The sequence below is a fragment of the Amycolatopsis marina genome, from assembly GCF_900111885.1.
Lineage (GTDB): Bacteria > Actinomycetota > Actinomycetes > Mycobacteriales > Pseudonocardiaceae > Amycolatopsis > Amycolatopsis marina.
In genome coordinates this window covers 1-56,460 of sequence record NZ_FOKG01000027.1, presented here as the reverse complement: position 1 = coordinate 56,460, position 56,460 = coordinate 1, and the positions used below count along the sequence as shown (strand labels likewise).

General features: G+C 66.6%; 56 protein-coding genes, 1 tRNA gene and 1 pseudogene. 36 read left to right on the top strand and 22 right to left on the bottom strand.

What is annotated here, in order from left to right; genetic code table 11:
• Positions 1-9: 9 nt before the first annotated feature.
• Positions 10-1,167 (bottom strand): MFS transporter, encoded by a 1,158-nt coding sequence (locus BM199_RS29400; RefSeq protein ID WP_091678443.1) that lies wholly within the window; start codon positions 1,165-1,167, stop codon positions 10-12.
• Between the two features lie 209 nt (positions 1,168-1,376).
• On the opposite strand from BM199_RS29400, the gene BM199_RS29395 reads away from it, so the two are divergent.
• From BM199_RS29395 to BM199_RS29360, 8 genes are all read left to right on the top strand, one after another.
• Positions 1,377-1,628: a hypothetical protein gene (locus BM199_RS29395; RefSeq protein WP_091678440.1), complete on the top strand. Its 252-nt coding sequence runs from the start codon at positions 1,377-1,379 to the stop codon at positions 1,626-1,628.
• 271 nt (positions 1,629-1,899) lie between these two features.
• Positions 1,900-2,298: a hypothetical protein gene (locus BM199_RS33530; RefSeq protein WP_143101948.1), complete on the top strand. Its 399-nt coding sequence runs from the start codon at positions 1,900-1,902 to the stop codon at positions 2,296-2,298.
• Positions 2,295-4,601 (top strand): phage/plasmid primase, P4 family, encoded by a 2,307-nt coding sequence (locus BM199_RS29385; RefSeq protein WP_091678434.1) that lies wholly within the window; start codon positions 2,295-2,297, stop codon positions 4,599-4,601. Before BM199_RS33530 ends, BM199_RS29385 begins: the two co-directional genes overlap by 4 nt.
• 157 nt (positions 4,602-4,758) lie before the next feature.
• Positions 4,759-5,130, top strand: coding sequence for an NUMOD4 domain-containing protein (locus BM199_RS33525; protein ID WP_143101947.1), 372 nt, complete (start codon positions 4,759-4,761; stop codon positions 5,128-5,130).
• A 677-nt stretch (positions 5,131-5,807) separates the two neighbouring features.
• A complete protein-coding gene (locus BM199_RS29375) occupies positions 5,808-6,635 on the top strand; it encodes a phage major capsid protein (protein WP_091678428.1) in 828 nt (275 codons plus the stop codon).
• Positions 6,636-6,756: 121 nt separating this feature from the next.
• Positions 6,757-7,158, top strand: a complete 402-nt coding sequence (locus BM199_RS29370; RefSeq protein ID WP_177242848.1) for a Gp19/Gp15/Gp42 family protein — start codon at positions 6,757-6,759, stop codon at positions 7,156-7,158.
• Positions 7,158-7,433 carry a hypothetical protein gene (locus BM199_RS33520; RefSeq protein ID WP_143101946.1) on the top strand — a complete coding sequence of 92 codons (276 nt, stop codon included), beginning with the start codon at positions 7,158-7,160 and terminating at the stop codon, positions 7,431-7,433. Before BM199_RS29370 ends, BM199_RS33520 begins: the two co-directional genes overlap by 1 nt.
• 612 nt (positions 7,434-8,045) lie before the next feature.
• The gene (locus tag BM199_RS29360; protein WP_245788882.1) at positions 8,046-9,068 is read left to right on the top strand and encodes an NsdA family TPR-like regulatory protein; all 1,023 of its coding nucleotides are present in this window, start codon (positions 8,046-8,048) and stop codon (positions 9,066-9,068) included.
• On the opposite strand, the gene BM199_RS29355 is transcribed toward BM199_RS29360, so the two are convergent.
• Positions 9,065-10,585, bottom strand: a complete 1,521-nt coding sequence (locus BM199_RS29355; protein WP_091678422.1) for a recombinase family protein — start codon at positions 10,583-10,585, stop codon at positions 9,065-9,067. The two genes, BM199_RS29360 and BM199_RS29355, sit on opposite strands and share 4 nt — an antisense overlap.
• A gap of 219 nt (positions 10,586-10,804) precedes the next feature.
• Between BM199_RS29355 and BM199_RS29350 the strand changes: the two genes are divergently transcribed.
• On the top strand, positions 10,805-12,331 hold the full coding sequence (locus BM199_RS29350; protein WP_091678419.1) for a DHA2 family efflux MFS transporter permease subunit: 1,527 nt from the start codon (positions 10,805-10,807) through the stop codon (positions 12,329-12,331).
• Positions 12,312-12,914: an acyl-CoA-like ligand-binding transcription factor gene (locus tag BM199_RS29345; RefSeq protein WP_091678417.1), complete on the top strand. Its 603-nt coding sequence runs from the start codon at positions 12,312-12,314 to the stop codon at positions 12,912-12,914. Before BM199_RS29350 ends, BM199_RS29345 begins: the two co-directional genes overlap by 20 nt.
• Before the next feature lie 3 nt (positions 12,915-12,917).
• Here BM199_RS29345 and BM199_RS29340 read toward each other — a convergent pair whose 3' ends face one another.
• The gene (locus tag BM199_RS29340; RefSeq protein ID WP_091678414.1) at positions 12,918-13,469 is read right to left on the bottom strand and encodes a DUF6226 family protein; all 552 of its coding nucleotides are present in this window, start codon (positions 13,467-13,469) and stop codon (positions 12,918-12,920) included.
• A 73-nt stretch (positions 13,470-13,542) separates the two neighbouring features.
• On the opposite strand from BM199_RS29340, the pseudogene BM199_RS29335 reads away from it, so the two are divergent.
• From BM199_RS29335 to BM199_RS29325, 3 genes and pseudogenes are all read left to right on the top strand, one after another.
• Positions 13,543-14,209 (top strand): annotated as a pseudogene (locus tag BM199_RS29335) (catalase); the annotation flags it as partial.
• 530 nt (positions 14,210-14,739) lie between these two features.
• Positions 14,740-15,261, top strand: a complete 522-nt coding sequence (locus BM199_RS29330) for a hypothetical protein (protein ID WP_091678412.1) — start codon at positions 14,740-14,742, stop codon at positions 15,259-15,261.
• A 393-nt stretch (positions 15,262-15,654) separates the two neighbouring features.
• Positions 15,655-16,176 carry a hypothetical protein gene (locus BM199_RS29325; RefSeq protein WP_091678409.1) on the top strand — a complete coding sequence of 174 codons (522 nt, stop codon included), beginning with the start codon at positions 15,655-15,657 and terminating at the stop codon, positions 16,174-16,176.
• Between the two features lie 68 nt (positions 16,177-16,244).
• On the opposite strand, the gene BM199_RS29320 is transcribed toward BM199_RS29325, so the two are convergent.
• On the bottom strand, positions 16,245-17,303 hold the full coding sequence (locus BM199_RS29320) for an alpha/beta hydrolase (RefSeq protein WP_091678405.1): 1,059 nt from the start codon (positions 17,301-17,303) through the stop codon (positions 16,245-16,247).
• A 125-nt stretch (positions 17,304-17,428) separates the two neighbouring features.
• On the opposite strand from BM199_RS29320, the gene BM199_RS29315 reads away from it, so the two are divergent.
• The 3 genes from BM199_RS29315 to BM199_RS29305 all read left to right on the top strand — a co-directional run bounded on the left by BM199_RS29315 (position 17,429) and on the right by BM199_RS29305 (position 19,113).
• Entirely contained in the window at positions 17,429-18,001 is a 573-nt protein-coding gene (locus tag BM199_RS29315; protein WP_091678402.1) for an NADPH-dependent FMN reductase, read from the top strand.
• 157 nt (positions 18,002-18,158) lie between these two features.
• Positions 18,159-18,584, top strand: coding sequence for an organic hydroperoxide resistance protein (locus BM199_RS29310; RefSeq protein WP_091678399.1), 426 nt, complete (start codon positions 18,159-18,161; stop codon positions 18,582-18,584).
• Positions 18,585-18,636: 52 nt separating this feature from the next.
• Entirely contained in the window at positions 18,637-19,113 is a 477-nt protein-coding gene (locus BM199_RS29305; RefSeq protein ID WP_091678397.1) for a Dps family protein, read from the top strand.
• Between the two features lie 76 nt (positions 19,114-19,189).
• Here BM199_RS29305 and BM199_RS29300 read toward each other — a convergent pair whose 3' ends face one another.
• Positions 19,190-21,034, bottom strand: a complete 1,845-nt coding sequence (locus BM199_RS29300) for a S9 family peptidase (protein ID WP_091678393.1) — start codon at positions 21,032-21,034, stop codon at positions 19,190-19,192.
• Positions 21,035-21,068: 34 nt separating this feature from the next.
• Here BM199_RS29300 and BM199_RS29295 point away from each other — a divergent pair, with 34 nt between their 5' ends.
• Entirely contained in the window at positions 21,069-21,800 is a 732-nt protein-coding gene (locus BM199_RS29295; protein WP_245788880.1) for a class I SAM-dependent methyltransferase, read from the top strand.
• A 116-nt stretch (positions 21,801-21,916) separates the two neighbouring features.
• Positions 21,917-22,420 carry a hypothetical protein gene (locus BM199_RS29290; protein WP_143101945.1) on the top strand — a complete coding sequence of 168 codons (504 nt, stop codon included), beginning with the start codon at positions 21,917-21,919 and terminating at the stop codon, positions 22,418-22,420.
• A 215-nt stretch (positions 22,421-22,635) separates the two neighbouring features.
• On the opposite strand, the gene BM199_RS29285 is transcribed toward BM199_RS29290, so the two are convergent.
• The 3 genes from BM199_RS29285 to BM199_RS29275 form a co-directional block, all read right to left on the bottom strand.
• A tRNA-Pro gene (locus BM199_RS29285) sits at positions 22,636-22,709 on the bottom strand.
• 39 nt (positions 22,710-22,748) lie between these two features.
• Positions 22,749-23,690: a metallophosphoesterase gene (locus BM199_RS29280; RefSeq protein WP_091678482.1), complete on the bottom strand. Its 942-nt coding sequence runs from the start codon at positions 23,688-23,690 to the stop codon at positions 22,749-22,751.
• Positions 23,691-23,813: 123 nt separating this feature from the next.
• The gene (locus BM199_RS29275) at positions 23,814-25,976 is read right to left on the bottom strand and encodes a transglycosylase domain-containing protein (RefSeq protein WP_177242847.1); all 2,163 of its coding nucleotides are present in this window, start codon (positions 25,974-25,976) and stop codon (positions 23,814-23,816) included.
• A gap of 359 nt (positions 25,977-26,335) precedes the next feature.
• Here BM199_RS29275 and BM199_RS29270 point away from each other — a divergent pair, with 359 nt between their 5' ends.
• Complete coding sequence (locus BM199_RS29270; protein ID WP_091678384.1) at positions 26,336-26,644, top strand: WhiB family transcriptional regulator; 309 nt, start codon at positions 26,336-26,338, stop codon at positions 26,642-26,644.
• Positions 26,645-26,696: 52 nt separating this feature from the next.
• On the opposite strand, the gene bagB is transcribed toward BM199_RS29270, so the two are convergent.
• The 5 genes from bagB to BM199_RS29245 form a co-directional block, all read right to left on the bottom strand.
• On the bottom strand, positions 26,697-27,839 hold the full coding sequence (gene bagB, locus BM199_RS29265; RefSeq protein WP_245788878.1) for an ATPase BagB: 1,143 nt from the start codon (positions 27,837-27,839) through the stop codon (positions 26,697-26,699).
• A complete protein-coding gene (gene bagA / locus BM199_RS29260; protein WP_091678381.1) occupies positions 27,836-28,843 on the bottom strand; it encodes an ATPase BagA in 1,008 nt (335 codons plus the stop codon). Before bagA ends, bagB begins: the two co-directional genes overlap by 4 nt.
• Positions 28,844-28,910: 67 nt before the next feature.
• Complete coding sequence (locus tag BM199_RS29255; protein WP_091678380.1) at positions 28,911-29,159, bottom strand: hypothetical protein; 249 nt, start codon at positions 29,157-29,159, stop codon at positions 28,911-28,913.
• Between the two features lie 11 nt (positions 29,160-29,170).
• Entirely contained in the window at positions 29,171-30,127 is a 957-nt protein-coding gene (locus BM199_RS29250; RefSeq protein WP_091678377.1) for an esterase/lipase family protein, read from the bottom strand.
• Positions 30,128-30,192: 65 nt separating this feature from the next.
• A complete protein-coding gene (locus tag BM199_RS29245) occupies positions 30,193-31,101 on the bottom strand; it encodes an esterase/lipase family protein (RefSeq protein ID WP_091678375.1) in 909 nt (302 codons plus the stop codon).
• Positions 31,102-31,263: 162 nt separating this feature from the next.
• Here BM199_RS29245 and sp36 point away from each other — a divergent pair, with 162 nt between their 5' ends.
• The 8 genes from sp36 to BM199_RS29205 all read left to right on the top strand — a co-directional run bounded on the left by sp36 (position 31,264) and on the right by BM199_RS29205 (position 37,118).
• A complete protein-coding gene (gene sp36 / locus BM199_RS29240; protein WP_003068074.1) occupies positions 31,264-31,425 on the top strand; it encodes a Sp36 family protein in 162 nt (53 codons plus the stop codon).
• Between the two features lie 2 nt (positions 31,426-31,427).
• Positions 31,428-31,883, top strand: coding sequence for a RidA family protein (locus tag BM199_RS29235; protein ID WP_091678372.1), 456 nt, complete (start codon positions 31,428-31,430; stop codon positions 31,881-31,883).
• Between the two features lie 133 nt (positions 31,884-32,016).
• Positions 32,017-32,646, top strand: coding sequence for a hypothetical protein (locus tag BM199_RS29230; RefSeq protein WP_091678370.1), 630 nt, complete (start codon positions 32,017-32,019; stop codon positions 32,644-32,646).
• Positions 32,647-32,681: 35 nt separating this feature from the next.
• Positions 32,682-33,830, top strand: coding sequence for a hypothetical protein (locus tag BM199_RS29225; RefSeq protein WP_091678367.1), 1,149 nt, complete (start codon positions 32,682-32,684; stop codon positions 33,828-33,830).
• Between the two features lie 178 nt (positions 33,831-34,008).
• A complete protein-coding gene (locus tag BM199_RS29220; protein WP_177242849.1) occupies positions 34,009-34,782 on the top strand; it encodes an NUDIX hydrolase in 774 nt (257 codons plus the stop codon).
• On the top strand, positions 34,779-35,564 hold the full coding sequence (locus BM199_RS29215; RefSeq protein ID WP_245788876.1) for an MBL fold metallo-hydrolase: 786 nt from the start codon (positions 34,779-34,781) through the stop codon (positions 35,562-35,564). The genes BM199_RS29220 and BM199_RS29215 overlap by 4 nt, the downstream gene beginning before the upstream one ends.
• Positions 35,561-35,836 carry a glutaredoxin domain-containing protein gene (locus BM199_RS29210; protein ID WP_091678365.1) on the top strand — a complete coding sequence of 92 codons (276 nt, stop codon included), beginning with the start codon at positions 35,561-35,563 and terminating at the stop codon, positions 35,834-35,836. Before BM199_RS29215 ends, BM199_RS29210 begins: the two co-directional genes overlap by 4 nt.
• Positions 35,837-35,876: 40 nt before the next feature.
• A complete protein-coding gene (locus BM199_RS29205) occupies positions 35,877-37,118 on the top strand; it encodes an SGNH/GDSL hydrolase family protein (protein WP_091678362.1) in 1,242 nt (413 codons plus the stop codon).
• A gap of 144 nt (positions 37,119-37,262) precedes the next feature.
• Here BM199_RS29205 and BM199_RS29200 read toward each other — a convergent pair whose 3' ends face one another.
• The 3 genes from BM199_RS29200 to BM199_RS29190 form a co-directional block, all read right to left on the bottom strand.
• Positions 37,263-38,540, bottom strand: coding sequence for an MFS transporter (locus BM199_RS29200; RefSeq protein ID WP_091678359.1), 1,278 nt, complete (start codon positions 38,538-38,540; stop codon positions 37,263-37,265).
• Positions 38,541-38,989: 449 nt separating this feature from the next.
• Positions 38,990-39,664, bottom strand: coding sequence for a Crp/Fnr family transcriptional regulator (locus BM199_RS29195; protein ID WP_091678356.1), 675 nt, complete (start codon positions 39,662-39,664; stop codon positions 38,990-38,992).
• A 221-nt stretch (positions 39,665-39,885) separates the two neighbouring features.
• Positions 39,886-40,137, bottom strand: coding sequence for a hypothetical protein (locus BM199_RS29190; protein WP_091678354.1), 252 nt, complete (start codon positions 40,135-40,137; stop codon positions 39,886-39,888).
• 296 nt (positions 40,138-40,433) lie between these two features.
• Here BM199_RS29190 and nth point away from each other — a divergent pair, with 296 nt between their 5' ends.
• The 4 genes from nth to BM199_RS29170 are packed head-to-tail and all read left to right on the top strand — an operon-like array spanning position 40,434 to position 43,745.
• Positions 40,434-41,234, top strand: coding sequence for an endonuclease III (gene nth / locus BM199_RS29185; protein WP_425425613.1), 801 nt, complete (start codon positions 40,434-40,436; stop codon positions 41,232-41,234).
• Positions 41,231-41,839 (top strand): TlpA family protein disulfide reductase, encoded by a 609-nt coding sequence (locus tag BM199_RS29180; protein WP_091678349.1) that lies wholly within the window; start codon positions 41,231-41,233, stop codon positions 41,837-41,839. Before nth ends, BM199_RS29180 begins: the two co-directional genes overlap by 4 nt.
• Positions 41,836-42,564, top strand: a complete 729-nt coding sequence (locus tag BM199_RS29175; RefSeq protein WP_091678346.1) for an NUDIX hydrolase — start codon at positions 41,836-41,838, stop codon at positions 42,562-42,564. The genes BM199_RS29180 and BM199_RS29175 overlap by 4 nt, the downstream gene beginning before the upstream one ends.
• Positions 42,561-43,745 carry a MarP family serine protease gene (locus tag BM199_RS29170; RefSeq protein WP_091678343.1) on the top strand — a complete coding sequence of 395 codons (1,185 nt, stop codon included), beginning with the start codon at positions 42,561-42,563 and terminating at the stop codon, positions 43,743-43,745. The genes BM199_RS29175 and BM199_RS29170 overlap by 4 nt, the downstream gene beginning before the upstream one ends.
• 54 nt (positions 43,746-43,799) lie before the next feature.
• Here the strand turns inward: BM199_RS29170 and BM199_RS29165 are convergent, their stop codons facing one another.
• The 3 genes from BM199_RS29165 to nhaA all read right to left on the bottom strand — a co-directional run bounded on the left by BM199_RS29165 (position 43,800) and on the right by nhaA (position 46,701).
• A complete protein-coding gene (locus BM199_RS29165; RefSeq protein ID WP_091678341.1) occupies positions 43,800-44,768 on the bottom strand; it encodes an alpha/beta fold hydrolase in 969 nt (322 codons plus the stop codon).
• A 9-nt stretch (positions 44,769-44,777) separates the two neighbouring features.
• The gene (locus BM199_RS29160) at positions 44,778-45,299 is read right to left on the bottom strand and encodes a phage holin family protein (protein ID WP_091678338.1); all 522 of its coding nucleotides are present in this window, start codon (positions 45,297-45,299) and stop codon (positions 44,778-44,780) included.
• 193 nt (positions 45,300-45,492) lie between these two features.
• On the bottom strand, positions 45,493-46,701 hold the full coding sequence (gene nhaA, locus BM199_RS29155; RefSeq protein ID WP_091678336.1) for a Na+/H+ antiporter NhaA: 1,209 nt from the start codon (positions 46,699-46,701) through the stop codon (positions 45,493-45,495).
• 410 nt (positions 46,702-47,111) lie between these two features.
• On the opposite strand from nhaA, the gene BM199_RS29150 reads away from it, so the two are divergent.
• Both BM199_RS29150 and BM199_RS29145 read left to right on the top strand, forming a co-directional pair.
• Positions 47,112-48,569 carry a peptide MFS transporter gene (locus tag BM199_RS29150; protein ID WP_091678333.1) on the top strand — a complete coding sequence of 486 codons (1,458 nt, stop codon included), beginning with the start codon at positions 47,112-47,114 and terminating at the stop codon, positions 48,567-48,569.
• A 94-nt stretch (positions 48,570-48,663) separates the two neighbouring features.
• The gene (locus BM199_RS29145; protein WP_091678330.1) at positions 48,664-48,951 is read left to right on the top strand and encodes a hypothetical protein; all 288 of its coding nucleotides are present in this window, start codon (positions 48,664-48,666) and stop codon (positions 48,949-48,951) included.
• Between the two features lie 3 nt (positions 48,952-48,954).
• Here BM199_RS29145 and BM199_RS29140 read toward each other — a convergent pair whose 3' ends face one another.
• Positions 48,955-49,689 (bottom strand): VIT1/CCC1 transporter family protein, encoded by a 735-nt coding sequence (locus BM199_RS29140; RefSeq protein ID WP_091678328.1) that lies wholly within the window; start codon positions 49,687-49,689, stop codon positions 48,955-48,957.
• 204 nt (positions 49,690-49,893) lie between these two features.
• Here BM199_RS29140 and BM199_RS29135 point away from each other — a divergent pair, with 204 nt between their 5' ends.
• Positions 49,894-51,609, top strand: a complete 1,716-nt coding sequence (locus BM199_RS29135; protein ID WP_143101944.1) for a hypothetical protein — start codon at positions 49,894-49,896, stop codon at positions 51,607-51,609.
• Positions 51,610-51,666: 57 nt separating this feature from the next.
• Here the strand turns inward: BM199_RS29135 and BM199_RS29130 are convergent, their stop codons facing one another.
• Positions 51,667-52,134 carry a DUF6319 family protein gene (locus BM199_RS29130; RefSeq protein WP_091678324.1) on the bottom strand — a complete coding sequence of 156 codons (468 nt, stop codon included), beginning with the start codon at positions 52,132-52,134 and terminating at the stop codon, positions 51,667-51,669.
• 588 nt (positions 52,135-52,722) lie between these two features.
• Between BM199_RS29130 and BM199_RS29125 the strand changes: the two genes are divergently transcribed.
• On the top strand, positions 52,723-53,529 hold the full coding sequence (locus tag BM199_RS29125; RefSeq protein WP_091678322.1) for a L,D-transpeptidase family protein: 807 nt from the start codon (positions 52,723-52,725) through the stop codon (positions 53,527-53,529).
• 117 nt (positions 53,530-53,646) lie between these two features.
• Complete coding sequence (locus BM199_RS29120; RefSeq protein ID WP_091678321.1) at positions 53,647-54,456, top strand: choice-of-anchor P family protein; 810 nt, start codon at positions 53,647-53,649, stop codon at positions 54,454-54,456.
• A 72-nt stretch (positions 54,457-54,528) separates the two neighbouring features.
• Here the strand turns inward: BM199_RS29120 and acs are convergent.
• Positions 54,529-56,460 (bottom strand): acetate--CoA ligase (acs, locus tag BM199_RS29115; RefSeq protein WP_143101933.1); only part of this gene is annotated, 1,932 nt, incomplete at its 5' end.

Here is a 56,460-nt window from a genome sequence, read left to right as displayed (position 1 = left end):
GCACGTACATCACTTTCCCGGGAAAGTGGGAGCGCTGGCGAGGTCAGCGGCTTCTCGACTCGCACTTTCCCGGGAAAGTGCCGTGCCGCGGTCCCGGTACTGGAACACGATGCCGACGGCGGCCAGTGCGAGCCCGCCGATACCTGCGGCGGCGAAGCCCCAGGCCGGCGAGGAGTTGTCCATCACGAAACCCACGGCGGGGGCCCCGAGCGCCATGCCGATGCGTGTCCCGGAGTCCTGCAGTCCCATCGCCTCGCCACGGACTCCGGGAGGCGCCAGTTCGCTGACGGCCTCGGTGGTCGCCGCGAGAGTCGGCGCGCAGACGAAGTTCATCGGGATCAGTGCGAGAGCGAGCAGCCACCACGGCTGATCGAACAGGCCGACCGGAATCACCAGCACAGCCAGCAGCACCATCAGCGGGAGCTGCCGCAGCGAGCGGTGAACCGCACCGTGCACCAGGCCGCCGATCAGCGAAGCCACGCACATGACCGCGATGACGACACCGGTCCAGCCGACCTCGCCGTTGTCCCGCAGGGCCGCGAGCGCGGCGAGTTCGGTGCCGATCAGCACGAACAGCGCGCCGCACGCGATCAGCAGCGTGGCCACCAGTCTGCCGGTGAGCCACGTCCGGATCGGCGGCCGCATCCCTGGTGCCGGCGCGGCTTCCGCGACTCCCCGGACCGGTGGATTCAGTACGTACAACGCGACGGCGACGAGGCCGAACGCGACGCCGATTCCGGTGAGCGCGGCCGTTGAGGACACCCGGGTACTGACCAGGATGCCGGCGGCCGGGCCGATCATGAACGTGGTCTCGACCGAGATGGTGTCCATGGCGAAGGCCGTCCGCCTCGCGGGCGGCGGCACCTTCGCCGAGATGATCTGGCGGGAGATCGAAGAGGCGGGCACGATGAGAATCCCCGCTGGCAGGGCCACCGCCAGCAACACCGGGTACGACAGGTGCGGGGTGGCCAGCCAGAACAACGTGGATATCGAACCGCACAGCGCGACGACGGGCCGCAGGCCGTGCCGATCGATCATCCGGCCGATCAGCGGTGCGCCCATCGCGCTGCCCAACGTGGTGGCCGTGCCCACTAGACCGGCCGCGCCGTAGCCGCGGCCGAGCTCAGTGACGACGTGCAGGGTCAGGGTGATCCCCATCGCGGTCATCGGGAGAGATGCAACTCAATCCGCATAGGGAGTGCACCGATGACAGAAGATCAACTAGAAGCAGCCATCGAGACCTTGCGAGGGCTCGGGAAGGCCTCGCTCGACGCTGGCAGCCACGAGGTAGCAACGACGTATTTCAAGCAAGCGGCGGCAGTCGAACACCTGGTAGATCGAGCGTCGGAGCTCGAGCGCTACGTGGGGCAGGAACGATGAGCCGCTACGCGGGTGACGATCGACCCCTGACCCTCGCCAAGATCACCCTCGTCACATTCTCAACGGCGCTCATCGCCTCATCGCTCGTGCTCCTGATCTTCACCCTCGCCTCACCCCCTGCCCCCTCGGAATGGCCAGGCGTGCTCGTGCACGAGGACGGAAGCGTGAGCGTGAGTGACGAGCTACAGGACGAACGTTCACGCGCGTGGGTGGCTCGCTGCTCGACCCTTGGCAACCGCGTCTGCTAGCCCCCCCTCTGCCGACAACAACGGCCCCTTGATCCCTTCCCCGGATCAAGGGGCCGTTTTGTGTGACCGGAGTCACTCGAAGTCACACGTTCGGTAACGGCGTTACGTCCCCCGTGAATGGCGTATCCGAGTAGCGCACATGCGCTTTGTGAGCGTCTACCGCTCCTTCTCCTCGACCGAGGACTTCGACAGAGCAGAAGACAGGACGAATCGGCCCCTGACATGTGGGGCCTTCTTTTCGATCTTGTCGACATAAGACCAGGAGATGATCATGCAAGATCCAACCTTCCCGTGTGGGCACCCGCGCGTGCCCTCGAACACCACTCGCCGCGCCCCCTACGACGTCTGTCGAACCTGCGCGAACGAACGCCAGCGGGCATACGACCGTGCCCGTCGAGAGCGTCAGCGTGAGGAACAAGCCGAATTGCAACGTCGACGTGAGCTGGACGGTGAGGCTACGCCGGAACGTCAACGTGAGATCGACACCGCGCGTGCCCTCGCTGATCATTTCGACGCGAACACGACGGCCGTGTTCGAGGTCGATTCGAGCGGCGCCGTACACGACCGGATCACGGGCGAGATGTTCGGGAAGATGACCGCGTCGAGGGATGAGGAATTCGGCGAGTGGTTCCGTGAGTTGCTCAAGCGCTGGAGGGGTGAGCAGCGATGACCCACAAGACTGCCGAACTGCTCGACTTCTACCGTCTGCGGCTCAAAACGCCGCTGTTCACGTACTACGCCGTCGACGGCTACCCGTTGGGGTGGCAACAGACACGGCTGTTCGGCACGTCTGCCGATGCCATCGAGTCGGCAGAGATCGTCGGTGCCGTGCTCACCGATGGTGTGTGCGTGCTAGATCCTGACCTGAAGAACGGTGGGGACGCGTCGTTTGAGCGTCTAACCCGTGACTTCAACCTGCCCCCCACGTTCACCGTGCGGACTGCCAGCGGAGGGCATCACTACTACTTTCAGAGCGCTCAGCCGTTACGCACGATCAACCGTGGCGTGGCCAAGGACTATGACGGGGTGGATTTTCTGTCTAAGGGCTCTCACGTCGTGGCGGCCGGGTCCGTTCGCCGGGGTTACCCTCGTGAGGACAAGCCAGACGGTGAGTACGTGGTGGTGAACGATGCCCCCGTGGCGTACCTACCCGAACGGCTCCGGCGGGCGTGGCAAGAGGCCATGTCGTCGGGACCAACGGTGGTTATCGACGCTGACGATGTGGACTTGACCGAGTGGGACAAGATCGGGCTACAGGACTCACTCACTTACTGGCTGGAGCGGGTTCGAGAGGCACAGGACGGCTCGAAGTACTACACCGTGCGGGATGCCTACTACGTCGGTGTGAACTGCGGCCGGTACCTGGACGATTTCGATGCGGACGACTGGTGGGAGTCCATTGTGGAGGCCGCCCCGTACGTCATCTCGTCGTCCAGTGAGCGATCAATACGGAACCTATCGGACGACAAGCTGAAAGCGCCCAATATTGTGATCGCTGCTCAAACCCGCGCGACGGAGATTCAGGACGTCGAGACACGACCCGTGGAAACGCACGCCACGCGCATGGAGGCTCAGCTACTCAAGCACAGCAACACCGGACTTCTCCCCGTGTCTCATCTCGGCATGGCCTTGCGAGTGGCACGGAAGCACTCGAACGAGGTTATGTACGTGGGGGGTCTTGGGTGGTTCGCGTGGGACGGGACCCGATGGCGTGAGGACCCCGAGGGTGCCGTTGTTCGGCGGTACATCAGCCAAACCGTGCCCGACCTCTACGAAGAAGCGGCGGAAATGACACGGCGGGGTGTCGACGCGGGCATTGTGGGAAAGCACGTCTTGGCAGCCACCCGGTATCAAGATCGGTACGACTTGCAAAGCGTCGAGGGGATGCTACGGGACTACGTGGAGGGGGACCGGGAACTACTCGACGGTGACCCTCGTGTCATCAACGTAGCGAACGGGGTGGTGATCTTGCCCGAACACGCAGATGACCCCGTGAGGTTCGAGGCACACTCACCGTCGTTCATGTGCACGCGACTGGCGAACGTGAGCTATCACCCGGAACGAGAGGTCGGGGGAACGTTCCTCGATGACCAACTACGTCTGTTCTTCCCCGTCGAGGGTGAGCGCCAGTACTTTCAGAAGTTACTCGGGCTCACACTCGTAGGGGACAACCGGGAGCAACTCGTCACGATCCACACGGGGAAAAGTGATCGAGGCGCTAACGGCAAGGGGACGGTGCTAGGAGCGTTCGATCGGCTGTTCGGGGACTACAGCGGGCCGCTCGACAACGAACTTGTGAGCAAGGACGCGCGACGCAGCGACGACACGAAGTTATCTACGTATCGAGGCAAGCGGATGCTTCTGCTCTCCGAGTTCAGCAAGAAACTCGATACCGAGAAACTCAAGGCCTGGACGGGCGGTGACCCCGTGCAAGTGAGGGTGGCCTACGCGCGGGTTCCGTTCGACCTCCACGTCGACGCAAGCATCCACATCAGCGCCAACTCACTCCCGGAAATGGCACCCGACGCGGCGTGGTGGCGACGGGCGAAGATCGTCACATGGCGTGCAGATATCACGCAGGAACAGAAGCGCCCTAGCTCCGAAGTGAACGCAGAGATGGACCAGCACGCTAGTGAGTTACTCAATTGGGCCATCGAGGGATACCGCCTGTACCTACGTGACGGGCTGACCGACCCTGAGAGCGTGACGGAAAGGACGAGGTCCGTTCAGGCTGATGAGGACTGGCGACTTTCGTTCATTGAGACGTACCTGGTGGAGTCACCCGGTTCCGTGCTGCTGTGTGCCGATCTGTGGAAGGTGTACCAGAGTCGGTACCACGGCCGTGAGGTACCGACGCGGAACCGGTTCTATCGCACGATGGACACGTGGCTAGGTGAGAGCGAAAAGACCATGAGCGGCAAGGGCTGGCACGGATGGAAGCTACGCGACGACGTGGAGGAAAGCCCGTTCTAATGATCTTGATATGACGTTTATGACGTTTTGGACCTAAATTGCGCAACTTTCAATGAGTCCCTCTCATAGGAAAGTTGCGCATTTTGGGCTCAAAACGTCATAAACGTCATGGCTTGCAACCACTCCCTCAACCCACACGTACATGTCGTATAAGTGTATGGCGCATACACCGACGGTTACCGAGCCACTTGCCTCTCGCGTAGGCGAACACAGCAACGAACGGTGGCAAGTCATCCCCGATGCCCCGGCATACGAGGTGAGCACGCTCGGCCGCGTTCGCCGCATCGATAGCGGAAACGTGATCAGTACCAAGCTCAAGCCCTACTGCCGTGAGGTTCGCCTCTCCCGTGGCAGTGAGGGGCCGATCTACCGCGCCGTCCATGTCCTGGTGGCGAACGCGTTCGGCCTGAAGCGCAGCAGCGGTGAGCGCTACTCATTCAGAAACCGGGATCGCTACGACTGTCGCTTGAGCAACCTCGCTGTCTCCCCGGTCACCCCTGACTACCCCGCACGCGCGTTTCGCCGCTGAGCACCCGCAGTCGCAGCACAGCACACACGCGCTTGCTCCCCCCGGCACACGCAAACACAGGGGGCAGGGACACACGGCAGGGACACTCGCTCGGCTCGGCAGACACACGCGGTCGGCACGCACGCGCTTTGCTTTGCTTCTGCTCGCACATTCATCGCGACCCCCCACACCCCCAGGGGGGTATCCCCCTCCACCCCCCTCGCGCATCGCTGCGTTTACCGGAAAAAGGGTTACTGGCAAGATAGCAAGTCCACCAAACCCAGAAAGCACGCGAAATGGCAGCCTGTCAGGCCTGCGTCAATACCGATGACGGCTACGCAACCGAACGCATAGACGTCAACGGCAAGCCCCATCACGTCTGCCCCTCGTGCGCCATTTCCTACCACGGCAGCTCAACGGCTCGCCGCGCCATTTCCCGCAGGTTACTCAGGCAGCGACCAACGGAACGGCACCCCGGCGATATCTAACGCCGCACCCCTCATTTGTACAGGATAGCCGTTAACCGCTCCCTGCACTATCGGCCCTCCCGCTCGCATTCATCCCGGCGACGAACTTCGAGCAATGGCGGCCATTAGCACCACGTCCAGGCGACGCAATTCGCCTTCACATTCAATCGTAGCCAGGCGCAGCGATTCCGTGAGGCATCTCAATTCACCTCAATCTAAGGAATCATCACAATGGCTATTTCTAGCACCAACTCAACAGGGTTCTTGCCCCCCGATTACGTCGCATCGGCGGTTTGGGCACTTGCGACCGATCAGAGTGTCGCTCTCCAGGTCACCGACCTCTATAAGACGTCAGCACATACGGTTCATATCCCCGTTATCAACGCGACTTCGCAGGCAAACTGGATCGGCGAACTGCAGCCGATCACCGAGTCCACCCCGACCTGGGATGAGCTACAGATCACCCCGCTCAAGCTCGCGGCTTTGACTCGTGTCTCGCGCGAGGTCGCCCTTGACTCCTCCATGTCTGCCGTCAACGCGGTCATGAATGGAATGGCCGTCGACCTTGGCCGGAAGCTCGATGCAGCTCTTTTCGCCAATCCGGCCCCCGTCGGTGCCCCGGCAGGCTTGCCTAGTGCCGTCTCGACTGTGGTCGATTCGAACGGGTTCGCCAACCTGGATCCCTTCTTGCAGGCCCAGTCGGAGGCCGCCGAACTCGGGGCGACTCTCTCCGCGTTTATCACGGACCCTGCCACGGCTCTTAAGGTCCGCTCTCTGAAGGTGGGCACTACGGGCTCAAATCAGTATTTGATCGACATTTCGGCACAGGGTGTCACCGTGGCTGGAGTCCCTCTGTACGTCTCTCCTAGTGTCGAAGCGGGAACGGCATGGGGTATTGACCGCAGTCGCGTTATCACGGTGGCGAGTGAGCTTGCAGAATTGGACATCTCGGAAGATTCTGCATTCAACCTTAACGCGCTCGACATTCGGGGAATTCTTCGAGCAGCCTTCGCGATCACGAGCGAGGCGAGCGTCGTCAAGATCGTCGAGGTCGTCTGATCAACTTTCCCCTTTTGGTGGTGGGTCACTGACTCCTCACCAAAAGGGGTTTCCCCCTTAGCCGCCCGTCCCACGGCTCCCATCAACCTGACCACAGGTCATCACCGGGGTGATGGGAGCCGTGGATCAGGCTCAACAGCAAGGAACCAACCTCATGCCGCTCGCAAGCACTCTCGACGTCGAGGCTCGGCTAGGCCGCCCTCTTACCGACGACGAACGTACGCAAGCTCTCACTCTTCTCAGCGACGCTGAACTCATTCTTCTCGCTCGCGTTCCCGATCTCCGCACTAACCTCGATCGCCTTGAATCGGCGATCATGATTGAAGCAAATATGGTGCTTCGCGTCCTCCGTAATCCGGACGCCTTCGTATCGGAGAACGACGGCAACTACGGCTATCAGCGCGCCTACGCCGAACCCCAGGGCAGACTCTGGGTAACGGACGATGAGTGGAAAATCCTCGGCGTCGGCGTCGGGGTCTTCGTTCTACAGCCCGATTTCACGCCTTATCAAGGCCTAGTCTGATGACCACTCATAACGACGACGGCAACTTTTCCCTTTCCGCCAACGACGTCGAGGCCAACAACACTCAGCACGAGCAGGGCGCCATTTTCATGACTGGTTTTCGTGCCCCGAACACCGAAGTCGTCACCTCATTAATCTCCGAACGCCCCGGCATGCGCCGTGTCTCCCACCAACCCACAGCTCGCTACCGCGAGCGCTCGCAGTTCGAAGACGAGATTTGGCACTCAACCGGAACGCGGCACTACGGGGTACTACGCCCGACCCGCCGCCGTTAAAAATCGTGCGCTCGCCGTTCGTCTGTGCAGGCTCGACGGCTCGAGCGCATATAGCATCGGGTAATTGTACCCCGGAACTTCTCCGGCCGGAGTGCATGCCTGAGATACCCGATGCAAACGACAATGCCCCCGACCGGTGCCGTTCCCAACCGGTCGGGGGCATTGTTGCGTTTGGATGCTCACCCTCTCCCGTGATCATGGCGGATTGAGAGAGGGTGAGCGCGACTCCTGCCGTGTCGTCGGGGAAGGGGTTACGGCAGGAATCGAGACTAAGCGCTCGTACGAAACAACGGGGATGGCGGACGCGGGCCGTACCCCGGACGTTGAAGCAGGCAAGCAGCGCACGGCATGCCCTGCACAGCATCGAGGACATCAAACTTCCCCGGCGGCAGGCGCTCCCCACACAGCGCCCCCGCCCCTGAGACGTCTCGCACGTTCGGCAGGTCGGCAGGATCGGTGAGCGCGATGAGGTGCACGACACGCCGAGACTCACCGATGACACCGGGCCGGAAGCGAGCGAACACAAGGGGCATGTCGTGAGCGTGACGACGTCATCACCCATGCGGCAGGGAAGATCACCGGGAAGATGGGGGAAGCCCTAGACTTGACCCCGTGGCCAACGACCGTCTGAGAGCTGCCAGGGAGGGGACCCCCTCACGTCGTCACCCTGGCCCCATCGGGCGTGACGAACTGGCAGCGCTCGTCTCAGAGTTCGTAACGAAACACGACGAGCGAGGCAGGCTCTCAGCGTTCGATGCCAACCACCTAGGGAAGCTCGAACGCGGCACGGTCGCCCGCCCCTCGCCCCCCATCCGAGCGGCCCTGTGTGCCCTCCTAGACGCGAGCGAGGCGGACCTAGGGTTTGTGCCCCAGTGCGGTACTGAGCGCGTCTCAGCAGCGCTCATCGGAACCGTGCACACCGACAGAGCGGCACTCGAATGCGTCGCCCAAGTCCTAGCGAGTTTGCGCAGGCTTGAAGACGCAACGAGCGCTGGTGAAGTCCTGCCGACCGTTCGCACTCAAGCGGCCCTTGTGAGCAGGCTTGCCGACAACGCCCGATCCCCCCTCCGCAAGCAAGCCGTAGGGCTGTTGAGTGAGCTCGAGCAATACCTAGGTTGGCTGAGTATCCCGCTCGAGCGCTGGGAGGAGTCCCGCAAACACCTCGACAGGGCAAGCGTTCTAGCTCTCGAAGCCGATGACCCCATGCGCCTGAGTACGGCGCTTTCCTTTGCTGCGTACCGAAACCTACGGCGCGACCACCTACGTAGTGCCGAAGCTCTCAACGAAGCGGCAGCCCGTGACGAACGCGTTCACGTGGGGTTGCGAACGTACGTCCAGTTCCAACGGGCTGAAGTGTTGGCACGCGACGGCAGTCGCACCGAAGCACTAGACGCGCTCAAAGTCGCGGACCACCTGGCCGACGAGTTACCCGACGACGAGGACGAACTACCGTCATCGGCTTACTGGTATGTACCCAGTTTCTTTCATGGTCAACGGGCGTTCGTCCTAAAAGCGCTCGGAGACGAGAGGGAAGCCAGGCGCATAGCAACCGAAGCACTAGAAATCATGCCGCCCTCGTGGCGTGATAGTGAGTGGGCAGGGCGCAGGCGCAAGTTGGCAGAACTTGACGCTTAGTCCAAAAGAACGCCATCCCATGTAGGCGTTTCGATCTTCACGCGGTTGCGAGGGTCAACGCCGTGCCCTTTGCGTTCAATCTTCGACGCGCTCACTGACAGCCCCGTGAAGGCCAGAATGAAACGAGCGTCGTTTGCGTCGAGTTCGTCTCTCCGGTCGTAGGGCTTCCACATTTCATAAAGCGTCTGCCCCAACGACACCCGTATAGGCTTGTTTACGGGCGCGCTCGTGAGTTCTTCAATCTCCGAACGCACGTTTTTCAAGTCCTCAACGTGTTCTTTCCTGACCGACTCGTAAATATCGAGCAGTCCGTCAGCCTCCCACGTTGCACGGTCGAGTAAGTTCTTTCGCAGGGTTTCGACTAGCTCCGTTTCACGGGACCGTAGGACGTCTAGACGTTCCTCGTTCTCGCGCTGATTGCTCGACCACTCATAATCGTATAGGTCGACGTCATCGGGGTACTTCTCGCGAATCGCGGCATCGATCATCTCCCACACGACACGTTCAAGAATGCCGCCACCCGAACAATCAGGGGTTGAGCATTGGAGACGTCGTCTAACGCCACTCCCGTTAGTGACGCGTGTGTTCCCGCACTCCGAACACCTCACCAGACGCGACAGCGGGGAACCCTGGCGTGGTTTGCCCTTGTCTGTGCTCCGACCTTCTAGAGCGTCCTGTAGACGGTCGAATTCGGTACGTGTCAGGATCGGTTCGTCTGTGATCATGACGGGGTTTCCCTTGTCATCCCGAACAATCTCGCCGTTGTACACGCTGTACCCGCAGAGTGTCCACGAACGTAGCGCACGTGCCAGGGTCGAAGGATGCCACTTTGCCGGTTCTTCTGAATCACGTTCGATCTTGAAGTCGGCACTCGGCACAGCCACGCCCTTTTCAAACCAATCAGCACAGATACGCGCGACTGGTTCTCCTGTCGTGACTCTTTCCGCAGCTTCCTTCAACAACGGGGCCTGCTCGCTCTGAACTAGTCGCTTGCCACTCCCGACTTTCGCCGTCACGTACCCCCAACCGCCACCACCACCCGTGACGAATCCTTGAGCGCGTTTCGTTTCTTTCATTTCCAGCAGGCGCACTTGTGTCGCTTCTCGCTCAGCTTCAGCGAGGGCAGCAATCACCGTCAGGTAAGCCTTCCCGAACGTCGTACCCGTGTTGATCCCGTCGTCAACGGTGACGAGTTCGCGCTTGCGCTCCTTCAGCCACTCCAGCAATTCGAGGGCATCACGGGCGCTACGAGTGACACGTGACAGATGGAACGCCACCACGACGTCATAGGGCTTAGACGGGTTGTCGGTCAGCCAACGGCCGAATGACGGGCGCTTGAAAGGGCTTAGTGCCCCGCTGACGTTCTCGTCCTTACTGACACCCACCACTTCCCACTCATGTGCTGCGCAGAAAGCCAGTGCCCGTCGCTCTTGTGTCTCGATGCTCGCGCTCGTGTCCGTTGTCCTGCTCAGGCGCAAGACGATCAGTGCCCGACGTGGCCGTGTTATGATGCTCATAACGTTGCATCTTACGGCAGTCGCGCCACCAGCATCAGCAGCGTCGCGGTCGGCATTCCGGGAATGGCGAGGACACGACGGTACGGCTGGAACGGCACCACATCAGAAAACCGCGAGGTGGTACGACCGTGCAACTTCTTTCGTTGTTGCCTTTCTCGCATCTCTCCGAATAAAGTGACAGTCACTCTCAAATGGGAGTTACTGTCGAAGAGGGAGATTATGGCTGCCGGTGCGGATCCTCGTCGGTGGTGGGCCCTTGGTGCGCTCGCCCTCGCGTTGCTGACCTTCGGGCTCGACGTGACGATCCTGAACGTCGCCCTGCCCACGCTCGCGACCGAGCTGACGGCCTCGACCAGCCAGCTGCAGTGGTTTGCCAACGCGTACACGCTGGTGCTGGCGGCGGGTCTGTTGCCTGCCGGGCTGCTCGGTGACCGGTTCGGGCAGAAGAAGCTGATGCTGGGTGCGCTGGCGCTGTTCGGCGTCGCCTCGGTCGCCTGTGCCTACGCGGGCAGCGCGGAACTGCTGATCGTCGCGCGGGCGGTGCTCGGCCTCGGCGCGGCCTTCATGATCCCGCTGTCGATGTCGCTGCTGACCGTGCTGTTCACCGCGGCGGAACGGAGCAAGGCGATCGCGATCTGGTCCACGGCGATGGCCCTTGGCATCCCGCTCGGTCCGGTGCTCGGCGGCTGGCTGCTGGACCACTTCTGGTGGGGTTCGGTGTTCCTGATCAACGTGCCGCTGGTCCTGCTCGGTATCGCCGCGCTGGCCCTGTTGCTGCCGCGCACGGCGGGGACCTCAGGTGTGCGGATCGACGGCACGGGCATCGCGCTGTCCGCGACCGGGCTGGTCGCGCTGACCTACGGGCTGGTCGAGGCGGGCGAGCGTGGCTGGACCGCGCCGGGCGCACTGCTGCCGATCCTGGCGGGGCTGCTCGTGCTCGCGGTGTTCGTCCTGTGGCTGCGCAGGGCCACCGCGCCACTGGTGGATCTGGCGCTGTTCCGCTCGCCCGGATTCACCTGGGGAGCGGTGCTGGCGACCGTGGCGTCGTTCGCGCTGATGGGCGCGATGTTCGTGCTGCCGCAGTTCTTCCAGGCGGTGTTCGGCACAGACGCACTGGGTACCGGACTCCGGTTGTTGCCGATCGTGGGCGGGCTCCTTGTCGGCGTCCAGATCGCCGAACGGCTGCGGCCCCGGCTGGGGGCGAAGATCGTCGTCGGGCTCGGGTTCGGGCTGATGACGGCGGGGCTGGTCGTCGGAGCCGCCACGGCGGTCGGCGACGGCTACGGATTCACCGCGGTCTGGGTGTCCCTGGTCGGTGTCGGTCTCGGGTTCTCCCTGCCGCCCGCGATGGACCTCGCGATGGGCGCGCTGGCACAGGGCAGCAGCGGTGTCGGGTCCGGGCTGCTGCAGGCGCTGCGCCAGGTCGGCGGCACCTTCGGGGTGGCGATCCTCGGCACGGTGCTGAACGCCGGATATCGCACCGGAGTCGACCTGTCGACATTGCCGGAGCCGGCGGCCGAGGCGGCGCGGGGCAGTGCCGCGGCGGGGGTGCAGGTCGCGGAGGCGGCCGGGGCGCCGGGACTGTTGGAGTCGGTGCGCTCGGCGTTCGTCGAAGGGATGACCTCCACCCTGTGGGTCTGTGCCGCCGTCACCGCGCTCGGAGCAGTGCTGGCCGTGGTCTTCCTGCCGCGGAGTGCCGAGGACGTCCACCGGGCACAATCGGAGCATGACGTCCTCGCAAGCTGATCGCCCGATAGGACTGCGCGAGCGCAAGAAGGCCAGGACGCGCGCCGCGATCCAGGACCACGCGCTGCGCCTGTTCATCGAGCAGGGTTATGCGGAGACCACGGTCGAGCAGATCGCGGCCGCGGCGGAGGTCTCGCAGAGCACCTTCTTCCGCTACTTCCCCACCAAGGAGGAGACCGTCCTGCACGACCGGCTCGATCCGGTGCTCATCGAGTCGTTCCTGCGCCAGCCCGCCGAATTGAGCCTGCTCGGGGCGTTCAGGGCCGCGATCCGCGAGGTATTCGAGCGGCTCGACCCCGAGGAATCGGAGTTGGAGCGCGCCCGTCAGCAGCTCATCATCTCGATCCCGGAGCTGCGGGCGAAGCTTGTCGACGAGTTCACCACAGGACTTGCGATGCTCAACGACGCGGTGGCGCAGCGGACGGGACGGCGCGCCGACGACCCGGCCGTGCGGACATGGAACGGTGCGGTTATCGGCGTCGTGGTGGCCGTGTTCTTCGGCGCACAGCAGGACGGCGATCCGGACTTCGTCGGCGCCATGGACCGTGCCCTCGCGCAGTTGGAGGAGGGCCTTCCGCTGTAGCGGTCACCGCCTCGGCCAGGGAGCCCAGCGCTGCTCGCCGCCGGGGGCCGTGGCTCGCAGTGCTCGAAGCTCCTTCCGGTCGATCCGGCCACGGGAGCTTCCTCCGCCGCCGTTGGGAGTGCGATACCAGTACTCGTGCCACCAGCCGCCGTCGCGGACCAGCCGTTCGCCGAAGGTGCCCGCTGTCAGTGCACCGACGCGCTCTCGCAACAGTTCGACGCAGTCCTCCACGGTCTCGTCACAGGCATCGCAGCCGCACCTCGGGAGTGCCAGTGTCTCGGTGCGCCCCAGCTGGACGACCAGGCCGGGGAACGAGGTGAACACCACCGCCAGCGGGGATGCGGCCGGGTCCGCCGGCGCCAGCCGGATGCCGGGAGCGGGTTCGCTGCCATGTGGGTCGGCTTCCTCGAACGTCTCGCCGACCACGGTGTACCGCTCGATCAGTTCGTCGAGCAGTTCGCGAGCGGCGGCGTGCAGCGGCGCATAGCGGCCCGGGTCGGTGACCCGGCTGTATGCCTCCTCGGGCGGCCCCTCCGGCCCCCAGTGGTCACCCATGGCGTCCATCGTGAGCGGCCGTCGGTGCTCCTGTCCAGGGGTTTTCCGCGGCTGCAGCACCAGCACGCACTCGAACGGGCACCAGGTGACCTGGCTGATGGGTGACCGCGGCCTGCCCAAGACGTGGCGGCACATGAACTGCTACGGCTCCCACACCTACCTGTGGGAGAACGCCGGCGGCGAGAAGTTCTGGGTGACGTACCACTTCAAGACCGACCAGGGCATCGAGTTCCGCACCCAGGAGGAGGGCGATGCGCTGGCCGGTTCCGACCGCGACCACCACCTGGCCGACCTCTACAACAGCATCAAGGCGGGCGACCACCCGAGCTGGACGCTGTACGTGCAGGTCATGCCGCACGACGAGGCGGCGGACTACCGGTTCAACCCGTTCGACCTGACGAAGGTCTGGCCGCACGGCGACTATCCGCTGATCAAGGTCGGCAAGTACACCCTGAACCGACCCGTCGAACTACTTCGCGGAGATCGAGCAGGCCGCGTTCGAGCCGGCCAACCTGGTCCCCGGGATCGGCCCTTCGCCGGACAAGATGCTGCTGGGCAGGCTGTTCGCCTACCGGGACGCGCATCGCTACCGGATCGGCCCGAACTACACGCAGCTCCCGGTGAACGCCGCCAGGTCCGAGGTGAACAGCTACTCCAAGGACGGGGCGATGCGCTACAGCAACCCGGGAGACCCGGTGTACGCGCCGAACTCCCACGGCGGTCCGCACGTCGAGGACGACGACTTCGGCCAGCTCAGGCCTTCGGGAAGTAGTTCCCGCCGCGAACAGCGGCCCCGGTGTGCGTGCCTCGTACATCGGGGCTGCTCGCTGTCCCAGCATTCCCCAGCTCCAGGGCAATATCGGGTTGAGTAGTGGCTGCTCCCGCCCGCTCTAACTGGTGTGGGTGAGACGACTGCTGCATTCGAGGTCGGCAGTGGACCCAATGTGGAAAGTCACCGCGGATGACTGCGCGACACGCGGCCCGAATGGGGGAACAAGACCCCCGAATGCACTAGAGCCCCCATACGAGTGGCGGCGTTGTATTTTCGGGTTTGCCACTCACCTCCTGTGACCTTAGTCACTCGACCGGGTCACTTGCGCTCGAATCCAAGATCCACTTGATCATCCGTTGCGGGTCGATCGCCATTGGGTGAATCCGGGACGTGATGGTTTAAAGTCGGATCCGCGCGATCTCGGCTGGTCAACCGTCTGGCTCATTGGTACCGATTGAGTCCGTTAGATCTTGTTTTTCAATGGGCCGGAGGTACGAAATGAATGGAAAAATTGCGCGTTCGATCGCCGCGGTAGCCGTGGGCAGTTTGTTGCTGGTGGCCACGGGTGGGATGGCGTCGGCGGGCACGTTGGGCGGTAAGGGAACGTCCAGCACCGAGGCGGCAGGTGCCGAGGTGCTGGAGTTGCGGGACCATCTCACCAAGGTGGCGTACGCGGGTGATGTCAAGTCCACGAAGGACGCGTTGCAGCGCCTTGACCCGCTGCTCGGAGATCTTTCCGCTGGCCAGGTCTACGCGATTCAGGCCGACGCCCAGGAGACCGCGGGTACCGCGCAGGGGCATCGCAGCGAGACCGCGCGGGTGCTCGCCGATCCGTCGGCCACTGCGCGACAGGTGCCCGCGGTGCCGGGACTGCCGCCGTTGCCGGATCCGCTCAGTATGGTGAGCGAACTGCTGCAGACGCTGTTGTCGACCCTGACCAGCCTGGTGAGCGGGCTGCTCGGATCGGCGCCCGCGCTGCCGGTTCCGGAGTTGCCGGTTCCGGAGGTTCCGGCTCCCTGAGTTGATCCAGCGCGATTCTGGTGAGGGGGAAGCGGAATCCGGCGCTCCGGCGTGGTGTACTCCGCGCCGGATTCCGTTCCGCCAGGACTGGAACACACGATTCGGCTGGGTGATCTCCGGGCGAGAGCGACTACTGCATCCGTGTGGGTTACCGGCGAGCGCTGCGGAGTGGCAGGCGGACGTTGAGTGACGAACAGTGGATTTCTACTCGGCAATTTACTGCGGAAGCCCGATCTTGCTTCATCCTTTGTGGTTCCGCCCGGCCGAATCCGGATTCGGCACGTGAGGAGCGGAAAACCGATTCGGCTGCCCCGCGGCTGGTGCTTCTTCGGCCCGCTTGGTATCGATTGAAGCGGCTAGGTCTTATGTTTTCCGCACGGCCGGGAGGTACGGATGAAAAGCAGATTCGCCCGCTCGATTGCCGCGATAGCCGTCGGTGGAATGCTGGCGGTGTCCATGGCGGGCATGGCCTCGGCGAGTGTCGTGGACAACGGTAAGGGGACGTCCAGCACCGAGGCGGCGGGTGCCCAGGTGCTGGAGTTGCGCGACCATCTGGCCAGGGTGGCCTATGCGGGTGACGTCAGGTCCACGAAGGACGCGTTGCAGCGCCTTGACCCGCTGCTCGGAGATCTTTCCGCTGGCCAGGTCTATGCCATCCAGGCCGAGGCCCAGGAGATCGCCGGAACCGCCCAGGCGCAGCGCAACGAGAACGCGCGCGTGTTGGCTGACCCCGGTTCCGCACCACGCCAGGTGCCGCAAGCGTCCGCGCTACCTTCGCTGCCGGATCCGCTGACGATGCTGAACGGCCTCCTGCAGAGTCTGCTGCAAACGCTGTCCAAATTGCTGATCAACCTGCTCGGCCCGTTGCCCGTACCGCCGGTTCCCGCGCCCCAGGGCCAGGTGAGCATCCACTGAGATGGGGGCACCGGAATCCGGCGTGGAGTTTCCACGCCGGATTCCGGCCGTTGCGGGTGCTGGTCGAGTCAGGCCGGGGCGCGTCGGCTGAGCCCGACGCGCAGCGCGCCCGCCGCTTCGGCGGTCGCCTCGGTGAAGCGCCTGCCGACGCCGAGGAAGTTCACATATCCGTGGATCAGATCGGCCTGCCTGCTCAGTGCCACCGGCACACCGGCTTCGGCTAGCCGCTCGGCGTACAACTCACCCTCGTCGCGCAGCGGATCGAAGCCCGCGGTAGCGACGTAGGCGGGCGGCAGTCCGGTCAGCTCCTCGGCCAGCAGCGGTGACATGCGCGGGTCGGTGCGATCCGCTCCCGGTGGTGCGTAGTGGTCGAGGAACCAGGTCATACTCTCGTCGGTGAGGAAGAAGCCCTCACCGAACAACTCCCGCGAACGGCGGCGGACCGTCGCGTCCACCGTCGGGTAGAGCAACAGCTGGAACGCGGGCGCCGGTCCACCTCTGCGGGTGGCGTCCTGCGCCACGACGGCCGCCAGGTTGCCGCCCGCACTGTCGCCGCCGACCGCGATCCGGGCGGGGTCCGCACCCAGTTCGCCCGCCTTTGCGTGGGCATAATCGAATGCCGCGAGTGCATCGTCCGCCGCCGCGGGGAACGGATCCTCCGGTGCCAGCCGGTACTCGACCGAAAGGACCCGGACGCCCGCCCGGCTGGCCAGGAACCGAGCGGTGTTGTCGTGGCTCTCCCGGTTGCCGATCACGAAACCGCCGCCGTGGTAGAAGACCAGCAGTCCGGACGGCGCGGCCAGGCCCTCCGGCGTGTAGAGCGTTGCGGGGACCGTGCCGTGCGGGGCCGGGACGGAGATCTCGCTGGTGCTGATCGGCTCGATGGTCTTCCCGCTGACCAGGTGCCTGCTGAGGGCGAGCTCGGCACGCGAGACGGCAACGTCCGATTTGGCGAGTGTCGCGCCGGAGAGTTGCTGCATACGCAACAGGAGCTGGGCGTCGAGTGCGAGTTCCTGACCGTCCAGCCGGATCGGCCTACCCGCGATAAGCCTGCGCAGTGGCCGCGGAAGCGCGTAGAGCAGCTGGGCGGCAGCGGCTTGCGCCCGGATCTGGAGCGGTATCGACATTGGTTCCTCCCGGTTCGGACGTCTCCGGCGAGGTTACCCGTGAGTAGGTAATAGGACCAGATGTGAGCGAGAACTCCGCATCCTGACGTGGCCCTCAACCTAAGTGGAGGGTCTAGCCTCGGGGGGTGACTTCTTCCTCCACGATCAACGTGCTCGGTATCGGTGGCTCGCTCAGGGACGGTTCCCAGTCGGAACGGGCATTGAGTATCGCGTTGGCCGGTGCGGCGGAGCAGGGCGCGACCACGTCCGCCTTCACCGGGAGCAAGCTCGCACTGCCGTTCTACGACGTCACCGTTCCCGAGCGTTCGGCGGCGGCGGTCGAACTCGTGGAAGCGGTCCGTGCCGCCGATGGCCTGATCGTGGTCTCGCCCGGATATCACGGTGCCCTGTCCGGGCTGGTGAAGAACGCGCTGGACTACGTCGAGGATCTCCGCCCTGACGAGCGGCCGTACCTGCACGGCAGGGGGGTCGGGCTGGTCGCCGTGGCGCACGGCTGGCAGGCCGCGGTCACCACGCTGGACCAGTTGCGCACGATCACGCACGCCCTGCGCGGTTGGCCGACCCCGCTCGGTGGCGCGGTGAACAGCGCCGAGGTCAAGTTCGACGAGGCCGGCGGCGCCTCGGAGGAACGCGTCGTGGAGACCCTGCGACTGATCGGCAGGCAGGTCGTCGAGTTCGCTCGAACGCGGCATCCCTGATTTGGCCTTCCGACTTCTGGGTAGTCCAGGACTGAACCTGTTGGCGAACTGGCGCTAGGTGGCAATGTTGTCCCCGAGCCTGCCGAGTCGATCGTGACGCGCGTTTGCCGACAGACACTGAGTTCTGCCCGACCAGAAGCAGGGAGGAACGGTCAACATGGCCGAACCGATGTACACCGCTGAGGCGACCGCGCGTGGCGACGGACGCAACGGCGAGGTCACCTCCTCGGATGGCCAGATTGACGAGAAGCTCGCGGTACCCCAGGAAATGGGGGGTCCCGGGGGCGAATTCACCAACCCCGAGCAACTCTTCGCAGCCGGTTATGCGGCCTGTTTTCACGGGGCGTTGCGGCAGGTGGCGAAACAGGGCGGGGTGGACGTCGACGAGTCGAGTGTCACGGCGCGGGTCGGGATCGGCAAGACCGAGGCGGACAAGCTGGCGCTGACCGTGGAGTTGCGGTCCACCCTGCCGGGGATGGAGCAGGGCAAGGCCGACGAACTGGTCGCCCAGGCCCATCAGGTGTGCCCGTACTCCAATGCCACCAGAGGCAACATCCGCGTCGAAGTCAGCGCGACCACCTGAAGCGACGGTTCTCAATTCAGAAGTCGGGTCACAATTCGAGAGGAATCGCAAGATGGCCAAGTCGCCGATCAAGAGCCCGCTGAACGACAGCGACAAGGAAGTCACCGGTAACGTGCTGCAGTCCACGCTGGTGGACCTGATCGACCTTTCGCTGGTCGCCAAGCAGGCGCACTGGAACGTCGTCGGCAAGAACTTCCGCAGCGTTCACCTGCAGCTCGACGAACTCGTCAGCGTCGCACGCACGTACACCGACGAGGTGGCGGAGCGTGCCAACGCCATCGGCGTCTCGCCCAACGGCAAGGCGAAGACCGTGGTGGAGAGTTCGGGCCTGTCCGACTACCCGGACAACTGGCAGTCGGACGACGCGACCGTCGCCGCGATCGTGGATATCCTGACGGAGCTGATCGAGCGCCTGCGCAAGCGCATCGACGAGACCGACAAGAGCGACCTGGTGACCCAGGACCTGCTCATCGAACTCACCGACAAGCTGGAGCAGGCGCACTGGATGTGGCAGGCGCAGCAGGCCTGATTCAGATCCACCCAGCCGCGGTCGGGGTCATCGTGCACATGCGCGGTGGCCCCGACCGCATTGGTCTTTCGGTCGCTCAGCGCAGGTTGACGGCCCGCTGGGCGAAGTAGACCTCGATGGCCACCTGCTTGACCGTCTCCGCGATGACGAGGGAGCCGTGGCCCGCGTCGTAGCGGTAGAACTCGAACGGCACCTTCCGTGCGGCCAGCCGGTTCAGGTAGTTCTCGATCTGTCGGATCGGGCAGCGCGGGTCGTTGTCGCCCGCGAGGACCAGCACGGGTGCCTTGACGGCCTCCACGTAGGTGATCGGCGAGCACTCGTCATACACGGCGGGGATGTCGGCGGGAGTGCCGCCGAACAACGCGCGGTCGAACGAGCGCAACTGCTCCATCTCGTCCTCGAACGCCGCGACGTAGTCCGCCACCGGCACACCCGCGATGCCGCCTGCCCAGCGGTCCGGCTGGGTGCCCAGCGCCAGCAGGCTCAGGTAACCGCCCCAGGACGCACCGTTGACCACACAGCGCCCAGGGTCGGCAAGACCGCTGCTCACCGCCCAGTCGTGCACGGCGGCCACGTCCTCCAGTTCGGTCAGCCCCGGCCTGCCCTCGATCGCGTCCCGCCAGGTGGACCCGTAACCGGTCGAGCCGCGATAGTTCACCTCGACCACGGCGAAGCCGGCGTCCAGCCAGACCGCCCGGTAGGCGGAGAAGCGGTCCTCGTCCGCCGCGTGCGGCCCACCGTGCAGGCTGAACAGGGTCGGCAGCGGACCGTCGGGGGCGCCCTCCGGACGGGAGACCAGCGCGTGGATCTGCCCTCCGGCGCCCTCGACGAACGCGTCGGTCACCGGCGCGGATCCGGGGGCGGGTTCGCCTGGTGGCTGCAGCAGCACACTGTCCTTGCCCGCCGGGGTACGTGCGCGGATCAGCGGCGGGGTGGCGGCGCTGGACCAGGAGTACTCCACCGTCCCGTCGGGCCGCACTCCCGCGCCACCGATCCGCCCCGGCGGGGTGTCCAGCGCGCTGAGCGCGCCCGTCGCGAGTTCGTAGCGGTGCAGCGAGCTGCGTCCCTGGTGGAAGTGCACGACGAGCAGTGCGCTCGCGTCCGGGTACCAGGTCGCGACGACCTCGCCGGGCAGGTCGAGGGCAAGTTCGGTCTCGGTGTCGGCGTCGACGTCCCAGATCAGCAGCTCTTCGCGCCCCCTGCGTTCGTGCAGCACGAGCAACCGCGAGTCGCCGTGCACGGGAGAGAACTCCAACGCGGCGAGGCCCTTGCCCGCGCCGTCCCACTTGTCCGCCACGGTGCCGAAGCCCTTGGTCGCGAGGACCCGGACAGCGGGGTGACGGGAATCACCGTGCTCGGAGTGCGAGATCGCCAGCAGCTTCTCGTTGCGGGACAACGCGGAGATCGAAGCGTCGTCATCGGTGCTGTAGAAGCGGGTCGTCGCTCCGCCGGAGTGCGCGTACAACGCGCTGCCCTCGTCGGTGGAGACACCGATGGCGATGAGCTCGTGCCCGATCTCGAGTCCGGCGGGGTAGCCGTCGGGGATGTCGGCGACCGCGGGCGCGGGCTCGGCGGGTCCGGCGAAGGGCTGGCGGACCCAGGAGCCGAACTCGTCGCCGTCGGTGTCGTTGAACCACCAGATCCACGTGCCGTCCGGCGAGAGCGTGGCGTGCATCGTGCCGTTCGGCCGGTCGGTGACCTTGCGGTGCTCGGCGGTGATCCGGTCCCAGGCGTAGACCTCCCAGACGCCACTGGCGTTGGAGACATAGAGGTTGGCATCCGGCGCGTCGAGTGCCCATTCGGGCGCCGACATGCGCGCGGCGTGGAAACGAGCACGCCAGCGGGCCTCCGCGGTCGCGTCGTCGAAAAGATGTTGGGGGACCAGGGCGGGCGGGTATTGGGTTACTGGCTGCGTGGTCACCCCCCGATCCTGCCACTTCCGTAGGGTTACCAGCGTGCTGGATGGTGACGTGCCGGGTGACGCGGGTTTCGTGCTGCCGTTGCTGCGACCGGGGATGCGGGTGCTCGATGTCGGCTGTGGCCTCGGCGCGGTCACGCTGGGTTTCGGCACGGCGGTACACCCGGTCCAGGTGCTCGGGGTCGATCCCGAGCCCGAGCGGCTCGTCAAGGCTGGCGGAGTCGTCCGCCGCAGGGGAATATCCACTGTGGACTTCGCGGCCGGTGCCGCACTCCGTCTTCCGGTTGCGGAGGCGGCCTTCGACGTGGTGTTCGCGCACGCTCTGATCGAACGCACGAAGGACCCGGCGGAGCTGCTGGCCGAACTGCTCCGGGTGTTGCGGCCAGGGGGTACCCTTGCTTTGTCCACATCGGACTGGAGTCGGGCGAAGCTGCGACCGAGGACCGCGAATGTGGATGCCGCCCTGCGCGGGTACTTCCAGCTGCTACGGGCCAGGGGTGAGGACCCGTTCGCGGGCAGGCGGGTCGCGGAGCACGTGGAGCGCGCCGGGTTCCGGGAGGTCAGGGCCAGGTCGCGGCACCGGCCGGGGCTGGAGTACCGAGTGCTCGCCGAGCGTGTCGAGTCGGGACTGGCCGAGGCGCTGCGGGCGCCGGGCGGCCCGGATCCGCAGCTGGCAAGTGCCGCCCGTTCGGCGTGGAGCTGGGCGCGTGGCGGGGGCGGCGAGTTCAGCCAGTGCTGGACCGAGCTCGTGGCCGTTCGTGCGCCGTGACAGCGCTTGACCGGGTGCCGGTCAGGTAAGGCAGGAAGCAACCTGACTCCCGTCGACAACGTCTTTTTGGTGACGGCGCTGGGTCGCCAGTGCCTCGAGTCGGGGAGTTGATGACGATGGGCACACGCAGGGTTCTGGTCGCCGGTTCGGTCGCGCTGATCGTGGCCGCTTCGGCCGTGGCGACCGCGCAGGCGGAGGATTCCTGGACGCTCGGTCCGGACGGCTACAAGGCATTGCGACTGCACCAGCCCGAGCAGGCCGCTGAGCGCACTGGTCTGCTCGTGGACAAGCAGGCAGACGCTCCATGCCACCTGTTCCATCTGCGTGCCGCGGAGGGGCAGACGAACGTGGGCAGTGGGGTGTTCGTCGATCCGGGGCGCGGGGTGGTGATGATCGGCGGGACGGTGAAGTCGCACACCCCGGAAGGAATCAGCATCGGCTCCAGCCTGGCCGAGGTGCGCGCCGCGTATCCGGCGCTGGCGACGGTGCCACCGATGTCCTGGGTCTACCGCGCACGAGTGGAGGGCCGCACGGACGCGCGCTACCGCTTCGCCTTCGACGACAACAACCAAGTAGCCGACTTCGCCCTGGAATCCACCCGGATGGGCACCTGCGGCTAGGTGCCTTCCGCACCCAGCGAGGATGTCCCCAATGCCACATTGGGGACATCCCAACGCGCCCTTCCGCACCCCAGCCCGTCCCCGGCCAACCGGCGCGCGACGCTCGCAGAGCGAGCTCGCACCGTGGGGGGCCGGGGGGCTCGGCCCCCCGCGACGTCACAAAAGAAAGATCCCCATCCACGTTCTCCGTGGATGGGGATCTCCCAATCTTTCCGTCGGGGTGGCGGGATTTGAACCCACGACCTCCTCGACCCGAACGAGGCACGCTACCAAGCTGCGCCACACCCCGATGTACTGCTGTACTGCTCAACTCGGGCCGAAAGAGAGTCTAGCGGACGTCGCTGGGCGCCTCGAACGGGGTTTGCTTCCGCGCCGAACGACCGCCGCTCGGCTTCGGAACGAGCGTCAGCAGTGTGGCTTCCGGTGGGCAGGCGAACCGGGCGGGGGCGTAGGGCGAGGTGCCCAGGCCTGCGGAGACGTGCAGCCACATGTGCGCTCCCCAGCGGGAGGCGCCCCGGGCGCGCGAGCGGTCCAGTTCGCAGTTCGTCACGAGCGCGCCGAAGCCGGGCAGCCGCAACTGTCCGCCATGGGTGTGCCCGGCGAGCACGAGGTCGTAACCGTCGGCGGCGAACGGGTCGAGGACCCGCGGCTCCGGGGAGTGGACCACACCGAGCCGCAGCGCGGCGTTCCGGTCGGCCTGTCCGGCGATGTCGCTGTAGCGGTCCCGGTGCAGGTGCGGATCGTCCAGGCCGGCGGCGAAGACCCGCTGGCCGTCCACGTCCAGCGTCCGGCGTACGTGGGTCAGGTCCTGCCAGCCGTGCTCGACGAGGCCCGCACGCAGGTCCCGCCAGGGCAGGCGGAGGCCGTGAACGCGCTTCTTGCGCCCCTTCGGCAGCAGGTATCTGGCCGGGTTTTTCGGCTTCGGTCCGTAGTAGTCGTTGCTGCCGAAGACGAACACGCCGGGACGGTCCAGCAGGGGACCGAGCGCCCGCAGGACGGCAGGTACCGCTTGCTTGTGCGCCAGGTTGTCCCCGGTGTTGACCACGAGGTCGGGTTCGAGCAGGTCGAGTGCGGCGACCCAGCGTTGCTTGGAGTGGTGTCCCGGCAGCATGTGCAGGTCGGAGATGTGCAGGACCTTGAGCGGTCGTGCGCCCTCAGCGAGCACCGGGAGCTCCACGGTGCGCAGGGTCCAGTGCCGCCGTTCGATGGCGGTGGCATAGCCGAAGGCCGCCGCGCCGAGGGCAAGTGTCCCCACTGCGAGGCGTTTCAGCGTCACCGGCGACGTGCGGGTGTTACTCAGCGTGCTCACATGTTCCAGTTTACGTGCTCGGCCGGATGACGGTGTTGTGCCGGGCGAACAACCAGACGTTGGTCGGGTTGGCCGACAGGGCCCCTAGTTCATCCGCTCGTACTTCGGGTCGGCACCGGGCAGCGGGGGCTTGGGTTCGCCGTCGAGGATCTTGTCCATCGCGCCGTACCAGGTACGGGCCGGGGTCCGGCCACCGAACATGGTTCCCTCGTCCGGCGGAACGGCGACGACGTTGCCGACTCCGCGGTCCTGCAGGCCACCGTTCGGGTAATCCGGCCGGAACACCATCGCCGCGCCGGCGAGCTGCGGTGTGGCGCCGATGAAGGCCGCCGAGCCGTTGATCTGCGTGGTTCCGGTCTTTCCGATCATCGGGCGGTCCCAGCCGACGTCGGCGGCGGCCTTTGCCGCGGTGCCACCCGGCTCGTGGTCCTTGCTCATGCCCACTGCGAGCGTATTGGCCAGGCCCTCGTCCACGGCCTGCTCGCAGGGCTCGGTCTTGATCGGGATCGGCTCGCCACTGCGGTCGGTGATCTCCAGGATCGGATTCGGCGGGCACCAGACGCCGCCGCTCATGATCGTCGCCGCCACGTTGGCCAGTTCGAGACCGGACACCGGGCTGACCCCCAGGGTGAACGAGCCCTGTCCGGGCGAGTTCTCCTTGGGGCCGAAGAACTGCTTCTGCGACACCTGCAATCCGTAGTTGTCGCTGTCCGGGTTCGGTTTGGCACCCGCGAGGTTGCTCGCCATGGTGTTCCGCAGCCCGAGCTTGCTCGCCATGTCGACCACGGCCCCCATCCCGGCCCGCTCCTCGAGGATGACGAACGAGGTGTTGGGAGAGCGCTGCAGTGCCGTCTGCAGGGTGATTTCCGAATCGAACTCCGAGCCTTCGTTGTTGGTCACGCAGTAGGCCCAGGTGCCCTGGCCGACCTGCGGGCAACCCGGTTTCTGGCCACTTGTGAAGACGTTCGACACGTGGCGGCTTGGTGCCGGGACCATGTCGTGGATGCCCGCTTTGCCCTCTTTCATGGCGGCCGCCGCGGTGAACATCTTGTAACTCGATCCCGCGCCCGTCATGTTGTAGATCCCCGACGGCAGGCCGTACACGGTCTGGCCCTTCGCCGGATCCGTGCCGTAGTCCCGGTTCGCCACAAGGGCGATGACCTCGCGCGACTTCTTGCCGGGTTTCACCAGTGACAGGGTGTTCGCCACATTCTCCTGGTCCTTCTTGACCTGGGTCTGCGCCGACATCTTGGCCTCGTGATTGGCCTTCTGGTCCATGCTGGTCTTGATCGTCCAGCCACCGGTGAAGATCTGGTCCTCGGTCAGCCCCTTGCCCTTGAGGTAGTCGAGGACGTACTGGCAGAAGAACCCGTTCTCCGGGCCGGCGCCGATGCAGGTGGACGCGGGCTTGTTCGGGCCGTCGGGGACCACGCCCAGCGGCTCGTCCTTGATCCGCTCGCCGTCCTCGGCCGCCAGCTTGCGGTTCTCGACCATCTTGTCGATCACGCGGTTGCGCCGCTCCTTCGCGGCCTCCGGGTGGTTCCACGGGTCGAGCTGACCGGGGTTGTTCACCATGCCGGCCAGCAGTGCGCCCTGCGCGACCGTGAGTTCCTTCGCGGTGGTGTCGAAGTAGGCGTGCGCCGCGGCTCCCACGCCGAAGATCTGCCGGGAGAACTCGACCACGTTGAGGTAGCCGGTGAGCACCTGCTCCTTGGTCATCTTGGTCTCGAGCTGGATCGCGATCCGCGCTTCCTTCAGCTTGCGGGCGATCGACTGCTCCTGCGCCTTCTCCTGGCCGACCTCGGAATCCCGGTAGACCACGTTGATCAGGTAGTTCTTCACGTACTGCTGGGTGATGGTCGAGGCACCCTGCGTGTCGCCACCGGTCTGGTTGCTGATCGCCGCCCGCAGCGTGCCCTTCCAGTCGACGCCGTGGTGCTCGTAGAAGCGCTTGTCCTCGATCGAGACCAGCGCCCACTTCATCGCGTCGGAGATCTCGTCGCTCGCCGTCGGGATGCGGTACTGCTTGTAGAGCGACGCGATCTGGTTGCCGTCCCGGTCGGTCACCCTCGTGACAAGTGGGGGCGGCACGTCGGCCAGTTCGGAGGACATCTCGTCCACCGTCTGGCTCGCCTGGTTCGAGATCACCCCAGCGGCGCCGACGACGGGGAAAAGCAGCCCCGCGACCAGCACCCCCGCGAGCAGACAGAGGCCGACGAGTTTCAGCAGACCATCGCTCTTGCGCACGTTGGCAAGGGTACGCGGTTGCCTGTTGCGTGTGTGTGACCACGTAACGAGCGGTTCACCCTTGGGTACCGCCATATGCATTACTCCGAATGGTGGACAGATGTATCTGGCCAAGTCGTAACAAATGCAACGGGACTCTTGGCTAGTGGAACCGAAGCCCTTTACAGTCCGTCAACGTCTCACGTAAACAGCCGAAGGATGGATCAGTGCGGTTCCGGCCGTCCTGATGCAGCTGAAGGCACCGGTGCCTGGGGAGGCGCCGGTGAGAGGGCGGAAACAAGGGACCTGCTCGTGGGGGCCGAGGCGTGACAAATCTCGACTCCTATCTGTGGGCCACTACAGGTTAGGGAGCTGGGGGTATGGAGACCAACCAGTCGGACTGGCGGATCAGCGCGTCCTGCCGGGACACCGATCCGGACGGGCTCTTCGTTCGGGGTGCCGAGCAGAACAGGGCGAAACTGGTCTGCATGGGGTGCCCGGTGCGAACGGAGTGCCTTGCCGAGGCGCTGGACAACCGGATCGACTTCGGTGTCTGGGGTGGCATGACCGAGCGTGAAAGGCGTGCACTGCTTCGCAGGCGCCCCGAGGTCGGCAACTGGGGCGACCTGCTGGAGTCGGCGAAGCGGAAGTTCGCACCCGAGGAGGAACCCGCCGCGCGGGTGTCCTGATCGGGCTTGTCGGCACTGTCGTAAGGGATGCGGCCGGCCAGGGCCGCATCCTTCACGAACCCGAAAGCCGCTCGCCGATCTCGCGCAGGCCACCGAGGTCGTGCACATCGCTCGGCAGGGCAGGAACCCGCACCACGGAAACCTCCGGGTGTGCCTTGGTGAACCGGGCGAGCAGCCGCTTCTCCCGTTCGGCCAGCGCCACCCGGTCCGCGTGCAGGCGCAGCACAGCGGTGGCCAGCGGCGCGCTCTGCTCGCCTCGCTCGAGCGCGTCCGCCGCAGCGAGCGCATCGGTCGCGGGGAGCCGCGCCAGCACCGGGTGGGTCCGGTTGGCGACGAGCCCGCTCAGTGGCATCGACTCGTCGGAGAGTCGCTCGACGAAGTAACTCGCCTCGCGCAACGCGTCCGGCTCGGGGGCGGCCACCACCAGGAACGCCGTGCCTGCCGAGCGCAGCAGTTCGGCGGTCTTGCGAGCCCGTTCGCGGAAACCGCCGAACATGGTGTCGAAGGCCTGCATGAACGCCGATGCGTCGGCGAGCAGCTGGCCGCCGAGGATGGTGGACACGGCCTTGGCGAACATCGAGAATCCCGCGCTGACCACCTTGCGCAGACCCCAGCCGCCCGCCTTCGCGGGGGCGGTCAGCAGACGGATCATCCGGCCGTCGAGCGCGCTCGACAACCTGGTCGGTGCGTCGAGGAAGTCCAAAGCGGACCGGCTGGGCGGCGTGTCCACGATGATCAGGTCCCAGTCACCCGTCGCGGCCAGCTGCCCGAGTTTCTCCATCGCCATGTACTCCTGAGTTCCGGAGAACGACGTGGAGATGGTTTGGTAGAAGGGGTTGGCGAGAAGTTGCTCGGCCCGCTCGGGGCCAGCGTGCGCTCGCACCATATCGTCGAAGGTGCGACGCATGTCGAGCATCATCGCCCAGAGTTCACCCTTGGGCTCGAATCCTTCGACCTGCACCTGTTTCGGATAATTGCCCAGCTCGCGCAGGCCGAGCGCCTGTGCGAGGCGGCGGGCCGGGTCGATCGTCAGCACGACCGTCTGCCTGCCGCGTTCCGCGGCCCGCAGGGCCAGCGCCGCGGCGGTGGTGGTCTTGCCTACCCCGCCCGATCCACAGCAGACGATCACCCGGGTCTCCGGGTCGTCGATCAGAAGATCGGTGTCGAGCACGGCGCCGTCTTTCCCGCCGGTCACGTCCGCACCCCCTGTTCGGTCAGTGCATCGGCCAGTTCGTACAGCGCGGCCACGTCCACTCCTGCATTGAGGTCGGGCAGTTCCAGCGTCGGCAGGTCGGCCTCGTCGAGCTGTTCCCGCGCGCGCTGTTCGGCCGCGACCCGGATCGCGTGCTCGACCGTCTCCTCGACCAGCCCTTCCAGGTCGTCGTTCGACAGTTCCAGCCCGGCGGCCTTGAGTCCCGCCCGCACCCGGGAGGCGTCCACCCTGCCGTCGGCCGCTGCCGTGACCGAGCGGGCGGGCAGCCGGGGTGGGCGGACCCGGTTGACCAGCACCGCGCCGGGGCGCAGATCCGCGCCGTCGAGGTCGGCGACGGCTTCGAGGGTCTCGCGTACCGGCATCTCCTCGAGCAGGGTCACCAGGTGCACCGCGGTCTCGCCGGAGTGCAGCAGCCGGACCACGCCCTCGGCCTGGCCACGGATGGGCCCGGTCTTGGCCAGATCGGTCAGCGCCTTGGTCACGTCAAGGAACTTCACCACGCGACCGGTCGGGGGTGCGTCGACCACCACGGCGTCGTAGACGTACCTGCCGTCGGAGTCGGTGCGCCGGACGCACTCCTTGATTTTCCCGGTGAGCAGCACGTCGCGCAGGCCCGGCGCGAGTGTCGTGGCGAACTCGATCGCGCCCATCCGGCGCAGCGTGCGTCCTGCGAAGCCGAGGTTGTAGAACATCTCGAAGTACTCGAGCAGCGCGGCTTCGACGTCGATGTGCAGGGCGCGCAACTCGCCCCCTCCCGGGGCCGCCGCGATGCGCTGTTCGGCATAGGGCAGTGGTTCGGTGTCGAAGAGCTGGGCGAAGCCCTGCCGTCCCTCGACCTCGATCAGCAGGACGCGCTTGCCTTCACGGGCCAGCGCGAGCCCGAGCGCGGCGGCGAGGGTGGTCTTGCCCGTCCCTCCCTTGCCGGTGACGAAATGAAGCCGGGTGCGGGTGAGCTCTTCGGGCCAGCCAGCATGCGCAGTGGTCACCTTGGCAGCCTAAGTCACGGCTGCCGGGGCAGCTGTCGAGCAGGCGGACACAGTTCGCCGGGCTCGGTCAGCTGGCCAACACGAGAACCGTGACCGCAACACCGACCAGTCCGACAGCTCCCCAGGCCAACGCGGTCGGCAGCACGGTGAGCACGAGCAGACCGAGCAGCGCCAGCGCGGTTGCGGAGACCGCGCCGGACACCGCGACCGACCCCGACGAGCCGGTGACGTCGCGAACCTTCGCCATCACCACCAGCACACCGGGCACGCCGGCGAGCGCCAGCACCACCGTCGCGATGACCCGCCACGTCTCCATACGGCGTCACATTAGTTCGCGGCGCCCAGCGGGGTGACCAGAACGCACCGCACCGGTTTCGCGTTCGCGGGGTCCAGCGCGTTCAGGACGTGGCCCGCGGCCACCGGATCCGCTGCGACCGCCGCGTGCTCGGCGAAGTCAAGCCCGCATTCGTCCTGCAGCACGATGTTCGTCACGTTTGTCCCCTCGGCCACACCGCTGGTGTAGGGAACGACGAGCTCGTCGTATTTGGTGACGATGTTGGTGTAGGTGACGTCCGGCGCGAAGATGCCCACGCTGTGCAGGTTCTTCAGGTAGTCCGAACCCTGCAGGAACTGCGAACAAGAACCGCAGACGGGGTTCAGCGCGCCGTCTACGACCGGGTCGAGGCCGATCAGGCTGCCGTGCTGGTAGAGCGTGGAAAGGCCGAGCAACGTTGTGCCCTCCCACAGCGGAGTGAGGCTCACGTACTTGTCCACCTTGGACTCGCCGCCGAGGAACCGCACGTAGTAGCTGGGCATCAGCGTGCCCTCGGAGTGTCCGAGAAGGTCCACTCGCGACGCTCCGGTGGCGTCGAGCACCTGGTCGACGAACGCCGAGAGTTCGGCCGCGCTCTCCTCCATCGGCACAAGGCCGCCGGGCTGGTACACCCCGGGAGTCCCGACGGAGTCCTTTGTGCCGTAGGTGAGGGAGAAGACGCAGTAGCCCTCGTTGGCGAGCAGGGGGGCGAACGTCTGCCAGTTGACGGTCTGGTTCGCGCCGAGGCCGTGGGTGAGCACGACCGGGTTCGGATGCTCTTCGGTGGGCGTGCAGGACCAGTCGTTGGCACCGGGCGGTGCGCCGCCGGGCGCCGCCAGCTGGGCGGGGAGCGCGGCGCCAAGCGTCCACGGCACCGGGTACGTTTCCGTTGCCGAGGCGGTGCCGGGGATGATCAGCAGCGTCAGGACGGCGCCGAGCGCGGCAGCCACCAGGGACCTCGTTGTCCGCATGTGATTCCTTCCCTACTCGTGAGTAGGTATGAAGTGAACCACAGTTGGGGTGTTTCGAACCAGAGCTAGTTGGTGGGGCGGATCGGCCGCATCGGTACGCAGGGCACGGGTGCCGCGTTTTCCGGGTCGAGCGCGTTGAGTACGTGCCCCAGCGCGTTGGGATCCACGACGAGGCCCACGTGGTTCACCCGGTCGCTGGGGCAGGTGTCCTGCAGGATGATGTTCGTGACGTTCGGCCCGTGGCCGATCCCGCTCGTGTGGGGCACCACGATCTCGTCGTACTTGGTGATGATGTTGGTGTAGGTGATCTCCGGCAGGAAGATGCCGCCCTCGTTGAGCGTGCGCAATGTCTCCGAGCCCGCGAGCAGTTCGATGCAGGCCCTGCAGTCGGTCAGCAGGCCGATCAGGCCGCCGAGGCCGACCGTTCGCAGCAGTGCGTGCAGGCTGCCGAGTCCGGCCAGGTTGGTGCCGTTCCAGCCGGGGGCAAGGCTGACGTACTTGTCGATCGTCGGGCCGCCGCCGAGGATCTTGGCGAAGTAGGTCGGCACCATCGTGCCCTGCGAGTAGCCGACGATGTCGACCTTCTCGGCTCCGGTTTCGTGCAGCACCCGGTCCACGAACTCGCCCAGTTCCCGGGCGCTGTACTCGAGCGGCATCAGTCCGCCGACCACGTCCTCGACGACGGGTGCGTCCGGGATCACGCCGTAGGTCAACGCGAAGGCGCAGTACCCCTCGTCGACCAGCCTCGGCGCGAGCGCGCGCCAGGTGGTGTTCATGTTGTCGCCGGTGCCGTGCACCAGCACCACGGGTGTGGGGTGTGCGGGATCCGGGCGGCAGTTCCAGTCGTTGAAGCCACCGGAGCCGCCGGAGCCGCCGAAGCCGTTGCCTGGTTCGGCGGAGGCCGCGGCCGGGACCACAGTGGCGAGTACCGATGCCAGAACGAGGCTGATGAGCGCAGGTCTTGAACGTCGCATGTGATCCCCCTGTCGCGGACGGGTCCCCATGTACGAGATTCCGGCAACAGGGCACGTGGGGCCAGGACACGACAGGGTGGACTATCCGTGACCGAGAACCACAGCGGGTGACAGTGTCGCGCGGTGGTAATGGGCTGCGGACGTACCGGCTACGCTCGCGGCATGAGTGCCACCAAGTGGGAGTACGCCACGGTTCCGCTGTTGATTCACGCGACCAAGCAGATCCTCGATCAGTGGGGCGAGGACGGCTGGGAACTGGTTACGGTGTTGCCGAACCCGAGTGGGGAGCAACACGTCGCCTATCTCAAGCGCCCGAAAGGTTGATCATGAGCTGGACCGCAAGGCTCGGCGAACTAGGTATTGAACTGCCCGGCGTGGCCGCCCCGGTGGCGGCGTACGTGCCCGCGGTCCGCAGCGGCTCGCAGGTGCTGACCTCGGGACAGCTGCCATTTGTCGAAGGATCGTTGCCGGAGACCGGCAAGGTCGGCGGGGAAGTCAGTCCGGAGGCCGCGAAGGGGCATGCGCGCACCTGTGCGCTGAACGCGCTCGCCGCCGTGGACTCCGTCGCCGGTCTCGACTCGATCGTGCGCGTGGTGAAGGTGACCGGTTACGTCGCCTCGGCGGAGGGCTTCACCGGTCAGCCCGCGGTGATCAACGGCGCCTCCGAACTGCTCGGTGAGGTTTTCGGTGACGCGGGTGTGCACGTGCGTGCGGCCGTCGGCGTCGCGGAGCTGCCGCTCGGCGCGCCCGTGGAACTAGACCTCGTGGTGGAGGTGGCGTGATGCACGGCGGGTTGTCGAGCGTGTCGCGTCGCGCTTGGGCCGGAGGCCCGGAATTTCCGGAGCCGGAGGCGGGGCGCCTGCGTCCCGGCTACGGCAAACTGTGGAGCGCGTCCTCAAAAGAAAGGGTGGCGTGATGGATCCGGACATTGAGGACTCATGTCACGAACTGCTCCTGCGGCTCGCGGGCCGGTTGCCGGACCAGACGCTGTGGCGGTTCCGCGACTGGCTCGGCGAGGGGGCGATGGGCACCCTCGCGCGCACCCTGCCCAAGGCTTTGCTAAAGCACAGGATTGACCTGGAGCAATCGGAGTACCGCCTGCTCGTCGCCGGTCTGATTCCCCACGGTGCCGATTGGCACCAGGTAAGTTCAGCCCTTGGGGTGGACGACGTCACCGATACGCGGTACACATTCCACTCGAGTGCACCCGATTGGGTGAACTCTGTCGACTCGGTGTCTGTGCTTGTCCACGCAACGTTGCGGGGAAGGCCGGACGTGGGTGAGGTTCGGGAGAGCTGGCGGCACGGGGGTGTCACGGACGAGCACGAGGCCAAGCGCGTACTGCTGGTCACCGCGTTGTCCGGTACCACTCGGCTGACCGGGGAACTGCAGCGTGTGTTGCGGGTGCTTGGTGACGAGGAGCCGAGCGTGGAGGTACTGCCGCCGCGCTTCGAGTTGCCGGAGTACCACCGGGCCGCGCTGGCGAACTCCCGGTTGGTGTGCGTGGGCGCCGTGGACACCGGGCACCGTCTCGTCTCGGCGTAACGCTCGCCCCTCCGGCGAGCTGGAGGGAGTAGGCCATGGCGGAGAACTACGACGCCGCTGCCGGCAATGCCGCTGACGGGCTCGCTGTGCCGCTGCGGCTGCACAACCTGTTGCTGGCGCTCGCGGGCAGGATGGACGACAGTGCGCTGTCGGAGGCGCGCGAGCTGGTCGCCCGATCACATATGGACGACGCTGCGGAGTTGACGGCGGGCACCTTGATCGCTGGGCGGATCCCGGTGCGCGGGATTGAGCAGCGCGAGCTCGCCCTGGTGCTGGAGATGAGCCGGTCGGACGCCACTCTCGCCGACCAGCTGTTCGTGAGCGACGCCGATCAGGGGGCCGCGCACCGCTTCACCGGCGAGAACCAGCCGGAACTCGGGATGGCCGAGGCCCTGGACCGCACGATCCACGTGCTGCCGGACCTGCGCTCGGTACACGCCGTCTGGCGAAACACTCCGGCCGGAAGCGTGCCAGGACCGTTGCCGCAGCGCGTGGTGCTTGTCGAGATCGGTCCGGAAGCTCACCCGCCTGCCGTCGCCTACCGCGTGTACGCGGCGCTGCGCCGTGCGGGCCTGCACTCGGTGGTCGAGGTCAGCGGGCCGTGGGCGGAGCGCTCCGCCTATCACGACAGCGCGCTCGCGGTGGCGAACCCGGTCTGGACGACCGGTGCGAACTCCGGCGGGACCGCCGGTCCTCGGGCGGAGGAGACGCAGGGACGGCCGAAGAAGAACCGGCATGTTTCGCCGGTGGCTCGGTCCGAGCCGCAGCACGCGATTCGGGAGCAGCCCGAGCAGCGTGCGGAGTCAGGGCAGAACGCCGAGCCGCAGCCGAGCGCGGCGACCGCATCGATCCCGCCAGCTCGCCAGGAGGATCAGCCGAGCGTCGCGGCCACCACCGACATGAGCTCTGCCGAAGTGGCCCAGCTGCGGATGGCACTGGCCGAGGATCCGGAGACCGGAAAGGCGATCGCCTCCGCGAAGATCCGGCCTGGTGAGGTCGTCGAGATTCCCGATCTCGATCTGGACGACCCGCAGCTGAGCGAGCGGGACCGGCAGTTGCTGCGGGAGCTGCACGCCGAACTGGCCGAGCGGGAGAAGGCCGAGGCGGGCGGCGGCAGGGTCAACGGCACGAGCAGGGGCGTCGGCGAGGCGGACCGCGGCAGGGCCGACGGCTTCACCGGCTGACACACCAGCACGCCACTTTCCCGGGAAAGTGCGAGGCGCTCCTGGGCGGACGCGGCGAGACGTTGCACTTTCCCGGGAAAGTGCCCGGTGGTGACGAGGGTCTCCCGCCAGAGCGGACCGCCCGGCGTATCTTGCGGTCGTGGCTGAACTACGGCATGACCTCAAGTTCGATGCGTCGCTGGCGGGCGACGCCGGTACGTTGCCTGCCGATCCGGTGACCCCGAAGGACGCCGCCACCGTCATCCTGCTGCGCGATACTCCGGACGGACCCGAGGTGTTCCTGCAGCGCAGGGTGACGGCCATGGCGTTCGCGGCCGGGATGACCGTCTTTCCCGGCGGTGGTGTCGACGAGCGGGACGCCGATGCGTCGGTGCGCTGGGCAGGTCCGGGGCCAGCGCGGTGGGCCCGGTGGTTCGACTGCCCGGAACCACTGGCGCGGGCGCTGGTCTGCGCCGCGGTGCGCGAGACCTTCGAGGAGTCCGGGGTGCTGCTGGCCGGCACCGACTCCGGCGTCCTGACCGCCACGGACCAATACGCCGAGGCCAGAAAGGCCCTGGTCTCCCGGGACCTTTCGCTGGCCGCGTTCCTCGCCCGAGAAGGGCTGACGCTGCGGGCCGACCTGCTGCGGCCCTGGGCGAACTGGGTCACGCCGGCAGCCGAACCGCGTCGCTACGACGCCCGATTCTTCGTCGCGACGCTGCCCGAGGGGCAGACCGCCGACGGCGCCACGACCGAGGCCGAGAGCTCGGGGTGGCAGCGGCCGGAGGACGCCCTCGCCGACGCGGAGGCCGGCCGCAGCAGGCTGATGCCGCCCACCTGGATCACGCTCACCGAGATGGCGGAGTTCGCCGCCGCGGCCGAGGCGCTGGCAACCGAGCGGACGGTGCGGAAGATCATGCCTTCGCTGGTACGCGAGGGGGACCAGGTTCGAGTCGTACTGGAGGAAATGTGAGCGGTCATCCGGCCTACGCGCAGCTGCGTGGTGTCTCTCCGGTTGCCTCGGTGCTGCTCGAGGAGAACGCCTCGACGATGACGCTGGAGGGCACCAACAGCTGGGTGTTGCGAGCTCCGGGGGCGGCGAGCAGCATCGTCGTCGATCCGGGGCACGAGGACCCCGCGCACCTCGACCGGCTTGCGGGCTTCGGGGACGTCGAGCTGGTACTGCTCACCCACCATCATCCCGATCACGCGGAGGGTGCCCCGTCCTTCGCCGAACGGGTGGGCGCCCCGGTTCGGGCGCTGGACCCCGCCCTGTGCCGCGGTGCCGGGCCGCTGCAGCCCGGCGAAGTGGTGTCGGCGGCCGGTCTGGACGTGCAGGTGCTGCACACCCCGGGGCACACCGCGGACTCCGTGTCGCTGCGCCTGGAACACGAGGGCCGCACCCATGTGCTCACCGGGGACACCGTGCTCGGCCGCGGGACCACCGTGCTCACCGACCTCGGTGACTACCTGCGCTCCTTGCGCACACTGGTGACCCTGCCCGAGGGCACGCTCGGCCTGCCGGGGCACGGACCCGAGCTGGCCGACCTCGCCCGAACGGCCCGGGAGTACGCGGAGCACCGGGAGCAGCGCCTCGACCAGGTGCGAGCCGCCCTGCGCGCGTTGGGTCCGACCGCATCACCACGGCAGATCGTCGAGCTCGTTTACGCCGACGTCGACCGGGCACTCTGGGCGCCTGCGGAGGCCAGTGTCCTGGCGCAGCTGCAGTACCTGCGATCGGAGGGAGAGCTGTGAGCGTGCGGGAGATCGAGTTCTACTGGCGTCCCGGCTGCGGCTTCTGCGCGGCGCTGGTGAGGCCCCTGCGGGCCAGCGGGCTGCCGGTGCGGGAGATCAACATCTGGGAGGAGCCGGGGGCGGCTGAGCGCGTTCGTGAGGTGGCCGGCGGCAACGAGACCGTGCCGACCGTGATCGTCGGCGAGCGGGCGATGGTGAACCCGAGTTTCGCCGAGATCACCGAGGCGGTCCGCGAACAGGCGCCGGAACTTCTGGAGGCCCCCGGGCGGTAACGGCCGGGAATTGTCCCTGCCTCCCGCTAGCGTCCTGAGCATGACCACACGTTCACGACGTTCGTCTTTGCCGCGGCGTCTGTTCGTCGCGCTCGTCGCCGTAGTCACCGCCGTGACTCTCGCGGCGCCCCCGGCCACCGCCGGGTCGAATCACTGGGTGGGCACCTGGGGTACTTCGGTGCAGGCACCGGGGCCGGACGGTTTCTCCGGCCCGAACTGGTCGAGGGAAGGCTTCACCGACCAGTCGGTGCGGCAGGTGATCCGGGTCAGCGCCGGCGGGCTTCGGTTGCGCGTCCGGCTGTCCAACGAGTACGGATCGGCTCCGCTGCGGCTCACGGGCGCCAGCATCGGGAAGGCCGGGGCGGGTGCGTCCGTACGGCCGGGAAGCGTTCGGCCCCTGACGTTCGAGCACTCGCTCTCGGCGACGATTCCGGCAGGCGAGCAGCTCGCCAGCGACCCGGTGCTGCTGCCGACCGCGCCGCTGGAGACGCTGTCGGTGACGTTGTACTTCGCGGAACCCACGGGTCCGTCCACCTTCCACGAGCAGGCGGTCGCCACCACCTACCGCGCCGCCGGTGACCACCGCTTCGACCGGGGAGCCGCGGCTTTCACGGAGTCCACCAAGTCCTGGTACCACCTCGCGGGTGTCGACGTCGCGGGCCAGGTGTTCGGAGCGAGGGGCACCGTCGTGACCCTTGGCGACTCCATCACCGACGGCGTCGCCTCGACGGTCGACACCAACAACCGCTACCCGGACGAACTGGCTGAACGCCTGGTCGCCGCCCGCAAGCCGCTCGGCGTGCTCAACGCGGGGATCAGCGGGAACCGGGTCCTCCGGGACTCGCCGTGCTTCGGTGAGGCCGCGCTCGACCGGTTCGAGCGGGATGTGCTCGAACAGCCTGGCGTGCGCACCGTGATCGTGCTCGAGGGGATCAACGACATCGGCATGGGCGGGCCGGGCTTCGGGGACTGTGCTCCGCCCAGCCCCGAGGTCACCGCGGCGGACCTGATCGAAGGCCACCGGGCGTTGATCGAGGCGGCGCGGGCCGCCGGGATCAAAACGGTCGGCGCCACCCTGCTGCCGATGAAGGGGTCCTTCTACGACGATCCGGAGGACAAGGCCGAGGCCGTCCGGGACGAGGTGAACGACTGGATCCGCAGCAGCGGCGAGTACGACGAGGTGGTGGACCTTGGCCGGGCCCTGGCCGACCGACGAATAGTGCTCGTACATCACCGTTGTCGGCGTGCATTGGAGTGTGGCAGTCGGTGGACGCCGGTGTGATCAGCCTGCCGGACACCGGATCCGACACAGGGCGTTCCATCAACGCTCCACCATGCCGAGGCGGCCGAGACCAAGGGCGGCAATGCCGCGCTGGCACCTTTCCGCGGCGGCCGCGAGGACCAGGCGCCACGCCTTCGTGCGCGTTCAGCCGACAGGTGCGGGCACGGCGGCAGGTTCGGCGGGATCGGGTGCTGCGGACCTGATGGTGTGCCGCCGTAGGTACACGACTCCGGCCAGCGCGATCGCCGCGCCTGCTGCCGCGAGGAACGAGGCGGGCGGGCCGCTGTGCTCGACGAGGTAACCGCTGACGGACTGACCGGCGGCCAGGCCGAGGGTGATGGCGGTGAGCAGCCATCCGAAGGCCTCGGCCGCCGTGCCCTTCGGGGCGACGATCTCGATGGCGGCGGAGTGCGTGGTCGACTGCGGGGTGATCAGGGCTCCGGCGCCGAGCATGGCGAGCGCGAGCCACCACAGCGAAGCGGGCGCGAGAGCCGTCGGCAGTGCGAGCAACGCCACGAGCGTGCCGAACACCGCCAGTAGCACCGGAAGTCGCAGCGCCATGGGGCGAGGCCAGGGACGCATGCTGTAGGCGACACCGAAGGCCACCGAACTCACTGACCAGGCCGAGAGCAGCAGCCCGCCGACCGCGGGCTTGCCGGCCTCGGTCGCGGCGGCGGGCACCGCGACCTCGATGAAGCCGATGACCATGCCGAACCCCAGTGCCGCGATCGCCAGCGTGCGCATCCCCGGGCTGGCCAGCGCGCCGAGGAGCCTGCTGCCCTCGTTGACCCTGGACGGACCCCAGGCGCGGACTGTCGGGCTCAGCGCGAAGGTGATCGAACCGGTGACCATGCAGGCGGCCCCGACCACCATGCCGGTACCGGCCCACGGTGCGGCGATCAGCAGGCCGGCCACTCCGGGACCGAGAATGAAGAAGACCTCCATGCTGATCGCCTCGTAGGAGAAGGCCGCGTTGCGGATGGGCCCGGCGGGCAGCAGTCGTCCCCAGAGCGCCCTCGAGGCGGAGCCGACCATGGGCTCGCTCAGGCCGATGGCCACCGAGAGTGCGATGAGTACCGCGGTGGGGGCGTGCGTCTCGATCGCCGTCACCAGTGCGGTCATCGTGGTCACGAACATCGACGTGACGATCAGCAGTGGCCGGGTCGGGCCGAACCGGTCGATCAGCCGGCCCTGAGCGACCGAGCCGATCGACACCCCGACGAGCGCGCTCGCCGACACGATGCCCGCGATCGCGAACGAGCCGGTCTCGCGCTGCACGAAAAGCAGCGCGGAGATCCCGATCATCGCGATCGGCAGGCGGGCGAGCAGGGAGGCGATCGCGGGGCCGCGAGCGCCGGGGGCGCTCAGCGCCCGACGGTAGTCGGCCAGGGTGGAGCCGCCGGGAGACGCGGATTGGGACACGCGTACCAGTATGCACAGATCTGGTACGTCGGTACCAGTAGTTTTGTGGTCGGCTCGGTCACGTGCACTCTGACGCGCTCTCGTGCCGAATTTGGTCTCAGTTGAGTAACAGAGTCGGATTTTGCGCCGAAGTTGCGCAACGAGCCGACTGAAAAAGCGTCCTTGAGGGTGAACGACCTTGAGTTAGTGGGTAGGGGTCGTGCGATGGTTGAATCAGCAGGTTCAACTTTGGTCGATCGAACATCGCTGGATCGAACGCAATCTCCCTCCGGAGATCGGGTCGGGGCCTAATACCGGAGGGCGGGGAGCGCGGACTGTCGGGGGATGGTCCGCGCACGGCAAAGGGCCGGTGCGCCACGTCGGGGGTGGCGCCCGGCCCTTTGTCATGCGTAGACAGCTGTGCTCAGGCTCGCACAGCCGGGTGACTGTGCGAGCCCAGCCGCGCGGTACTACCGCGCCCTGCGAGCCAGCCGTTCCGGGTCCAGGATCAGGACACTCTTGCCTTCCAGGCGCAACCAGCCACGGTGCGCGAAGTCGGCGAGCGCCTTGTTGACGGTCTCGCGTGAAGCGCCGACGAACTGGGCGATCTCCTCCTGGGTCAGGTCATGCGTGACCCGAAGCAGGCCGGCCTCCTGGCTGCCGAACCGCTGTGCGAGCTGCAGCAGCGCCCTGGCCACCCGGCCTGGAACATCGGTGAAGATCAGTTCGGCGACCATGTTGTTGGTCCGGCGCAGGCGACGTGCCACCACACGGAGCAGTTGCTCCGCGATCTCCGGCCGTGTGGAGATCCACTGCCGGAGCGCGGCGCGGTCCATCGTCACGGCACGGACCTCGGTCACCGTTGTCGCGCTGGATGTGCGGGGTCCAGGGTCGAAGATCGACAGCTCGCCGAACATGTCCGACGGACCGAAGATCCCGAGCAGGTTCTCCCTGCCGTCCGGGGACTTGCGGCCGATCTTCACCTTGCCGGACTGGATGATGTACAGCTTGTCGCCGGGCTCGCCTTCGTTGAAGATCACGTGGCCCCGGGGGAACTCCACAGCCTCCAAGGTCTGCGCGAGCGCCTCGGCTGCTGCCGGTTCCACACCCTGAAAGATGCCCGCCCGGGCCAGGGTCTCGTCCACCTCGTGCCTCCTCATTGTGTGGCGAGCCGCGATCCTCGGGCGGAGGAGCGTGTCGCCGGTCACTACGTGCAGTCTAGGGCGTGCCGGGAATGGCGCTTTGCTGGCTCGCCGTAGCGTTGGCAATCCCGCCCGGGCGGGTGACGCTACAACTCACCGAACGCATTCTCGCGGATACCGCCTGTTCAGTGCGGGTCCGCGGTGAACACGCCCGACGGAGGAGCCTAACCCCGCGCCTTACGGGGGCGTAGCTTGGCTGCCCTTCCGCCGAGCCTGCGGAGCCTGAACAGTTCGAGCGCCCGGCCGATTCCGTGGCCGTACAGCGCCCTGACCTCGTTCGGCTGCGCCTGCTCAAGGAACTCCTCGACCTCTTCCTCACGCACCGTGACGTTGCTGAGGCGGTGTTCCACGCGCTCCATCGCCAGCGCGAAGAACATGATCACAAGTGGAACGGCGATCACGAACCAGACAGTCATTTCGCTCCCGTCGCGTCCGCATCGACACCAGCGTGGTGCGCGGCCGACTTGACCAGTCCGACCGACACGGCCGGTATCGCCTGCTTCGATCCCGGCATTGCGTGTGGCGTCAGCCTCATCGACTCCAGATCCTCGCTGATGGCGCTCGATCTTTTGCGCCAAGGTTCGTTGTGGCGTGTCGCTGCGGACGCATTTCGCGCTGCGCAGCGGCCCCGGGCACCGGCAGATGCCCACGTGCGGCTCAACGGCGAGGAGTGCTTCGCCGAAGGGTCGGACGTCGCCCGTAGGCTAGCGGGGTGTCATCTGTCGCCCGTAACGCCCCCCGAAAGGGCAACACTTCCCGAGCTGCCCGGGTCCCCCGGAAGGGTGACGCTGGGGAAAGCCGTCTTGCGTTGGTCAGGCGCGCCCGGCGCATGAAGCGACGCCTCGACGAGGCGTACCCGGACGCGCACTGCGAACTCGACTTCCGCACACCACTGGAGCTGATCGTCGCCGTGGTGCTCTCGGCCCAGTGCACTGACAAGCGCGTCAATGAGGTGACACCTGCCCTGTTCAGCAGGTATCCGACCGCCACGGACTATGCGGGGGCGCAGCGGGCGGAACTGGAGGAGCTGATCCGGCCGACCGGCTTCTACCGGAACAAGGCGTCCGCTCTGATGGGACTCGGCGCCGCACTGGTGGAGCGGTTCGACGGCGAGGTACCGGCCAAGCTGAACGACCTCGTCACCCTTCCGGGGGTGGGCCGCAAGACCGCGAACGTCGTGCTCGGCAACGCCTTCGATGTGCCGGGAATCACCGTCGACACCCACTTCGGCAGGCTGGTGCGCAGGTGGGGGTGGACCGATCTGGAGGATCCGGTCAAGGTCGAGCAGGCGGTCGGCGAGCTGATTCCGCGCAAGGAGTGGACGATGCTCTCGCACCGGGTGATCTTCCACGGCCGCCGGGTCTGTCACGCGCGTAAACCGGCTTGCGGTGCCTGTCCGCTCGCCCGCGACTGCCCGGCGTTCGGCGCCGGCCCCACCGAATTCGACGAGGCTGCCAAGCTGGTCAAAGGGCCGGAGCGGGAACACCTGCTCGCGCTGGTGGCAGACGCGTGACCAGGGCGACGAGCTGGGCCCTCGGGCTGGGTGTGCTGGTCCTCGCGCTCATCGTCGCCCTGTTGCCAAGAGGCGAGGATCCTGCGCCAGCGGGCCCCGAGGAGGACCTGGGCGGACTTCGGGCCGAAGCCCGTCTCGCTCCGTGTCCTGCGCCCGCACAGGGCGGCCAGGCGGTCCCCCAGCTCCGCGATGTCACGGCGACCTGTCTCGGTGACGGGACCGAGGTCGCGCTCGGAAGCGCGCTGGGCGGACGCACCACGCTGGTGAATTTCTGGGCGACCTGGTGTCAACCGTGCCGGGAGGAGTTGCCCGTGCTGCAGGAGTACGCCGCGCTGCCGGATTCGGTGGACGTACTCACAGTGCAGGTCGCGAGTGGCCGCCGTGCCGGTCTCGAGCTGCTGCGGGACCTCGACGTGCGTCTTCCCGCCGTGTACGACACCGGTGACTACGGCCCGATCCGTACGGCGCTGAAGGTGCCTCAGGCACTGCCCGCGTCGTACCTCGTGACCGCGTCGGGAGAGGTGCGGTTCATTGAGGACCCGCGTCTGCTCACCGACGTGCGGTCGGTCCGCGCGGCCGTCGAGAGGTACGGAGGTACCGCGTGACCGGACGACTGGCGCCTGCGGGCACGGTGCCCGAGTGGCTGCGCGGCCTGGTCGAGGTCGCCGACGAGCTTGACCACCGGACGTTCACCCGGTTCAGCCCGCCCGCGGGCGCGGTCACGCGGCCTGCCGCCGTCCTGGTGCTGTTCGGCGAGGACGAGCAGGGCCCCGACGTGCTGCTGCTACGCCGAGCCGAGACGCTCGGCTCGCACGCCGGGCAGGTGGCCTTTCCCGGAGGTGCAACCGACGAGGCCGACGACGGGCCGGTCGCGACCGCCGTGCGTGAGGCGGAGGAGGAGACCGGCGTCGACCCGTCCGGGGTGCGTCCCGTCGCGTTGCTGCCCGAGCTTTACGTCCCGGTCTCCGGATTCGCGGTGACGCCGGTGCTGGCGCACTGGAAGGTGTCCTCCCCTGTGCACGCCGTGGACCCGGGGGAGACGGCAGCCGTCGCCAGGGTCCCCGTCGCCGAACTGGTCGACCCGGCGAACCGGTTCCAGGTTCGGCGGGGTGACATGGGCTGGCAGGGGCCTGCCTTCGAGGTCGGCGGCCTGTTCGTCTGGGGGTTCACCGCGGGGCTGCTCTCGGTGTTGCTCGGCCTCGGCGGATGGGAGCGGGAGTGGGACCAGTCGGATGTGCGGGAGCTTGACGTAGCGTTGGCCGAACACGCGGCGCGAACGGCGTCGCTGACGTCGGGCGTGGCCGGGCGGCACGATAGGGAGCCGGAGTGAACTGGGTCGACATCCTGGTGGTGCTGCTCGCGGTGCTCGCCGCCCTCTCCGGAGCGAGGCAGGGCGTCGTGATCGCGCTGCCTGCCTTCCTCGGTGTGATTCTCGGCGCTGTCGTCGGTATCAAGCTCGCCCCGCTCGTGGTGGACCTGTTCCAGAACCCCGCGGCCAGGGTGGCGTTCGCCGTGGCCACGGTGGTGTTCCTGGTGGCCCTCGGCGAGACGCTCGGGGTGTGGACCGGGAACAAGATCAAGCGCCGGATCCGCTCGCCGAAACTGTCCGGCGTGGACAACACGCTCGGTGCCGTCGTGCAGGGCGCTGTGGTGTTCGTGGTCGCGTGGCTGATCGCACTGCCGCTGACGAGCGTGGCGGGGTTGCCCGGTCTTGCTTCCGCGATCAACAACTCCTCGGTGCTCGGTGGCGTCAACGAGGTCATGCCCGCACAGGCACAGGGCCTGCCCAACCAGCTGCGGAAGCTGCTCGACGAATCAGGCTTTCCCTCGATCGTCAACCCGTTCGAGCGCGCCCCGATCAGTGAGATCGAGCCGCCCGACCCGGGACTGCAGGCCACGTCCACCGTCCGCGAACTGCAGGACAGTGTGCTGAAGATCCGGGGCACCGCGCCGTCGTGCTCCCGGTCACTGGAGGGCAGCGGATTCGTCGTCGCGCCCCAGCGCGTGATGACCAACGCGCACGTGGTGGCGGGCACCGAGGATGTCGCCGTGGAAACGCCGCAGGGCAGGCTGGCCGCCCGGGTCGTGCACTATGACCCGGACACCGACGTCGCGGTGCTCGCGGTCCCCGGTCTCGAGGCGCCGACATTGCGTCTTGCGCCCAGCTCGGCACAGGCAGGCGATGACGCCATCGTGCTCGGCTACCCGCTCGACGGTCCGTACACGGCAACAGCGGCGCGGGTACGGGCCAGGGTGAATCTGCGTGGGCCCGACATCTACGACTCGAAGACTGTCGAACGGGATGTGTTCACCGTGCGGGGTCAGGTCCGCAGCGGAAACTCCGGCGGCCCGATCGTGGATCCACAGGGACGGGTGATCGGTGTGGTCTTCGGTGCTTCGGTGGAGGATCGCGACACCGGGTTCGTCCTGACCGCCGATGAGGTCCGGCCGGAGATCCAGGCCGCACCCGGCTGGGGTTCCCGAGTAGGCACCGGCCCCTGCACCACCTGATCGTGCCTCCGCACCACCAGGGCTTGGTGGGCCTGCAAGTACCACCAAGCAAGATCAACAACGTCGCTGAGTACCGCCATCTCGCGGCACCGAGTGCAGGAAACCCAGCAGCGCGGCACCCGTGTCGTCGGGAGACTCCAGGTGCGGGAAGTGGCCGACGCCGGCGAGGGACTCGAACCGCGAACGCGGGCCTGTCCACGGAGCCGAGGCCAGTGCGGTCCCGTGGAGCAGGACCGGGTCGTCGGTGCCGTGCAGTTGCAGGACGGGCACTTTCACGCGGGTGTCGACGGCGTCGACGAACCGCCTTCCCTCGCCACGGAACTGGGCACGGAACGCCCACCGGTAGTACTCCAGCGCGCTGTGCGCCACGCCGGGGACGAGCATCGCCTGTCGTAGCTTCGCGGCTGTGTCGACGAAGTCCGGAGTGCCTTGCCAACCCGAGCCGGCTGCGTCGCGAAGCATGGACTCGACGGCTTCGGCTTCGGCGCGAACCAGTGCGCGTTCCGGCGCCATCGGAACCTGGAACCGGAACAGGTGGCCGAGGGCTCTGGCCTGGTTCGTCTTTCGCCTGTGTAGCGCGGTGCGCGCGATCGCGGTGCGCAGGGCCAGCGGATGGGCTCCGCCGAGCACACTCACCGAGCTGACGACCCTCGGATGCAGTGCGGCAGTCGTCCAGGCGAGCATCCCGCCCCAGGCGTGGCCGATCAGGTGCGCACGCGGCTCACCGAGCGCGCGAACCAGACCCGCGACGTCACCGGACAACGTCCAGGCGTCGTATCCACGCGGCGGTTTGTCCGAGTCCCCGTACCCGCGCAGGTCGACTGCCACCGTGCGGAACCCGGCCTCGGCGAGTAGAAGCAACTGACGCCGCCAGCACCACCAGAAGCCGCCGAATCCATGCAGCAGCACCACCAGCGGGCCCGAGCCTGCCTCGGTGACATGGAGCCGGATGCCGTTGGCGGACACGTCGCGATGTGTCCAGGGACCCTCGATCCGGACACTGGACGGGTCGGGTGCTGCCACGTGTGACAGTCAGCCCCGGACGGAACCGGGCGCCTGGGCCGTGTCCCGGAGTTCCGGGAAGTGCTCCTCGGTCTCCCTGCGGGGTTTCAGCGCGGCGGCCGTGTCCCGGAAACTGTCGATGGTGCGCTCCGGTGCCTTGATCTTTTTGAACCTCTTATAGCCGAGCAGGCCGAACACGGCCGCGACGACGAGCATCAGTGCGAACACGATGCCGAACGCCGCCCAGCGCTGGAGCCACTCGGACAGCAGTTCACCGAGGAAGAAAAAGAAGAAGAAGGAGCTGTAGAGCGCCACGACGAGGGCGATGATGAAGAAGACGCTGCCCTTGACAGCCTTCTTCGCCTCGCCGACGACCTCGGATTTGGCGAGCTCGACCTCGGCCCTGACCAGCGTTGACAGGTGCTGCGTCGCGTCCTTGACGAGCGCGCCGATCGACTGGTCACCGCCAGTGTCGTCCGGCTGCGACAGCGGGATGTAGGGCACGGACCCCACGCCGTCATGATCGTTGAGTTGGTGCTTGGGGCTGCTCACGGGCTCATCGTGCCATGACCGACTCACCGGGGCTCGGCGGGCGCGCCCGCCGAGCCGAAGAACTGCCGCAAGTCACCGCGAGCGCAGCGCCTCCGCGGGTTCAGTCCGTGCCCTCGTGGGCGTGCGCCTTGCTCCGGCGGTGTTGGATCGGCCTCGCTCGTTCCTCGCTCCGCGTGCAGCCGCCTCCGCGGGTTCAGTCCGTGCCCTCGTGAGCGTGCGCCTTGCTCCGGCGGATCAGCATCGCCGCGGCCAGTAGCGACGCCGCCGCCGATGCCAGCAGGACCGCTGCCTTCGCGAGTTCTGTCGCCTCGCCGTCGAGGGACAGCTCGGTGATCAGCAGACTCACCGTGAACCCGACCCCGCCGAGTACCGAGAGGGCCGCGATATCTCGCCACTGGACGTCCTTGGGCTTGTCCGCGATGCGCAGCTTCACCGCGAGGAAACTGAACCCGAAGATGCCGAGCAACTTGCCGGCGAGCAGGCCGGCCATGATCGCCAGCGGCAGCTTGGTGGTGAACACCTCTGTCATCGACTCACCACTGACCTCGATGCCCGCGGCGAACAGCGCGAACACCGGCACCGCAAATCCGGCGGACCACGGCTGCAGCCGGTGCTCCAACCGGACCGCGGGTGCGTGCTCCTCGTCCTTGTCGGCATGGACGCGGGTCAGCAGGCCCAGCGCCACCCCGGCGATCGTCGCGTGAATGCCAGCTGAGTGCACGGCGATCCAGGTGATCAGTGCCAGCGGCACGTACAGCCAGGGGGTTCGCACCCGCTTGTGCTGCAGGAACGCGTACAGCGCCAGCGCGACCAGTGCGATCGCTCCGGCGACCAGGTCGAAACTCGCCGTGAAGAGCACGGCGATCACGATGATCGCGCCGAGATCGTCCACAACCGCGAGGGAAAGCAGGAACACCCGGGCGGAGCTGGGCAGGTTCGAACCGGTCAGGGCCAGCACGCCGAGCGCGAAGGCGATGTCCGTGGCGACCGGAATGGCCCACGCCTTGTCGATCCCGGGCTCGCCCCAGGCGATCGAGAGCGCCAGAGCTGCGGGGATCAGCATGCCGCCGATGGCCCCGACGATCGGCAGCGCCGCCTGCTTGATCTTGGAGAGCTCGCCCACCACGAGTTCGCGCTTGAGCTCGAGCCCGACGACGAAGAAGAAGATGGCGAGCAGACCGTCCTTGGCCCATTCCCCGATGGTGAGGTTCAGATGGAACAGCTCGGGACCGAGTTCGAAGTCGCGGATCGTCCGGTACACATCGCCGATCGGTGAGTTCGCCCAGATCAGAGCTATCGCGGTTGCGGCGAGCAGAATTAGCCCGCCTGTGGTCTCCGTCCGCAGGTAACGGGCGAACTCGGCCACGGTCTGGGTGGGCCGGCGTGGTACCGGTGAAGTCACAGGCGATCTCCAAACTTGCGGTCGACAACACTCTTGCCGACCAGACTTCCCGGCGCACCTTGACGGAATCCTAGCGGTCGTAGCTGGCCCTGTGGGTCGATCGTGTGATCACCCACTCCTGCTTGCCGGTGTCCGCTCAAGACAAAACGGACGGAACCTGTCTCAGTGTCTGTCTGAGAACTCGGGTCCGCGATCTCGACTCGCCAGGGCGCTGACTTCCAGGGACAGTCCCGCTCCGCTGCTCGACGCCCTGCCGCCTCGACAGCGGGACTTCGTCGGCCGCGTTCCACGGAGCACCATGACCACGCGACCAGACACACTCTCACAACCATGGGCCCTACTGCGTCAGTTGTGGACGGTCCTACCATGCGGGACGGCAACGCTGTCTAGACCACAAGGACGGTCGGGTTTTGAGTACCTCAAAAGAGGTCACACGCGACAAGGGATTTTTCGGGCACCCACGAGGGCTCGCGAATCTCTTCGGCGTCGAGATGTGGGAGCGCTTCTCCTTCTACGGGATGCAGGGCATCCTGGCGATCTACCTCTACTTCGAGATCGCCGACGGCGGGCTGGGTCTGCCGGAAGCAAGTGCCACCAGTGTCGTCGGCGCCTACGGGGGCCTGGTCTACCTGTCGACGATCGCGGGCTCGTGGATCGCCGACCGATTGCTGGGCTCCGAGCGAACGCTGTTCTACAGCGCCGTGCTCATCATGCTCGGACACATCAGCCTCGCGCTGGTGCCCGGTCTCGCCGGTGTCGCGATCGGTCTCACCGCTGTCGGTCTCGGTAGCGGTGGCCTCAAGGCGAACGCGACCTCCATGGTCGGGGCCCTCTACGAGGAGAAGGACCAGCGCCGGGACGCCGGTTTCACCATCTTCTACCTCGGCATCAACCTCGGCGCCTTCATCGGTCAGATCCTGACCGGTCTCGTGCAGCAGGAGATGGGCTTCCACTACGGTTTCGGGCTCGCCGCGATCGGGATGGCCGCCGGGCTCATCCAGTACACGATCGGTCGTAAGAACCTCCCGCCAGTGACCGGCGTGGTGGCCAACCCGCTCCCACCCGACAAACGGGTCAAGGCCGCGCTGATCGGCGCGGTCGTGCTGGTGCTGATCGCCGTGGTCGTGATCTCCGGGCTCGTGACCGCGGCCAACCTGGCCAATGTCACGGTGGTGATCGTCGCACTGGCGGCGATCGCGTACTTCACGGTCATCCTGACCAGCAAGAAGGTCACCAGGGTCGAGCGGCGGCGGGTCGTCGCCTTCATCCCGATGTTCATTGCCAGCTTCGCCTTCTTCTCGCTCTTCCAGCAGCAGTTCACCGTCGTGGTGATCTACATCGACGAACGGCTGAACCGTGACCTGTTCGGCTGGCAGATGCCGATCCCGTGGGCGAACTCGGTGAACCCGGTCTTCATCATCCTGCTGGCCGGTGTCTTCGCCACCATCTGGACGAAGCTCGGCTCTAGACAGCCTTCGACGCCCATCAAGTTCGCTCTCGGCACCGGCGTCATGGGGATCGCGTTTCTGCTGTTCCTGCCGTTGACCGGCAGTGGCCCGAACTCGGTTCCGCTGCTGGCGCTGGTCGGGATCCTGCTCGTGTTCACCATCGCCGAGCTGCTCCTGTCCCCGGTCGGTCTCTCGCTGTCGACGAAACTCGCTCCCGAGGCATTCCGCACACAGATGGTCGCGCTGAACTTCCTCTCGATCGCGCTCGGCACCTCCACCGCGGGCGCGCTCGCGAAGTACTACGACCCGGCCAACGAGGTGCCCTACTTCGCCATCGTCGGCTCGGTGGCGATCGGGATCGGCGTCCTGCTCGCGATAGCAAGTCCGTTCATCCGCAAGCTCATGGAGGGCGTGCGCTGACACCCCCCCGGGTGCAACGCAGAGTGTGCGAACGGATGCCGTGCGCGCACGGAAATGTCATCATCGTTCCGGTGGCACCCGGTGGGGAGGGACGATGAGGAATCGGTTCTATGCCGTGCTGACCGTGATCGTCGGCGTCGCACTGCTGGTCGGCGGGCTCATCACGCTGATGGACGACAGTCCGGTGGACACTGTTGTCGAACCGGCGACGGGACTGGCCCCGGACGGTCAGGAGAGCGATCCGGCGAACACCGGATGGTTGCTGATCGAAGGCGGGGCGCTGGCCGTCGTCGGCGGTGCCGCCTGGGCGTACACGCAGTTCGCCCGGCGAAGGGCCGAGCAGAGAGGACAGGAGCCGACGGGATGGTCCGAACCGCAGTGACACTCACCCCAGCGTGACCCCGAACAGCAGGCCCACGTAGTACGTGACCAGCATCGTCAAGCTGCCGACACCGACGTTGCGCGCGATCGCCCGAACCGGTCCGGCACTGCCGAGTTTCGCGCTGATCAGTCCGGTCAGTGCCAGTCCCAGCACGACGGCGAGCGCGCAGGCCCAGACTCGGACGGAAACGGGCGGCAGGGCGATCGCCAGCAAAGGGAGCAGGGCTCCGACGGAGAAGGCCACCAGTGAGGCCCAGGCCGCCTGCCACGGGCTCGTCAACTCGTCCGGATCGATCCGCAACTCGGCCTCGGCGTGTGCCCGCAGCGCGTCCTTCTCCGAGAACTCCCGCGCCACCTGCATGGCCAGTTCGCGTGAGAGGCCCTTTTTCTCGTAGATTTCGGCCAGTTCGCGTTCCTCGGCCTCGGGCATCGTGGTCAGCTCTTGCTTTTCCAGTCGCAGCATTGCCCGTTCGGTGTCCCGTTGCGTGCTCACCGATACGTACTCGCCGCCTGCCATCGACAATGCGCCCGCGACCAGTCCCGCCACTCCCGCGGTGAGAATCACGAAGCTGTCGGTGGTCGCTCCCGCGACCCCTACAACCAGCCCCGCAACCGACACAATGCCGTCGTTCGCGCCGAGTACGCCCGCACGTAACCAGTTCAGCCGAGTGCCGAGTCCGCTGTGGGGATCGTGTTCCTCGCCGCGGTGTGCAGCCGCTTCCTGTTCCAGCTTGCCCATTTCTCCCACGAGAACAGTGAAACACGAATCGCGTGGGATGTCGCGGCAGAAACGAATAAGAAATTGAAGGAAAGGCGAACCTCAATTAGCGAAGCCTTCCCTGAAATGCTTTCCCGAATTCGGCAGAGGTCACGTCCGCCGATCGTGGGATTTCCGACGTGTCCTGACCGCCCCAGCGCATCACATCTGTGTACCGTTTCGCCCATGTTGTCGACAAAGCCTTCCGCGCAGCAACCGGCAACCAAATCCGCCGCTCCTGCTCGGCACTGGCCGAGTTGGGGGTACGCACTGGTCGGAGTCCTCGGGGGCACGGCGTTGATCGGTTGGCACGGCAGCAGGTTCGGCAACTGGATCATCGACGACGCCGCGATCACCTTCGCCTATGCCCGAACCGTCGCCGAAGGGCACGGTGTTGCCCTGCAACCGGGAGCTGATCCGAGCGAGGGATTCTCCAACCCTTCCTGGTTTCTGTTGCTCGTCCTGGGGCGGCTCATCGGGCTGTTCGATCACGGGACGATCCTGGGGGTCCCCGACTATGTGCTCTTCCCGAAGGCACTTGCCCTGATCTGTTGTGCCGGAATCGTCCTTGCCTGCTACTACGCCGCCAGGAAGGTCACGCGCTGGGCAGGGCTCACGGCGTTGGTGTCAGGTGCGCTCATGGCGGCCAATCCCTCCTTTGTCATCTGGTGTTTCTCCGGCCTGGAGAACTCTCTTTTCGCGCTGGCCGTGACCTGGCTGGCCGTCGTGATGTTCCGGGCCGCCGTTGACGAACGATTCCTCGACGGCCGGACAGCGCTCATCGCGGGTGCGCTTGCCGCGCTTGCCGCGTTGACCAGGCCGGACGGTCTCATCTATGTCGCGGCGTATCCACTCGTCGTGCTGCTGTTCGTGGACAGGGCGAACCTCGGCACGAGCATCCGGTCGACGTTGCTGTCCGCAGCTGCCTTCGCGGCTCCGGTCGGGGCCTACTTCACCTGGCGGTACCTGGAATTCGGCAAGCTGCTGTCGCTGCCCGCGCTCGCCAAGAACCAGGAGCTGCCCGAGTTCACCGACCTCAGCAGGAGCGACGAGCTGCTCCAGTATGTGGGGGCGCCCGCGGGGATCGCGTTCGCCGTGCTGGTGGGCATGGTGCTGCTGCGGCCATCTCGACTCCGTGCGGGCATGATTCCGCTACTGGTGACCCTGACGCTGGCCGTGGTCGCGTTCGCCGTGCTCAAGCCCGACTGGATGGGACAGCAACGGTTCGCGACACCGGTGTGGGCGCTCGGCGCACTGGCCGGAACGTTGGCGGCCGGTGCCGTGCTGCGGCACAGCGGCGTGCGCGGGAGGGTGGTGCTCAGTGCGGGTCTGGTCGTTGTCTTCATCCTGTCCGGCAACCTGTTCGCCGCTGCTTCGGAGAAGTTCCGGGAGGCGCCGACGGTGCCCACGTGTGTCGTCGCCGAGCGGTGGGGGCGCATCTTCAACGCCTACGCGGACATCGCGGGGGTTGATCAGGGATCGTTGCTGCTGCCCGACGTCGGCGGAGCCGCCCTGACGAGCCGGTTGCGCGTCGTGGACATGGCCGGCCTCACCGAACCGCGTATGGCGGAGTTCTGGGCGGACCAGCAGTGGGCGGAACTCAACGACTACGTCTTCGAGGAGGTACGGCCGACGTTCGTTCACGCTCACGGTGCCTGGGGCGGCAGCATCGTGGCGGACCCCCGGTTCGACCGGGACTACGTGGAAATTCGGTCTCTGGACAAGAAGGGGGTCGACCGCGTGCGCAGGGACGCCGTGCCCAATCCGTTGGTACTCGAGGAACTACTTGCCTACGCGAAAAATCAGGTGCCCGCGATCGAGGCAGCAGCGGCGTCCGCTCCATTGGGACATTGCGGGGCCAGACTCAGGCCGGGAGAGCTGCCGACGGTTCCCGCCAGGTAGCTGAAACTGCCGGGACGGATGCCGACCGCGTCGGTACCCGTCCCGGCGGGGGAGTGGTCAGCTTTCCAGTTCGGCGAGGGCCTGCTTCGCCTGCTGGAGTTCGGCTTCGAGCTGTGCGACCTTGGCCTGTTGCTGCTCGCGGGCGGCATTGATGACGTCGTCGATCGGTCCGGACAGGTCCACGTGGAGTTCCTTCGCTGCCCGGGACACGGCGGCCGCGGGAATGTCGAGGCCGCGTGCGACCCATTTGCTGCCGTGCTTCAGTTCTGCCTGCCACTCGCCGTCGGCGGTGCCGGTCACGGTGAGGGTGAGTTCGACCGTGCGGGTCTTCTTGGCGCTGGTGGCCTTCGGACGACCCCGCTTGGACTTGGCCGGCTCGGCCGCGGTCGGCTCCTCACCGTGCGGCGTGCCCTCCTGACCCGCGTCTTCCCCTGTGGCGGCTGCGGTCTGCTCGGTGGTGGAATCCGTCGCCTTCGTGTCCGGGGCGGCTTGGTCGTGCTCTGTCATCGCGGTGTCCAGGCTCATGCGGAGACGATCTCCCTGTGGTGTGGTCCGGCTACGGCGCACACAGCATAGAACAGACGTTCGAGGTCGACGCGGCGGAGGGGGTTACTGTCGGAACCGTGCGTCCTGAGCGACAGGGGTGCGTGACCCTGTGTTTCGTGACACTATTGTCGCCAGCCCGTAACGTCTGCGATGAGTCCGTTTCGGACAGAAGCCGCGTTACATTAATACACCCAAAAGAGTGAACTGGGAAAAAGTGCGCGAGCAGGGGAAACGCTGCGTTTTCACTGTTGAGGGACCTGCGTTCGGGCCAGTTCCACAGTGGGCGCGGTTGATCGTCAGGTTGACGCACTGCTAACAATGTCGAGTCTCTCGCGTGGGGATACAACCTTCGGTGCTGTTTCACAACCCATCGAGGTAGTCCGGTTTTTTCTTGCCACACGGGGATGGCAGGTCACGCGAGTGACTATGTGTGCACTATTGTCGACCGCAATACCGAAACGCAGGTAATTGAAATGCACCTTGGCTGTCACCATGCGTTCGACAGGGTGTGACTCTACGTCATTCTTGCTCAGGTTCACTGAATACAGACACGAGGACAGTCATTTGATGAAGAGGTGTGCGACTTCCCCGGGCCACGGCCGCCGGTCTGGAAGATTGCTCGCTGCGGCCAGTGTCACCCTGCTTGCGTTGCTCGCCGGATGTGGTGGTGGCGGCGAGGATGCCGCGACGGACGCCCCCGCCGGGATCGCGCAGGAAGAGGCACTGCCCCAGGCGACCACCGAGGGCAAGTTGGTGAACGCTCCGCTCGATCCGCAGCCGGCGGGCGAAACCGGCGGTGAGGTCCTCCACCCCAAGAAGGAACTCACCGTCCACGATGCCGTAGACGGTGCTCCCATCGCGATGCTGCCGGTCAAGCAGATCGCGTCGCCGACCTGGGTTCCGGTCATCGCCCGCGAAGGTGACTGGGCACAGATTCTCCTGCCCACCAGGCCCAACGGAGCGTCCGGCTGGATCAACACCGCGGGTGACGTGGTCGAGTCCGCCGAGAACGATTTCGTGGTCAACGTGAGCCTCGCGGACTTCAGCCTGGAGATCCTGGAGAACGGTACGCAGATCGGCGAGTGGACCGTCGGTATCGGCAGCGAGGAACATCCCACCCCGACGGGGCGTGCGTTCATCATCGCCTCCATCGAGGAGATCGTGAACGACTACAGTCCGATCGTGCTTCCGTTGAGCAGCCACTCGAACTCGCACGAGACGTTCGGTGGCGGCCCCGGCACGGTGGGCATCCATACCTGGCCGGACGACAGCTTCGTCGGCAAGGCCAACAGTGACGGGTGTATCCGAGTGCCGCAGGAGGCACTGGACAAGCTCGTCAACCTCCCGCTTGGCACAATCGTCAACATCACGTGACGTGCCTGCGGTTTTCACCCCGATAACCCACGCACTACCGAAATCTCCGGGACCGCAGTCCTTGCGGCCCACCGCGTCCGCGCGACGGAGTGTGTGTAACCCCGAAAGGTGAGTTCATTGTCCAGAAAGAGATCTGCCGCTGCTCTTGGTGCCGGCGCGCTGTCGGCCCTGCTCGTGGGCGGCGTTGCTTTCGCTCCCTCGGCCCTCGCGGCCGAGACCGAGAGCTCGGCCTATGCGATCGAGGCCACCGGCCTGGTTTCGATCCCCAAGACCCCGCACGTCGTCGGTTCCGGCGACGAGTCGCTTGTGGACGTCTCCCTGCCGAAGGACGCCCCGGTCCTCAACGCCGGTGTGCTGAACGCGAAGGCCGGTGACGGTACCGCCGAGGCGAGCGTCGCCGACCTCACTCTCGACCTCGTCCGCGCTCCCGAGCTCACGACGAAGCTGACCGGTGGCACGCCGAAGCTGAAGGTCGAACTGATCAAGGTCGAGTGCGAGGACGGCAAGGCCTCCACCACCCTGGCCGGTGTGTCGTTCGGCAAGAAGGAACTGAAGGTCGACCAGGTTCCGCCGAACACCACGATCCCCCTTGACCCGCTGGTGAAGCTCGTGCTGAACAAGCAGGTCAAGAACGACGACGGTTCCACCACCGTCACCGCGATCTCGGTGAACGTCCTCAAGGGACAGCAGACGCTGGACATCGCGTCCGCGACCTGCGCCAAGGGCGGCAACGGTGGCCCGACCGAGCCGACGAAGCCGACCGAGCCGACCGAGCCGACCGAGCCCACAAAGCCGACCGAGCCGACGAAGCCGACCGAGCCCACCAAGCCCGGTGGCGGCGACAACGGTGCCGGTGACCGTCCCGACGAGAACGGCAAGGCTCCGGTTCCGACCCCGCAGCCGGGTCACCTCGACGTGACCGGCTGATCGGTCTCGCCACGCACTGACGACTGTGGCCTCCATCCGCGAAGGGTGGAGGCCACAGTCGTGTTTGGTGGGTTATTCGTCGGTGGTGTTTTTGTTGAGGCCGGTGGTGATGTGGTCCATGACGGTGGTGTCGGCGAGGGTGGTGACGTCGCCGGGTTCGCGGTTTTCGGCGATGTCGCGGAGGAGTCGGCGCATGATTTTGCCGGAGCGGGTTTTGGGGAGTTCGGGCACGACGAGGATTTGGCGGGGTTTGGCGATGGGCCCGATCTCGGTGGCGACGTGGTTGCGCAGGGTGGTGGCGGTGTCGGTGCCGTGGTCGGTGGCGGTGCCGCGGAGGATGACGAACGCGACGATGCCTTGTCCGGTGGTGGGGTCGGTGGCGCCGACGACGGCGGCTTCGGCGACGTCGGGGTGGGACACGAGGGCGGATTCGACCTCGGTGGTGGAGATGCGGTGCCCGGAGATGTTCATGACGTCATCGACCCGGCCCAGCAGCCAGATGTCGCCGTCGTCGTCGTATTTCGCGCCGTCACCGGCGAAGTAGAAGCCCTGCTCGGCGAAGCGGGACCAGTAGGTGTCGCGGAAACGTTGCTCGTCGCCCCAGATCCCGCGCAGCATCGCCGGCCACGGCTCGTCGAGCACCAGGTATCCGCCGCCGCCCGGGGGGACTTCGACCCCTTGGTCGTCGACCACTTTCGCGGAGATCCCGGGCAGGGCGCGTTGCGCGGAACCGGGTTTGGCCGCGGTGACCCCGGGCAGCGGGGAGATCATGATCGCCCCGGTCTCGGTCTGCCACCAGGTGTCCACCACCGGGCACCGCTCACCGCCGATGTGTTCGCGATACCACATCCACGCCTCCGGGTTGATCGGCTCACCCACACTGCCCAGCACCCGCAGCGACGACAGGTCGTAGCGGGCGGGGATGTCGGCACCCCACTTCATGAACGTGCGGATCAGCGTCGGCGCGGTGTAGTAGATCGACACCTTGTGCTCGGCGATGATCTCCCAGTGCCGCCCCTCGTGCGGGGTGTTCGGCGTGCCCTCGTACACCACCTGCGTGGCCCGGTTCGCCAACGGCCCGTACACGATGTAGGTGTGCCCGGTCACCCACCCGATATCGGCGGTGCACCAGTACACATCCTCGCCCGCCCGGTGATCGAACACCGCATGATGGGTGTAGGCCGCCTGCGTCAGATACCCACCCGAGGTGTGCAGGATCCCCTTCGGCTTCCCCGTCGTGCCCGAGGTGTAGAGGATGAACAACGGATGCTCCGCGTCGAACGCCTCCGCGGTATGACTGTCCGACTGGGCCTCGACCACCTCGTGCCACCACACATCCCGGCCCTGCACCCACGACACCTCATCCCCGGTCCGGCGCACCACCAGCACCGTTTCCACCGACTCCGCCCCCGCCAACGCCTCATCCACATTGGCCTTCATCGGCGCCGCCTTACCCCGCCGATACTGCCCATCGGAGGTGATCACCACCTTCGCGGCCGCATCATCGACCCGCGACCGCAACGCCGCCGGGGAAAACCCCCCGAACACCACACTGTGCAACGCCCCGATCCGCGCACACGCCAGCATCGCCACAATCGCCTCCGGGATCATCGGCAACTGAATCGCCACCCGATCCCCCGACCCCACCCCCAACGACACCAACGCATTCGCCGCCCGGCACACCTCAACCCGCAACTGCCCATACGTCAGATCCCGCCGATCACCCGGCTCCCCCACCCAATGAATCGCGACCTGATCGGCAAACCCCGCCTCCACATGCCGATCCACACAGTTATAAGCCACATTCAACGACCCACCCACAAACCACCGCGCCACCGGAGCCCCGGACCAGTCCAACACCCGATCCCACCCCCGCTCCCACGACAACCGCCCCGCCTGCTCCGCCCAAAACCCCTCACGATCAACCCCAGCCCGCTCATACCACTCCCCAGACACATTCGCCCCCGCCACAAACTCAGCAGACGGCACAAAAGAACGGGTTTC

Bases quoted from the DNA above. Each gene is read 5' to 3' on its own strand.
- BM199_RS29400 (WP_091678443.1), bottom strand. From the start codon at position 1,167: ATGACCGCGATGGGGATCACCCTGACCCTGCACGTCGTCACTGAGCTC.
- BM199_RS29395 (WP_091678440.1), top strand. From the start codon at position 1,377: ATGAGCCGCTACGCGGGTGACGATCGACCCCTGACCCTCGCCAAGATC.
- BM199_RS33530 (WP_143101948.1), top strand. From the start codon at position 1,900: ATGCAAGATCCAACCTTCCCGTGTGGGCACCCGCGCGTGCCCTCGAAC.
- BM199_RS29385 (WP_091678434.1), top strand. From the start codon at position 2,295: ATGACCCACAAGACTGCCGAACTGCTCGACTTCTACCGTCTGCGGCTC.
- BM199_RS33525 (WP_143101947.1), top strand. From the start codon at position 4,759: ATGGCGCATACACCGACGGTTACCGAGCCACTTGCCTCTCGCGTAGGC.
- BM199_RS29375 (WP_091678428.1), top strand. From the start codon at position 5,808: ATGGCTATTTCTAGCACCAACTCAACAGGGTTCTTGCCCCCCGATTAC.
- BM199_RS33520 (WP_143101946.1), top strand. From the start codon at position 7,158: ATGACCACTCATAACGACGACGGCAACTTTTCCCTTTCCGCCAACGAC.
- BM199_RS29355 (WP_091678422.1), bottom strand. From the start codon at position 10,585: ATGAGCATCATAACACGGCCACGTCGGGCACTGATCGTCTTGCGCCTG.
- BM199_RS29350 (WP_091678419.1), top strand. From the start codon at position 10,805: ATGGCTGCCGGTGCGGATCCTCGTCGGTGGTGGGCCCTTGGTGCGCTC.
- BM199_RS29345 (WP_091678417.1), top strand. From the start codon at position 12,312: ATGACGTCCTCGCAAGCTGATCGCCCGATAGGACTGCGCGAGCGCAAG.
- BM199_RS29340 (WP_091678414.1), bottom strand. From the start codon at position 13,469: ATGGGTGACCACTGGGGGCCGGAGGGGCCGCCCGAGGAGGCATACAGC.
- BM199_RS29330 (WP_091678412.1), top strand. From the start codon at position 14,740: ATGAATGGAAAAATTGCGCGTTCGATCGCCGCGGTAGCCGTGGGCAGT.
- BM199_RS29325 (WP_091678409.1), top strand. From the start codon at position 15,655: ATGAAAAGCAGATTCGCCCGCTCGATTGCCGCGATAGCCGTCGGTGGA.
- BM199_RS29320 (WP_091678405.1), bottom strand. From the start codon at position 17,303: ATGTCGATACCGCTCCAGATCCGGGCGCAAGCCGCTGCCGCCCAGCTG.
- BM199_RS29310 (WP_091678399.1), top strand. From the start codon at position 18,159: ATGGCCGAACCGATGTACACCGCTGAGGCGACCGCGCGTGGCGACGGA.
- BM199_RS29305 (WP_091678397.1), top strand. From the start codon at position 18,637: ATGGCCAAGTCGCCGATCAAGAGCCCGCTGAACGACAGCGACAAGGAA.
- BM199_RS29290 (WP_143101945.1), top strand. From the start codon at position 21,917: ATGGGCACACGCAGGGTTCTGGTCGCCGGTTCGGTCGCGCTGATCGTG.
- BM199_RS29270 (WP_091678384.1), top strand. From the start codon at position 26,336: ATGGAGACCAACCAGTCGGACTGGCGGATCAGCGCGTCCTGCCGGGAC.
- BM199_RS29255 (WP_091678380.1), bottom strand. From the start codon at position 29,159: ATGGAGACGTGGCGGGTCATCGCGACGGTGGTGCTGGCGCTCGCCGGC.
- BM199_RS29250 (WP_091678377.1), bottom strand. From the start codon at position 30,127: ATGCGGACAACGAGGTCCCTGGTGGCTGCCGCGCTCGGCGCCGTCCTG.
- BM199_RS29245 (WP_091678375.1), bottom strand. From the start codon at position 31,101: ATGCGACGTTCAAGACCTGCGCTCATCAGCCTCGTTCTGGCATCGGTA.
- sp36 (WP_003068074.1), top strand. From the start codon at position 31,264: ATGAGTGCCACCAAGTGGGAGTACGCCACGGTTCCGCTGTTGATTCAC.
- BM199_RS29235 (WP_091678372.1), top strand. From the start codon at position 31,428: ATGAGCTGGACCGCAAGGCTCGGCGAACTAGGTATTGAACTGCCCGGC.
- BM199_RS29230 (WP_091678370.1), top strand. From the start codon at position 32,017: ATGGATCCGGACATTGAGGACTCATGTCACGAACTGCTCCTGCGGCTC.
- BM199_RS29225 (WP_091678367.1), top strand. From the start codon at position 32,682: ATGGCGGAGAACTACGACGCCGCTGCCGGCAATGCCGCTGACGGGCTC.
- BM199_RS29205 (WP_091678362.1), top strand. From the start codon at position 35,877: ATGACCACACGTTCACGACGTTCGTCTTTGCCGCGGCGTCTGTTCGTC.
- BM199_RS29190 (WP_091678354.1), bottom strand. From the start codon at position 40,137: ATGACTGTCTGGTTCGTGATCGCCGTTCCACTTGTGATCATGTTCTTC.
- BM199_RS29145 (WP_091678330.1), top strand. From the start codon at position 48,664: ATGAGGAATCGGTTCTATGCCGTGCTGACCGTGATCGTCGGCGTCGCA.
- BM199_RS29140 (WP_091678328.1), bottom strand. From the start codon at position 49,689: ATGGGCAAGCTGGAACAGGAAGCGGCTGCACACCGCGGCGAGGAACAC.
- BM199_RS29135 (WP_143101944.1), top strand. From the start codon at position 49,894: ATGTTGTCGACAAAGCCTTCCGCGCAGCAACCGGCAACCAAATCCGCC.
- BM199_RS29130 (WP_091678324.1), bottom strand. From the start codon at position 52,134: ATGAGCCTGGACACCGCGATGACAGAGCACGACCAAGCCGCCCCGGAC.
- BM199_RS29125 (WP_091678322.1), top strand. From the start codon at position 52,723: ATGAAGAGGTGTGCGACTTCCCCGGGCCACGGCCGCCGGTCTGGAAGA.